The sequence below is a fragment of the Amycolatopsis sp. NPDC051903 genome, assembly GCF_044452505.1.
In the GTDB taxonomy this organism is placed as follows: Bacteria; Actinomycetota; Actinomycetes; order Mycobacteriales; family Pseudonocardiaceae; genus Amycolatopsis.
This window is the reverse complement of record NZ_JBITBT010000027.1, coordinates 1-57,671: the sequence shown is the minus strand read 5'-3', so window position 1 is coordinate 57,671 and position 57,671 is coordinate 1. Positions and strand designations below refer to the sequence as shown.

Below are 57,671 nucleotides of genomic sequence, written 5' to 3'. Positions count from 1 at the left end.
GCGGATCTTGATGAAGTCGTCGAGGAACCCGACGACGCCGAGCCCCACGGCCAGCATCAGCACCAGCAGGCCGGACGCCGACGGCGCCGAGCTGTGGGAGCCGCCGAGCCAGCTGATCAGGTGCGCGACGAAGTAGCCGACGACCATCGCGATGATGATCGCGACGCCACCCATGGTCGGGGTGCCGCGCTTGGACTTGTGACCCTGCGGGCCTTCTTCGCGGATCTCCTGCCCGAAGCCCTGCCGGGAGAAGACCCGGATCAGGTAGGGCGTGAGCAGGATGGAGACCAGCAGGCCCGCCGCGGCCGCGATCAGGATGTTGATCACGCGTGACCACCGTTCGAGCGTTCAGAGGACGGGGAGGGGGATTCTGGTGCTTCTGTGGCTTTTCCGGAGCCGGCGAGCAGCGCCTCGGCCACCCGCCAGAGCCCGGCGGAATTGGAGGCCTTGACCAGCACCACGTCCCCGGGACGGAGCTGATCATGCAGCAGGGCCACGGCGGCCTCGCCATCGGGTACCTGCACCGACTCCTCGTTCCAGGAACCCTCCTGGGACGCACCCTGGTGCATCGGCGCGGCCTCGTCACCGACGACGACCAGCTTGTCGATGTTGAGGCGCACCACGAGGCGGCCGATCGAGTCGTGCTCGGTCACGGAGTCGGCGCCGAGCTCGGCCATCACGCCGAGCACGGCCCACGCCCGGCGACCGGCCCGGCGCATCGAGGCGAGCGCTTTCAGCGCGGCCCGCACCGACTCGGGGTTGGCGTTGTACGCGTCGTTGAGGACCGTGACGCCATCGGCGCGGGTGGTGACGGCCATGCGGTGGGCCGAGCGGCGCTCGAGCGCGGACAGCCGCTGCGCGATCTCGTCCGGCGTGGCGCCCAGCTCCAGCGCGATCGCCGCAGCCGACAGGGCGTTGCCCACGTGGTGCTCGCCGTGCAGCGGCAGCCTGACCTGCGCTTCGCCGACAGGGGTGATCAGCCGGAACGACGCGCGGGCCTCGTCGTCGAGGCGGATGTCGGCGGCGCGGACCTGCGCGGACGCGCTCTCCCCCACTCCGACCACGCGCGCGGTGGTGCGGCTCGCCATGGCGGCGACCAGCGGGTCGTCGAGGTTCAGCACAGCGACGCCGCCCGCGTCGGCGCCGGGGAGCGCTTCGACGAGCTCGCCCTTGGCCTTCGCGATGGCTTCGCGCGAGCCGAACTCGCCGACGTGCGCGCTGCCGACGTTGAGCACGGCCCCGATGCGCGGCGGCGTGATCGCGGCGGCCTCGGCGATGTGGCCCGGGCCGCGCGCGGACATCTCCAGCACGAGGTACTTCGTGTCGCGGTCGGCGCGCAGCGCGGTCCACGGGTGGCCCAGCTCGCTGTTGAACGACCCGGGCGGCGCGACCGTGGGACCCATCGGCTCCAGCAGCTGCGCGATCACGTCCTTGGTCGAGGTCTTGCCCGACGAACCGGTGAGGGCCACGACCGTCAAGCCGTCCGCGGCGAGGCGGCCGACGACGAACCGCGCCAGCTTCGCGAGCGCGGCGAGCACGGCGGCGCCGGAGCCGTCCTGGTCACCGGCCAGCGCGACCGACCGCTCGTGGGCCTGGCCCGCGGGCAGCGGCGGCACGACGATCGCGGGTGCGTCGACCTCGCGGCCCGCCAGCACCGCGACGGCACCGGATGCGACCGCCTGCGCGGCGAAGTCGTGCCCGTCGACGCGTTCGCCGGGCAGCGCGACGAACAGGCTGCCAGGCCCGGCTTTGCGCGTGTCGAACTCGACACTGCCGGTGACGGTCGCGGAGCCGTCGCTCCGGTGCAGCCGGCCACCGACGACGTCGGCGATCTCGGCCAGGCTGAGCTCGATCACGCACTCACCTCGAGATGCTTGCGGATGGCGGCCTCGAGCTCGTCGCGGTCGGAGAACGGGTGCACGACACCCTGGGCCTCCTGACCGGTCTCGTGGCCCTTGCCGGCGATGAACACGATGTCGCCCGCGCGGGCGAGCGACACGGCGTGGGTGATGGCCTCGCGGCGGTCGCCGATCTCCACGACCTCGCCGCCGTGGGACGGTCCCACGCCCCGCGCGCCCTGCAGCATCGCGGCGCGGATCGCGGCCGGGTCCTCGGAGCGCGGGTTGTCGTCGGTCACGATCAGCACGTCACTGCGGCGCACGGCCTCCTCGCCCATCATCGGGCGCTTGGCCGTGTCGCGGTCGCCGCCGCAGCCGAGGACGGTGATGATGCGGCCTTCGGTGCGGGCGCGCAGCGCGTCGAGCCCTTGCGCGACAGCCGCGGGCTTGTGCGCGTAGTCGACGACGGCGGTGAAGTTTTGGCCCAGGTACACGCGCTCCATCCGGCCCGGCACCTCGACCTCGGCCAGGCCCGTCACGATGTCGGCGGGCGCAACGCCGGCGCTGCCGAGGATCGCGGCGGCGAGCACGGCGTTGGCGACGTTGAACGTGCCCGGCAGCGGGATCTTCGCGGCGAGCGCGAGACCCTCCGGGCCGTGCAGTGTGAAGGTCTGCTCTCCCGCCGGCGTCGGCTCGATGTCGGCGGCGCGCCACGCGGCCTCGGTGCCGGGTTCGATCGACACGGTCACGGTCTGCGGCGTGAGCAGCGCCCGGCCCCACGCGCTGTCCACGACCACGACCTCGGTCGTCGAGCGGCCGTCGAACAACAGCGACTTGGCGGCGAAGTACTCCTCCATGTCGTGGTGGAAGTCGAGGTGGTCTTGCGACAGGTTCGTGAACGCGCCCACCGCGAACCGCGTGCCGTTGACGCGGCCGAGCGCCAGCGCGTGGCTCGACACCTCCATCGGCACGTGGGTCACGCCGCGCTCCAGCATCACCGCGAGCAGCGCCTGCAGGTCCGGCGCCTCCGGCGTGGTGAAGCCGCTGACGAGCCGCTCGCCCGCGATCCGGGTCTCGACGGTGCCGATCAGGCCCGTCGTCAGCCCGGCCGCGCGCAGTCCCGAGTCGACAAGGTACGAGGTGGTGGTCTTGCCCGACGTGCCGGTGACCCCCAGCACCGACAGCCGCAGCGACGGCTCGCCGTAGATCCACGCGGCGATCTCGCCCAGCGCGGCGCGCGGGTCGGGGTGCACGAGGACGGGGATGCCGGCGTCGCGCAGCGCGGGCCGCTCGGCGCCCGCGGGGTCGGTGAGCACTGCGGCCGCACCGGCGGCCACAGCCTGGTCGCTGAAGTCGGCGCCGTGGGCTCGCGCGCCGGGCAGCCCGGCGAACAGGTCGCCGGGCAGCACGTGCTGCGCACGCAGCGTGGTCCCGGTGACGGTGAGGTCGGCGGCCTCGGGGGACTCGGCGATGAGCCGGGCGCCCGCACGGGCGAGCAGGGTGGCCAGCGGGACCGGGTCGATCCGGGCCGGGCGGGGCGGTGCGGCGACCGCCTTCACCGGGCTGTCCGGCAGCGACGAGGCAGCCGGCCCGCTCTGGGGCTGGGACGAGGACACGGACACGTCCGAGAGGTTACCGAGAGCGCGTTCGGGTGACCCAAGGCGGTACGGCGAACGCGCTGGGCGGCGACGCGTGTGCTATGCGGCCGGCGCAACGTCGTTACGGCACAAGCGTTTCCCGCCGGCACCACCAGCCGAAGTGGACTATCGCGGGCGGAAAGCCGGTCGATGACGCGGAACGGGCCGCCTCGCCGGGTGCGAGGCGGCCCGTCACGGGAGTGTTGCGATCGGGTCCGCGAAGGGTCGCGGGACCGTCACGGGAGGACGAGCGGCACGATCGGCGACGGCCCGTCCGACAGCGGGATCTGGAACCGCTGCGTCAGGTACGACGCGATGGAGTGGAACAGCGGCCCCGCCGAGTGCCCGGCGGGCAGCGTCGTGTCGGGCGCGTCGAGGCGGATGCCGACGACGAACCGCGGGTGGTCGGCGGGCAGGATCCCGGCGAAGGTGATGTTGGCCAGGCTCTGGCTGTAGGCCTTCGTGCGCGGGTCGACCTGCTGGCCGGTACCCGTCTTGCCCGAGATCTGGTACCCCTCCAGCGCGGCCGAGGGCGCCGTGCCGGCGTTCGGGCTCTTGGCGTTCTGGACCACCGCGCGCAGCATGTCGCGCACCGTCTTCGCGGTCTGGGCGCTGACCACGCGCACGGGCTTCGGCGCCGGCTCGGGCACGACCGTGCCGTCCGGGTTCTTCTTCGCCTTCACGATGCGCGGCGGCACGCGCACGCCGTCGTTGGCGATCGCCTGGTACATCCCGGCCATTTGCACCACAGTCATCGACAGGCCCTGCCCGATCGGCAGGTTGCCGAACGTGCTCGCGGACCACTGGCTGCGCGGCGGCACGTACCCCGGGCTCTCACCCGGCAGGCCCACGCCCGTGCGCTGCCCGATGCCGAACTTCTTCAGCAGGTCCGAGTAGCGGTCCGGACCGACCTTCTGCGCGATCTCCAGCGTGCCCACGTTGGACGATTTGGCGAACACGCCCGTGGTGGTGAAGGTCTGCGTGCCGTGCACCCACGCGTCGTGCACCGTGCGGTCGGCGATCTTGATCTCGCCGGGCACCTGCAGCGTCGACTCGGGCGTGGCGAGACCCTCGTCGATGGCCGCCGTCGCGGTGACGATCTTGTTCACCGAACCCGGTTCGTAGGGCGTGGTGACCGCCCGGTCGTTGAGCAGCTCGTCCTGGAACGTCGACGGGTCGTTCGGGTTGAACGTCTTGTCGTCGGCCAGCGCGTAGATCTCGCCGGTCTTCGAGTCCATGATCACGGCCTGGCCGCCCTTGGCGTGCGACTGCGCGACGTAGTCACCCAGCTGCCGCTGCAGCTCGTACTGCAGGTCCGAGTCGATGGTCAGCTCGAGGTCCGACCCGGGGATGGCGGCCTGCAGCACGTGCTCCGAGCCGGGCAGGTACAGGTTGTCGTTGCCGTTCTGGGTGTTGACGATCTCGCGGCCCGGGGTACCCGCGAGGTCGTTGTCACGCGACTGCTCGAGCCCGACCACGCCGTGCAGGTTGTGCTTCGAGACGTCCGGGTCCTCCATGCGCCAGTTGGCGAGCCCGACGATGTTCGACGCCAGCGTGTCGCCCGGGTACTCGCGCATCGCGCGGTTCTCCACGGCGATCCACGGGTAGTGCTTCACGATGTCGTCGGCGACCGAGGGTTCGACGTTGTCGACCAGGTACGTGAACGACTGCGGCTTGTGCAGCTTCTGCAGCAGCTCCTGTTCGTTGGTCAGGTTCGGCACCTTCGAGGCGATGTACTTGGCCGCGGCGGTGACCTCGGTTTCGAAGTTCTGCCCCTTGCCGGGGTTCTTCTTCGCGTAGTCGTCCATCTGCTTGTGCAGCGTGCGCAGGTTCACCGACAGCGTGCGGGTCTCGACGCTGAACGCCAGCTTGTTGCCGTTGCGGTCCACAATGGACCCGCGCTGCGCCGGGATGTCGATGGTCAGGCTGCGCTGCCGCTCGGCCGCGGCCGAGAGCGTCGGTGCTTCGAACCACTGCACCTGCACGAGCTTCACGCCCGCGACGACCATGAGCGCCACCAGCAGGATGCGCACCGCCGAGAACCGGCTGCGCTGCCCGCCGTTGCCGCGCTTGGCCACCGCGCGGCGCGTGCCCGCGGCGTACGTGCGCCGGGCGCTGCCCGCCGCCCGGCTCGCCCCCGAAGCCGCCATCACTGGCCCGCCGGCGTGCTCGGCAGGTCGCCTTCGATGCCGCCCTCGTTCTGGCCGGCCGGCTGCCCGGCCGGGGGTGCCGGCGTCTCGGCGTTGCTCGATCCGGCCGGGGGCTTCGCCTTCGTCGGCTCACCGACCACCGTGGTCTTGCCGTCGGGACCGACGATGATGCGCGCCGGGTCGCCGCCGGGCACCATGCCCAGCTGCTTCGCGGCGGGCGCGAGCGACGCGGGCGACTGCGCCTTGGCGACGTCGCGCTCGAGCCGGTCCTTCGCCTCGGCCAGCCCGGCGTTGGTGTCGCGCAGCTGCTCGAGCCGGTAGGAGTCGGCGATCGCCTGCGTGGTGAGCCACAGCGTGGACGCCACGCCCACGGCGAGGAGCCCCATCATGATCAGCACGAAGGAGGCGCGTGAGCGCGGCCAGCGCAGCCGCAACCGCTTCGGCTTCGCCTCTTCCTCGACGCGTTCGGCCGCGGGCGCGGCCTGCTTCTTCGGCTCGCGCTGCTGCAACAGGTCGGCCCGCTGCGCGCGGCGCGCGTACGCCCGCTCCGCCGCGGTGGTGCGGCCGCGCGAGGACCGGCGCGGCGTGGCTTCCGGCTGCGCGGTCGTGGTCTTCGGCTCCTGCTCGAGAGCCGTGCCCGCGGCTGCGCTCCGGCGGGTCGCCGGCGCGCCGGAACGGCGGCGGGACTTGGCGGGTGCGGTCATCGCGGCTCTCCGATCCTCTGTGCTGCCCGCAGCCGCACGGAGGCGGCCCTGGGGTTCTGCTCGATCTCGCTTTCGCTCGCCTTCTCGGCTCCCCGGGTCAGGAGCTTCAGCTCGGGCCCGTGGCCGGGCAGCTCGACCGGGAGCCCTTCGGGGGTCCGGGACTTCGCCAGCTCGGCGAGCGCCTGCTTCACCAGGCGGTCCTCGAGCGACTGGTAGGACTCCACGACGATGCGGCCGTCCATCGCCAGCGCCGAGAGCGCGGCCGGGATCGCCCGGCGCAACACCTCCAGCTCGCCGTTGACCTCGATCCGCAGCGCCTGGAACGTGCGCTTGGCCGGGTGCCCGCCGGTGCGCCGGCTCGCCGCCGGCACCGCGTCGTAGAGCAGTTCGACCAGCCGCGCGCTGCGGGTGAACGGCTCCTTCTCGCGCTCGGCGACGACCGCCTTGACGATCCGCTGCGCGAAGCGCTCTTCGCCGTAGTCGCGCAGGATCCGGACCAGTTCGCCGGGCGCGTAGGTGTTGAGCACGTCGGCCGCGGTGAAGCCGGTCGTCGGGTCCATCCGCATGTCCAGCGGCGCGTCCTTCGAGTACGCGAAGCCGCGTTCGGCGCGGTCCAGCTGCATCGAGGAGACGCCGAGATCGAAGAGGATGCCGTCCACACGGGACAGTCCGAGGCCGGCCAGCGCTTCGGGGAGTCCGTCGTAGACGGTGTGGACGAGGTCGACGCGATCGCCGTGCCGCGCGAGCCGCTCGCCGGAGCGCTCGAGCGCGGCGGGATCGCGGTCCAGTGCGACCAGCCGCAGCCGCGGGAACGTCTCCAGCAGCGCGTCGGAATGGCCGCCGAGGCCGACCGTCGCGTCGACCAGCACGGCCTCGCGGTCGGCGAGGGCGGGGGTGAACAGCTCGACGATGCGGTCCAGCAACACCGGAACGTGTTCGTGCCCGGTCGCCATGCCCCTCCCCCTTTCGCTAGGTACTCCCGGGGAAGATGCGGCGGATGCCGTCAGGTCCCTGCCCGCCCGCTGACGGGTCCTGGCACCGGGGAAGGTGCGCCAGGGCCCCAGAGCGGACAGAGGCCTCACGGCATCCGCGGAGGCGGTTCCGGCAGCACGGCCGCGGCGGACCCGCGTCCCCCGACGACGCAGGTGCTCCGGTGACCGCGTCTCCTAGAAGACGCCCGGTAGAACTTCCTCTCGAGCCTTCGCGTAGCTGTCCTCGTGTTCTTCCAGGTAGCCCTGCCACGCCTGGGCGTCCCAGATCTCCAGCCTGGTGATCGCGCCGATCACCACGCACTCCTTGTTCAGCCCGGCGTAGCGCCGGAGCTCGGGCGCGACGGTGATGCGCCCCTGCCCGTCCGGGCGTTGTTCGTCCGTTCCGGCGAACAGGTAGCGCTGGTAGGCCCGAACCGCCTCGTTCGTGAACGGGGCCTCGGCGACCTTGCGCGCCATCTGCTCGAACTCGGCACGGGGGAAGACGAAGAGGCAGTGGTCCTGCCCCTTGGTGACCATCAGCCCGCCGGCCAAGGCATCGCGGAACTTCGCGGGCAGCGCGAGCCGCCCCTTGTCGTCCAGCTTCGGGGTGTGGGTGCCGAGGAACACCGACCTCCACCTCCCCTACCGGCCCCGGTTGGTGAACCACCCGGCTCCGGCCACGGGGCTCCCTTCCGCCCCACTGGCCACCACCGTACCCCACTTTTCACCACAGTCAACGCGACCCGCGCCGCGTTAACTCCGTCGTGTCACGCGTTTGTGCAGGTCAGCGATGTGGGGTGCGGTGGGGGGTGGGTGGGGGACCGTGGTCAAGATCCCCCGCGCCGGTGTCCCGGCGCAACCTCGCGAGGGTGCCGAACGTCCGCTGAACGGCAGCGTGACGACCCGGACCCCCGGGTGGGGTCCCGTGGGGACCCCCGGTGGGGACCGGTGGGAATGCGGGTGGGGGCCGGTGGGGACTTCCGGTGGGGCCGGGTGGTGAACCGCGGAGGACCAGGCGCGCCGTCGCTCGATCCGAACGACGACCACGTCTGCCGCGTCGCCGGGGCGGCGGTGGGGCCGGGTGGTGAACCACGGAGAACCGCCGAGCCGTCGCCCGATCCGGACGACGACCACGTCTGCCGCGTCGCCGAGGCGGCGGTGGGGCCGCGTGGTGAACCACGGAGGACCAGGCGCGCGGCGGTGGGGCCGCGTGGTGAACTGCGCGAGAGCCGGGCCGGGAGGCGGCGTCAGGCTTGCGGCTGCGTGACGACGCTGGGGGCCGCGGGAGCGTGGCGGTGCGACGGCGTCGCGTGGGGTTGCAGTGCGTAGACGACCCAGCCGACCAGCGACAGGCCCGCCCAGCTGATCGCGCGGTAGATGAGGACCGTCGCGGCGGCCGGTGCGGCGGGGACGCCCGCGGCGACCAGCACGCCGAGCAAGCCGGCTTCGGCGAGGCCGGCGCCGCCGGGCAGGATCTGCAGGGCGATGCTGGCCTGGACGACCAGGAAGCCCACCGCGAGCACCGCCCAGCGGATGTGCGTGCCGGTGCCCTCGGCGCTGGCGATGAGCGCGAAGAAGTCGAATCCCCAGCTGCCGAGCGCGAGCACCAGCAGGATGCTCCAGCGGCTGCCACAGGGTCGCAGGCGCGCGACGCGCTCCGACAGCTGCAGGGCGGCGGCGTCGGCCTTCTCGAGCCAGGTCTTGCGGCAGGTGCGGCACGTGCCCGGGGTGCGGCCGAACACCCGCAGCAGCGAGGTCAGCCCACGCTGCAGGACCGCGGGGTGCGTCAGGAGCGCCCACACGCCGGCGGACCCCACCGCGACGACGAGCGCGGCCGGCACGGCGAGCCGCAGCGGGACGCGCCCGGCCCACGCGAGGCCGAGCCAGCCGAGGACGATGAGCAGCACGGTGGTGATCACGCCGGCGAGCAGGACCGCCCAGGCGGCGAGGGCGCCGTCGACGCCGCGGCGGCGCAGCTGGTTGATGGCGTAGCCGAGCGACCCGGCCCCACCCACCACCGGCACGGTCGTGGAGACCGCGTTCTGCGCGAAGGTGATGCCCTGCACGGCCGAGGCCGGCACGTGCGCTCCCCCGACGAGCAGCAGCTGGCGGTGCAGTTCGCCGTAGACGGCCAGCGCGGCCAGCCCGGAGAGCCCGGCCGCCGCGACCCACGCCCACTGCACGTGGTCCAGCCGCTCGAACTGCGCGGCCAGGTCCGGCACCCGCCAGACGAGGTACCCGAGCGCGGCCGCGACCACGGCCCAGTGGAGCACGGGGCGCCACGGCAGGCGGCGCCGTGCCCGGGGGCGGCGTTCGGCCGCTCCGGACTCCGTGTCCGCCATCTCGACGCTCGTCACGCCGGACTCCTCCCACTGCGACTACTGGCGACAACCCCAGTGTGCGGCCTGACATTCCGCGCGCCGTGCGTGAAGTATCACGCCGAAGCTTCCGGTCAGCGGGGTTGCCCGGCCACGACGGGCTGCCGGGCGGCCAGCAGCCGGCCGACGAGCTGGTCGGTGGCGAACAGCGCCGCGCCCGCGAGGCCGAAGGCCACCCACGGGCCGAGCGGTACGACGCACAGTGCGGTGACCACGGCGAAGGCCAGCGTCGCCGGCAGCGAGCGCAAAGCCGAGCGCACCAGCGTTTCCGCGGCCGCGAACCCCGAACCGCGGTGGGTCGTCGGGGCGAGGATCGACAGTACGACCGGCGTGCACGACAGCAGGCCCGCCAGGTGCGGGCCGAGCAACCGTGCGAGCACGGCGAGCGCCGTCACCACGGCCGCGGCGGCGCCCACGCGCACCGGCATCTCCCAGCGCGGCGTCCGGCCCGCCACGTCGGACCCGGACACCGGCGGCCACGCCACCAGCCCGGCGAGGACGACCGCGCCGGTCAGACCCGCTGCCGTCCACGGCGACCGCAGCTCCGTCGCGATCGAGAACGCCCCGGCGGCGACGCCCAGCGCGACCGCGACCGCTGCGGCCGGGTTCCGCAGCCGCCGGCCGAGCCGGCCGTAGCCGAGGCAGAAGGCCGCCACCACGAGCTGGCCGGCGATCATCCCCCGCGCCGCCTGCGCCGCGGCACCGGCGCCATCGCTCGTCACGAGGACGATCAGGAACGGGAAGGTCGTCGTCGGGAATCCGGTCAGCCGCCCGCCGAGCCGGTGGCCGTACCGGCGTTGGGCCACGGTCACGAGCAGCACGGTGAGCACGGGCAGGACGGGCGGCAGCAGGACTTCCATGACTTCGACGATTCCAGGAACAACGCCGAAGATGGCTCGGAAAGCACGGCAGTACTCGACTTACGGCCGAGCTTTCCTCGGCACTTGCACCACCGGGCCGAGTTCTGCACACTCGCGAACGTGGACACCATCGACCGCGCGCTCGTCCGGCTCCTGGAAGAGGACGCGCGCCGCACCTACAACGAGCTGAGCAAGGAAGTGCGCCTGTCCGCGAACACCGTCGCGGACCGGGTGCGCCGGCTCCGGACCGCCGGCGTGATCCGCGGCTTCCGGGCCGACCTGGACCCGGCCGCGCTGGGCCGCGGGCTGACCATGGTCAGCGACGTCCGCCTGCGCGAGGACGTCGATCGCACCGAGTTCGAACGCGAGCTGCACCGGGTGCCGCAGATCGTGTCGGGGGCGCGGATGACGGGCGAGTACGACTACCAGCTGCGGCTCGCGTGCGTGGACCCCGCGGAGTTCGAGACGGTCGTCGACCGCCTCAAGCGTGAGCACGGCGTGCGGGCGCTGCGCAGCCGGCTGGTGCTGCACGACCTCGAGGTGAGCGTGACGAACCTGCTCGACCTGGCGTGACCGGCGCGGGCCCGGTCAGCCGAACAGCGCCAGCACCCGCTCGGCGAGCCGCGGGCCGTCGACCGGAGCCACGGTCACCCACTCCTGCCCGCCGCGCCCGCCGGACACCGCCGCGGAGTACGCGCCCGCGTCCGTGTCGAACCACGTCAGCCCGCCGCGCCGCTCGACGCGGCCGCCGCTCCCCCGCTCGTAAACGCTGAACTGGCCCGCGGCGAACACCGGCCGCGCCTGGATCGCGGCGACCTCCTCGGCTTGGCGCGCCACCACCTCCGACGACGACTCCCAGCCGCCGGACGGCAGGGTCACGCCGTACCCCGGCCCGGCGGACAGCCGGGGCAGCACGTCGACGATCGCCGACACGAGCTCGCCCTCGCGAATCCCGCTCAACCCCACGGTCCGCTCCGGCTGCACCGCCACCACGCCGGAGCGCCCGCGCGCCGCGGCCACCGCGCGGAACGGCGTCTCGGCCGTCATGTCCGCGAGCGCTTCGCAAGCCACGTACCGGGAAGCACCGTCGAGCACGCGCAACCGGTCCTCGAGCTCCGGTGCCAGGCGGCCGTCGAACAGGCCGCGTTCGCCCAGCCCGTCGTACACCTCGGCGCGGATCGCCGCGCGTTCCGCGTCGGTCGCGCCCACGCTCGGAACCGCGAGCGGGACCGGGACGCGGCCGAGCCCGAGATCGGTCCACACCACGTCGAACGCCGACGCGGAGAGCCGGATCAAGCCGGCCCCGAACCGAGGGCCGGGGCCGCCGGGAAGGACACCCCCGGCACGAGCCCGCGCAGCGCCTCGTCCCGCGTCCGCACCACGTCGATCGCCTTCTGCCGCGCCGCCTCGGCCGCCGCACGGCGCGCGTCGAGCTCGATCGACAGGCCCGCGAGCTCCAGCACGTTCCCGCTCGCGGCGGCGGACCGGATCATCGCGGCGGGGTCGAACTCGACCGGCGGCGGCATCTCGGCCCGGGCCCGCGCCGCGACGTCGGCCTGCCCCGCCACCGAGTCGCCGACCTTCGCCGACACCGCGGCCGACTCGCCGAGCCAGCCCGTGGCCTTGGCGAGGACGGCACGCATCGCGTCGCCCGCGTCGCCTTCCCACAGCTCGAGGCTGCCGGAGGACAGCGCGACCAGCGCGGCCGTCGAATCGTCGAACCGGCGCGCCAGCTCGGCCCAGCGCGCGCCCGCCTGCCCCGCGGCGGCCGGGTCGCTGTCCTGCTCGACGAGGGCGGCCAGCGCGGCGTGGCTGTAGGACTCGTAGCGGGCCGTCGGTTCGGGCACGGCTGCGGACACGGCACACCTTCCGTTGGCGGGATCGCGGATCAGGGCAGCTTCGGCTCGACGAGCCCGGCGACGGTCGCCGCCCGGCTGCACGCGAGGGTCGTGTCGGAGAAGCTCGCGTTGCTCACGTCGACCTGCACGCTCGCGGAGTCGCCCACCCCCAGCAGCACGGCGCACGTGCCGGTGGCGTTCTTCTTGTCCGTCACCTGCAGGGCCTGGTGGGCGCCGACCTTCTTCTTCGTGCGCGTGCCGCGCGAGACGTCGAGGTTGGCGAGCCCGGCGTTCTCGTCGAGGGTCACGGTGACGCCGAACGTCGAGGGCACGGTCCAGTCGCACGCGCGCGCCTCGCCGATCGTCTTCGGCTTGCCGAGCTCCGTCAGCCCCGCCGTCGACCGGTCCGCCGGCGACAGCAGCGCGCACGGGTCCAGACCGCCGAGCGACGCGGCCGCGGTGCTCCACGGCGCGGGTTCGGGAGCGCCGTCGGCGACGGGCAGCGCCCGCTGGGCCGCGGGCGCGCGGCCGCACGCGGCTAGCACGCAGAGCGCGGGGACGAGCACGAGGAGCTTGGCCAGGCGCACGGGCTCAGCCACCGGCGCAGTCCACGCCACCGGCCGCGGACTCGTCCTGGCGCTCGTACTTTTTCACCGCGCCGGCGATCCGCTCCTTGAGGTCCGCGAGCTCCTTGCCGAACGCGGTCAGCTGCGCGACCGCCGAACCGTCGCGGCCCAGGCCGTACTTCGCCATGAAGTCGCCGACCTCGCCGGCGTAGCCGCCGCCGAGTGGCACAGACCGCCCGAGGACGCCTGCTTCGCGCACCATCTCGCCCACCACGTCCTGCAGTTCGCCCAGCTTCGCGTAGGTGGCGTTCGCCAGCTCGGGCGCCACCGCGAAGCCGCGGGAACCGCCTCCGGAGCTCGTCAGGCCCGGCACGTCGGGCAGCGGTACGGCCCCAGCCTCGCTCATGAGCGGTTACGCCTCTCCGTAGTCGAGCGACCTCGGCTCGGAGCATACGTGAGAGCGGACCGTCAGCGGGAGCACCCGAAAACGCCGACCCCGCCACCCGAACGGCGTAGGTCCGGTAATACCGGAGAGTCGCGGAGATCCGTTCGCGGGGTTCCGCCGCCGAGTTCGCCCGAGTTTGACACACTGGATGCGAGGCTGATCGCTGCCCGGACAGCGAGCGACCCGGCGGAGCCGGTGCAAGCCGCACAGCCATGCGCCACCAGGAGGTCGAGTGACGTCGAGAATCCAGTCCGCCACCCCTGCCGGACAGCAGGGCGGCGGGGCCGGGCAGCCGCCTTACCCCGCGGCGGATGCCGCGATCGGGCGACAGAACGGGTACGCCCAACGGGTGTCCCTCGACGAGCTGCACGAGACGGCCCGCCGCATCGCCGCGAACGTCGAGCGCGTGCTGGTCGGCAAGCCCGACGTCATCCGGATCGCGCTGGTGACCCTCCTCGCCGAGGGTCACCTGCTCGTCGAGGACGTGCCGGGCGTCGGCAAGACCTCATTGGCCAAGGCGCTCGCGCGGTCGATCGACTGCACCGTGAGCCGCGTGCAGTTCACGCCCGACCTGCTGCCGAGCGACGTCACGGGCGTGTCGATCTACAACCGGCAGACCGGCGAGTTCGAGTTCCGTCCCGGCCCGGTGTTCGCGAACATCGTGGTGGGCGACGAGATCAACCGCGCCTCGCCGAAGACGCAGTCGGCGCTCCTGGAGTGCATGGAGGAGCACCAGGTCACCGTCGACACGAGCACGTACGCGCTGGGCAAGCCGTTCATGGTCATCGCGACGCAGAACCCGATCGAGATGGAGGGCACCTACGCCCTGCCCGAGGCGCAGCGCGACCGCTTCACCGCGCGCGTGTCGATCGGCTACCCCGACCAGCAGGCCGAGCTCGCCATGGTCGACGAGCACGCCGGGCACAACCCGCTGGCCGAGCTGGCGCCGGTGTCCGACGGCGCGACGGTGCAGCGGCTGATCGAGACCGTGCGCGCGGTGCACATCGCGCCCGAGGTCCGCCGGTACGCCGTGGACCTGGTGGCCGCGACGCGGCAGGTGCCGGAGATCCGGCTCGGCGCTTCGCCGCGCGCGACGCTGCACCTCGTCCGCGCCGCGCGGGCGCAGGCGGCGCTGGCGGGCCGCGAGTACGTGGTGCCGGACGACCTGCACACGGTCGCGGGGCCCGTGCTGGCGCACCGCCTCGTGCTCACGACCGAAGCGCACGCCGCCCGCCGGTCGGCGACCGACGTGGTCCGCGCGGTGCTGCACCGCGTCCCGGTCCCCCAGGGCTCGGCCGGTTCCCGCTAGCCGCCGATCCCTCTACGCGAATTCGAGAACCGCATGCTGCGTGCACTGTCCGGCCTGACCACCCGCGGCCGCTGCCTCCTGGCCGCGGGGATCGCCGCGGCCGTGTGCTCGCTGGTGCTCAACGAGCGCGACCTCCTGCGCGTCTCCGTGTTCGTCATCGCGCTGCCGCTGCTGGTCGCCGCCTTCATCTCGGCGACCCGGCTGCGGCTCGGGGCCGCGCGGGCGCTGCGGCCCGAGCGCGTGGCCGTCGGCGCGGCCGGCGAGGTGCAGCTCGAGCTGTGGCGCAGCGGCCGGCTCCCCGGCGGTGAGGTGCTGCTCGAGGACGGCGTGCCGTACGCGCTGGGCTCCCGCCCGCGGTTCGTGGTCGAACGGCTGCCGCACGACCGGCGTGTGCAGCTGCGCTACCCGCTGCAGCCGATGCTGCGCGGGATCCAGCAGGTGGGCCCGCTGCGCGCGACGATCACCGACCCGTTCGGGCTGTGCGAATTCGAACGCGAACTGATCGGCCACTCGCGGCTCGTCGTGGTGCCCCGCGTCGTCGGTCTGTGGGGCCTGCCCGGCGGCGCCGGGGTCGGCGCGGGTGACGACGGCACCGTCCGCCTGCACGCGGGGCAGGGTGAGCCCGACGTGATCGTGCGCCACTACCGCACCGGCGACGACATGCGGAAGGTCCACTGGCGCTCCACCGCCCGCCGCGACGAGGTCATGGTGCGCGTGGAGGAACGGCCGTGGCGCGGCGGCACGACCGTGCTGCTCGACCACCGCGCGGCCGCCCACCACGGCACGGGCCCGTCCGCGAGCCTCGAATGGGCGGTGTCGTTCTCGGCGTCGGTGGCGCTGCACCTGCGCCGCTCCGGCCACCGCGTCCGCCTGGTCACCGAGCACGGCATCACGCTGGCCGACGCCCCGGGCGACGGCGGCGAAGGCTACGACAACGTGGTGCTCGACGCGCTGGCCGCCCTGCAGCCGGCGCACCAGCGCGACGTGACGCTGGGCCACGACCCGGCCGAAGGACAGGAGCTCATCGCGGTGCTCGGCACGGTCAGCGCGGAGTCGGTGCACGAACTGGCCCGCTACCGCCCGCGCGGGGTCCGCAGCCTCGCGGTCCTGCTGGACACCCCGAGCTGGGCCGGCACCGGTTCGAGCGAGCACCAGGCCGCCGCGACGCAGGACGCCGCCGAGCTGCTGCGCGCGACGGGCTGGGGCGTGGTCGTCGTCGGCCCGCAGACCCCGATGACCCAGGCGTGGGCCGAGCTGTGCCGCACGGGCGCCCACCGCGCCGCCCTGATGGGCGGTCCGCGATGACCACGACCGCACCCCGGCCGCCGGCCCCCGCCCCGCAGGCGCCGCCGCCGATCCCCCACACGCCGACGCCGCAGCCGGCCGCGCAGCCGCCGGTGTGGTCGAGCGGGATCCTGCCGCCGATCGCCGCGGGCCTCGCGACGCTGTGCGCGGCGACGTCGCTCACGAGCGTGGTCGACGGGTGGGCGTGGTTCGGCTACCTGTTCGTCGCGGTCATCCTGATCGCGTCGACCGGGCTGGCGTTGCGCTCGCTGCGGGCGCCGACCGTCGTGGTCGGCTTCGGCCAACTCCTGGTGCTGCTGTTCCTGGTGACGGGCGCGTTCACCACGCAGGGCATCCTCAAGATCATCCCGGGGCCGATGGCGTTCGGGGAACTGCAGGCGACGCTCGCGGCGTCGGCCGAGCAGATCCGCACGGGCCTGCCGCCGGTCGAAGGCACGCAGCCGATCCTGTGCCTGGTGACCATCGCGATCGGGCTGGTCGCGGTGCTGGTGGACACGCTGGCCGTCGCGGCCGCGGCGCCCGCCGCCACCGGTCTGGTCCTGCTGTGCGTGTACGCGGTGCCCGCGGCGCTGTCGGACGATTTGCTGCCGTGGTGGACGTTCCTGCTCGGCGCGGCCGCGTTCGCGTGCCTGCTCGCGCTCGACGGCAACCACCGGCACCGGCGCTGGCGCAACCGCGAAGCACCCGGTTCGGGCGGCTGGGCGCGCACGATGCAGGCGCCCGTCGCGGTGGTCTGCGCCGCGCTCGTGCTCGGTCTGCTCGGCGGCGGGATCACGTGGGTGGGCACCGTCGGGAAGATCCCGTTCGGCTCGGGCCCCGGCTCGGGCGGCGACGGCACCGGCGGGTTCGGCGTCGCGCCGTTCACGCAGCTGCGCGGCCTGCTCGACCAGGGCCAGAACACCGAACTGTTCCAGGTCCGCGGGCTCGGCAACGACCGGCGGTACCTGCGCGCGTTCACCTTGGACACCTACACGCCGAACCAGGGCTGGGGCCTGCGCGGCGGCGGCCAGGCGCAGACGGGGGTGCTCGCCAACAGCACGCTGCCCGCGGCGCCGGGTGACGACGGCACCGGTGTGTCGCGGCAGATCCAGATCCAGCCGACCCGGTGGGTCGACAACTGGCTGCCGGTCTACGGCGCGCCGCGCGCGTTGCGCGGGCTGTCGCCGCAGTGGCTCTACGACCGCGTGAGCGGGTCGGTGTTCACGACGAAGAGCGAACCCGCGCCGACTTACACGGAAGTGGCTTCGCTGAAGGAACCCACGGCCGTCGAGCTGCGGGCCACGGACCCCAAGTCCGACGAGGTGCCGGCGTTCTACCGGCAGATCGGCCGCGTGGACCCGCGGGTGGTCGCGAAGACGAACCAGATCATCGCGGGCAAGACCGACAACTTCGACAAGGCGACCGCGCTGTGGCAGTTCTTCAGCGCGCAGAACGGTTTCGTGTACGACACGAAGACCGCCGACGCCCGGGACCCCGACGCGCTGGCCGATTTCATCCTCAACGGCAAGCGGGGTTACTGCGAGCAGTACGCGTCGGCGATGGCCGTGATGCTGCGGGTCGCGAACATCCCCTCGCGGGTCGCGATCGGCTTCACACCGGGCGTCTCGAAGGGCGACTACCAGTCGATCTCGTCGCAGGACGCGCACGCGTGGGTCGAGGCGTACTTCGGCGACCGCGGCTGGGTGACCTTCGACCCGACGCCGCTCGCCGACGGCCGCGGCATCGTCCCGCCGTACCTGCAGCAGAACAGCCAGGGCTCCCAGCAGCCCGACGCCACCGACGACCTGCCGACCGCGCCGCGCTCCGCCACGCCGACCGCGGACTCGCCGCTCGACAAGGGCCAGAACGAGGCCACGCCGACGACGCCGGCCACCGCGCAGCCGCAGGACGGCTGGCTCATGATCCTCGCGGCGGTGCTCGCCGTCCTCGGCGCCGCGGCGATCGCGGCGGCGTATGTGTTGCGGCGCCGTCCTTCCCCGCCCGGCGGCGTGGCCCCGGGCGTCCCGCCGGGCGCCGTCCCGGACGGCGACGTGCTGGTGCGCACCGCGGCCCCGGCGGTGGTCCGCACCAGTCAGGCCGCGCTCTGGCTGCCTCTCGCGGCGGGCGTGTTGTTCGTGGCCGCGGTGGGCTTCCTGGCCGGTCTGGTGGCGTGGTGGTTCGCGCTGCTGGTGGTGATCGCGCTCGTCGGCGTCGGCGGCCCCGCGGCCCTTCGCGACTTCACCCGCCGCCGCCACCTCCAGGCGATCGTCACCCACGCCCCCGGCTCCGCCGACGCCGCGTGGCGCGAACTGCGCGCCGAGTGCGCCGACCGCGGCCTGCCCCTCTCCGACAGCGACACGGTGCGCGTGGCGGGCCAGAAGATCGCCGAACGCCACCACCTCGACGACGCCGGCCGCGAAAGCCTCCGCACGGTCATCGGGGCCGTGGAGAAGACGTGGTACAGCGGATCCCCGTCGCCGGACCCGGACCTCGCGCCCGCGTTCGACCAGCTCCGCCACAGCCTGCGAACCACCGCTCCCTTGTCCCTGCGGGGCCGGCTGTTCCCGAAATCCGTACTGCGGCGGCGTTCCTGAGGACGTGCTGCGGCGTCGTCCCTGAAGCGTTGATCGCCCCGGCCGGTGTCTTGCACGCACTGTGCGAGGTAACCGACCGGGGCTGATCACTGCCTCGGCCCGCTTCGTGTCACCGCGCTGAGGCCTCGCTCTCGGCGCTCACCATCGCCGCACCGTGCGGAATCAGGCGCCGGACCCGTAAAAGTCGGCGTATCGCGAACCTGTGCCAGCCCGCCGGCCCCGGAAAGAGAGCCCCCGCCCACCCTGAGGGGGCGTGCCCATGTCCATTTTATCGCCCGGCACCGACAAAAACGGGTGATCGCGTCGTTCCGGGTCTGGATATCCACAACTTGGGCGGCCTGTGGGTAATCGCCCAACCGTGACGCCGCGGTCCCAACCGCAAGGTCCGAGCCCCACCCGCAACGCCACAGCCCCAGCCACAACGCCCGAGCCCCAACAAAGACGCCACGGTCACAGCCGCAAAGCCCGAGCCCCACCCACAACGCCAGAGCCCCAACCACGACGCCCAGGCAAGAGCGGCACACACCAGAAGCCCGCCGACCACCATCACCCGATCAGGCACACATCCACACACACGAGAACCCGCGCTCCGCCACAGCCGGGCGAAGCGCGGGTCTCAAAACCGGTGAACGGAGCTACTGCTCTTCGAAGCGCTGGCGGAACCGTTCCTCCATGCGCTGCGTGAACGAGCTCTTGCGGCCCGACCCCTTGCCGCCTCCGCGGCCGGCGTCCTTGCCGCCCCCGCCGGCGTCGCCGCCGTGGCGCAGGGACGTGACGGCCAACATCACCCCGAAGAACATCACGAGGAATCCCAGCACGCTGATCAACGGGATGTCAGCGACCCGGAGCACGGGCACCACCACGCCGAGCACGAGCAGTGCGACACCCACCACGAACAGGGCGATGCCCTGGATACGCCGTCGGCGGGCGGGGCGGCGCAACCGGGTGCCACGCACCGTGGATGCGAACTTGGGGTCCTCGGCATAGAGCTCGCGCTCGATCTGATCGAGCAGCCGCTGCTCATGCTCGGAGAGTGGCATCTTTCCTCCTCCGGCACAGCTGTCGCGGGCGCCGGGCCGCGCAACGTTCTGGACCCAACAGCCATCCCCAGGCGGGGTGGCACTGTCCAGGATACGAGCCCCGCGCGCGTCCGACTACCCGATCCCGCATCCAGAAGGGATCGAATTGGGGGAAATCACGACTGACGTGGGTTGACACTGGGTCACCGGCCCCCTCGTCAGGGCTCGCGGGGCGTCAGCAACGAGGCCGGCCGCACCGCGGCTGACCCGAACCGGGACCTCGCCACGTCGGCGGCCACTTCCGCGTCGCGCCACCGCGGCTCGTCGGACGCGAACTGCAGCTGCTCGCCCTCCTCACCCGTGTCGAGGCCCTCCACGCGCACGCCGATCAGCCGCACGGCCCCCGTCGGCGCGTGTTCGGCCAGCAGCTCGACGGCGGTGCGGTGGATGTCGCGCGCGACGTCCGTGGCTGTGAACACCGTGCGCGCCCGGGTGATCGTCGTGAAGTCGGCGAACCGGACCTTGATCGACACGGTCCGCCCGCGCAGACCCCGCGCCCGCAGCGTCGCCCCGACCCGCTCGGCCAGCCGCAACAGCTCCAGCCCCAGCTCGTCCCGGCTGTGCAGGTCGACGTCGAACGTCCGCTCCGCCCCGATCGACTTCTCCGCCGATTCGGGCACCACCGCGCGGTCGTCGTGACCGTTGGCCAGCGCCCACAGGTGCTCCCCCATCGCCTTGCCGAGCGAGCGGCGCAGCCGCGCCGGCGGGGCGGCCGCGACGTCGGCGATCGTGTGCAGCGCCTGCTGGCGCAGCTGCTCCTCCGTGCGCTTCCCGACACCCCACAGAGCCGACACGGGCAACGGGTGCAGGAACGGCAGCGTCTCGGCCGCGGGCACCACGACCATCCCGTCGGGCTTCGCCATCCCCGACGCGAGCTTCGCGACGAACTTGACCTTCGCGACCCCCACGGAGCACGTGATCCCGTGCTCCGCCGCCACCCGCTCCCGGATCCGCGCCCCCAGCCGCGCCGGAGTGGACCCCAGCCGCCGCAGCGCACCGCTGACGTCCAGGAACGCCTCGTCGAGGCTCAGCGGCTCCACGAGCGGCGTGAGCTCGCGGAAGATGTCCATCACCCGGCGCGACACGTCGCCGTACAGCCCGGACGTGGGCTGGAGGCAGATCAGGTGCGGGCAGAGCCGCTTCGCCGTGGAGAACGGCATCGCCGAGTGCACGCCGTACTCGCGCGCCGGGTAGTTCGCCGCCGCCACCACCGACCGCGGCCCGCCGCCGGACACGACGACGGGCTTGTCGGCGAGCTCGGGCCGCGTTCGCAGCTCGCACGAAACGAAGAACGCGTCCATGTCCACGTGCAGGATCCCGCAGCCGGTGTCGTCCGGCAGCGTCCCGGCACCCGTGGTGACGCGGTAGCGGGCCATCCCGCTGGGCAGTTCGGCGTTTCTGCTCCCCACGTCCGCGGACGCTACCGGGAGCCACCGACAAGTTCCGGCCCGAGCCGATCAGGCCCGCGGAACCGGCCGCGCCATCGCGTGCAGCCGCCCGGCGACGTCGCGCAACGCCGGCACCGACGCGGCCGCCAGTTCGAACTCCGCCAGCTCGTCCTCACGCACCTCGCCCGGCACGACGTCGGCGATCACCCGGTCGCCCTGCAGCAGCGTCACCTCGAGGCCCGCGCCCACGAGCAGGTCGGTCAGGCCGGCGCTGTCGAACCGGCGCAGCACGGTGTCGCGCCCGCCCGGCACCACGCCGTCGGCGCCGTCGAGCAGCCGCTGCGCGTCGGCGATCCGCCCGGCCAGCGCGCGGTGCAGCACGGCCGCGTTGCGGTTGGCCACGAGCACCGACAGCGCCCCGCCGGGCGCGACGGCCGCGGCCAGCGCGCCGAGCGCCACGGCCGGGTCGTCGACGACCTCCAGCAGGCCGTGGGCCAGGACGAGGTCGGCCGAGCCGGCCTCGACCCGGGTGCCGAGGGCGTCGGAGTCGTCCGCGATCACCGTGATCCGGCTCGAGACGCCCTCCTCCTCGGCACGGCGGCGCAGGGTCGCCAGCGCGTTGGGGTTGGGTTCGACCACCGTCACGAGGCAGCCGGCCGCCGCGAAGGGCACCGCCCAGCCGCCGCTGCCGCCGCCGACGTCGACGACGGAGGGCTGCTCCACGCCGCGGGCGCGGGCCGCGCGCAACTCCGCCTCGAGCGCCCGGCGAACGGCGCCCGAACCCCGGGCGGCCACGGTGTCCGTCTTCATAGCTCGACAGGGTAGTGCCCGGCCGCCGGTCACCCGCCGTGACCCGGGGCCGCCCGGGAGAGGCGTTCGGCACCTTCGTCGAGACCCGCACCGCGGGCGGCCCGTAGGCTGTGTCGAGTGCACACGGTCGCCGTTCTCAGCCTCAAGGGTGGCGTCGGTAAAACGACGGTCGCGCTCGGTATCGCGTCGGCCGCTCTGCGTAGGGGTACCCGCACCCTCGTGGCCGACCTCGACCCGCAGGGCAACGCCACCACCTCCCTCGACCCGCCCTACACCGACGCGACGCTCGCCGACGTGCTGGAGACCCCGGCGCGCGCGGTGCTCGAACGCGCCATCGCGCCCAGCGTCTGGAGCGACGAGGTCGACGTGCTGGTCGGCGCCGAGGAGCTCGAGCAGCTCAACGAACCCGACTCCGACGGGCGGCGCCTGGAGAACCTCTCGCGCGCCCTCGACGAGCTGCACAGCCACCCGCTGCGCGACGAGCCGTACGAGCTCGTCGTGATCGACTGCCCGCCGTCGCTCGGCCGGCTGACGAAGTCGGCGCTCGTGGCGGCCGACAGCGCGCTGATCGTGACGGAGCCCACGATGTACGCCGTGGCGGGCGCCCAGCGCGCGCTGGAGGCGATCGAGCGCATCCGCGAGGAGAGCAACGCGGGCCTGCGCCCGATCGGGGTGCTGGTCAACAAGCTGCGCGTGCGGTCCTACGAGCACCAGTTCCGCGTCGCCGAGCTGCGCGAGAACTTCGGCTCGCTCGTGATGCCCACCGCGATCCCCGACCGGCTGGCCGTGCAGCAGGCGCAGGGCGCGTGCAGCCCGATCCACGAGTGGCACTCGCCGGGCGCGCAGGAGATCGCGCTGACGTTCAACATGGTGCTCGCCAAGATCCTGCGGTCCAACCGTGCCGGCCGCCACCGCGTGCACGGCGACGAAGAGGACGGGCCCGAGACCACCGCCGCCGACGCGGCGGCCGACGCCGAAGTGTCCGAAAACGCGGGCTGAGCCGTGCCCGAGGGCGACACCGTCTTCCTCGCCGGCAAGCTGCTCGACAAGGCGCTCGCCGGGAAAACGCTGGTGCGCGGCGAATTCCGCCACCCCGCACTGGCCACTGTGGACCTCGCGGGCCGCGAGGTGCTCGGCGTCGGCACGGTCGGCAAGCACCTGTTCACGCGCTTCTCGGGTGACCTGACGCTGCACAGCCACCTGCGCATGGACGGCAGCTGGGACATCTACCCGGCCGGTGGGCGGTGGCGCACCCCCGCCCACCACGCGCGGGTGATCCTGGCGACCGCTGACGTGCAGGCCGTCGGGTTCCGCCTGCACGACCTGAAGCTCGTGCCCGCCGCGGCCGAGCACGACCTCGTCGCCCACCTCGGCCCGGACCTGCTCGATCCACAGTGGACCGACGAGCACACCGGGCGGGCCGTGACGGCGCTCGCCGCGCAACCGGACCGCGAACTGGGCGACGCGCTGCTGGACCAGCGGATCATGGCCGGCGTCGGCAACCTCTACAAGGTGGAGATCTGCTTCCTGCTCAGGGTTTCGCCGTGGACACCGGTGTCCGAAGTGGACACCAAGAAGGTCGTGGCGCTCGCCCGCAAGCTGCTGCTGGCCAACGCGTGGCGCCACGAGCAGGTGACCACCGGCGACCTCGGGCGCGGCCGGCGCAACTGGGTGTACGAGCGCACCCGGCAGGGCTGCTTCCGCTGCGGCGGCCGGGTCGAGGTGCGCGACCAGGGTGACGGCGTGTACCGGCGGCCGACGTGGTTCTGCCCGCGCTGCCAGCCCGGCCCGCGACCCGTGGACTGAACCGCCGGGTGCGGCTCCCGTGTTCGCACCGGGCGAACGGATTCGGACATCCCTGGCAGGGCGCCGTGAGTTCGCCCAAATGATGTTGCCGCGCACCGAGGTTCGCGGTTAGCGTGGCAGTACACGAGAAAGGAGGTGGTCCTAAGTTGTATTCCAACAGGACTCGTGAGGTGGCTGTCCGCTAGCGGATGGCGCGCGTAGGGACTTTGAGCAGCGATACAACCTGAGCCACCTTCGGCTCATCGCCTGCTTCGCGTGTTGCCTGCTGACGAATACCAGGCAGTCACCGTGCTCCCGGGGCTTCCGAGCACCGGTCCGGCTCGGGCTCGGACGTTTGACGGCGTCCGAGAGCCGCCCCGGGAGCTCTCATATACGAAATCTCGCCGCCGGGCTCAGGTGGACGACCGCCCGGCGATCGAGCGGGAGGGCTCCGTACCCCGAACGGCCGCACCTGGCTAGCCTGAACGGCATGCTCAGGCCGGACTACCCGATCACCACGGAACGGCTGCTCCTGCGCCCGTTCAGGCTCGAGGACCTCGACGCCCTGAACTCGTTCCAGTCCCGGGCCGACGTCGCCCGCTACCTGTACTGGGGACCGCGCAGCCGCGCCGAATCGGCCGCCGCGCTCGCCAAGCGCGTCCACAGCTCGACGGTGACCCAGGAGGGCCAGTTCCTCGCCGTCGCGGTCGAGCTCGCCGAGACGGGCCAGCTGATCGGCGACCTGAACCTCGAATACCTCAGCGCGGAACACCGCCAGGGCGAGATCGGGTTCGTCTTCCACCCCGACCACCACGGCAAGGGCCTCGCGCTGGAGGCCACCAAGGAACTCCTGCGCCTCGGCTTCGAAGAACTGGGGCTGCACCGCATCATCGGCCGCTGCGACGGCCGCAACTCCGCCTCGATGGCCCTCATGGAGCGCCTCGGCATGCGCAAGGAAGCGCACCTGAAGGAGAACGAGATCGTCAAAGGCGAGTGGACCGACGAGCTGGTCTACGCCATGGTCGAACACGAGTGGAAGGAACGCGTCGCCGGCTGACCGGGCGCGGGCCGGGCCGGCGGAATCGGCGCCGGTGCTCGCGACCCGCGTGACGCCCTCCCGCGACGGTGACCGCGACCGGCGCCACAGGCAAGCCGGGTTCCGGGCGCCGCTCGATCGGCGATGAGGCAGCATGGGCGCGTGCTGTTCGACAAGATCGCCCGTCCCGTGATGTACCGGCTGGCCTACCACGACCCGGAGGTCGTGCACGAGCGCACGGTCCGGCTGCTGGGCCGGGTGGCGCCCGCGCTGGGACCGGTGTCGCGGGTGTACCGCACGGACGACCCCGTGACCGTGCTCGGGCTGCGGTTCCCGAACCGCGTGGGGCTGGCCGCGGGCATGGACAAGAACGGCCTGGCGCTCAAGGCGTGGCCGGCGCTGGGGTTCGGGTTCGTCGAGGTCGGCACGGTCACGCGGCACGCGCAGCCGGGCAACCCGAAGCCGCGGCTGTTCAGCCTGCCGGGCAGCGACGGCGTGATCAACCGCATGGGGTTCAACAACGACGGCGCAGAGGCTCTCGCCCGGCGGCTCGCGGCGCACGGCAAACTCGGGGTGCCGCTGGGGATCAGCATCGGCAAGTCCAAGGTGACGCCGCTGGCCGAGGCCGTCGAGGACTACCGGTTCTCGTTGCGCGCACTGCACCCGTACGCGGACTACTTCGCGATCAACGTCAGCTCACCGAACACCCCGGGCCTGCGGGCGTTGCAGGACAAGGCCGCGCTGGCCGAACTGCTCGCCGAGCTGCGCCGGACGTCGGCCGAGCTGGGCGGGGCGACGCCGCTGCTGGTGAAGGTCGCCCCGGACCTCACCGACGAGGCGCTCGCGGAGCTGCTCGACGTGTGCCTCGCGCACGGGGTCGCCGGGATCATCGCCACGAACACGACGCTGTCGCGCGAAGGCATCGCCCCTGCCGAAGCGCACCTCGCGGCCGAGACCGGCGGTCTGTCGGGCCGTCCGCTCACGGCGCGGTCGCTCGAGGTGGTGCAGTTCGTGCACGAGCGCACCGAGGGCAAGCTGCCGATCATCGGGGTCGGCGGCATCCTCGGGCCCGAAGACGCGCGGCGGATGCTCGACGCCGGCGCGAGCCTCGTGCAGCTCTACACCGGCTTCGCGCTGCACGGGCCGGGCCTGGTGCGCCGGGTCAGCCGGGGGATCGCCGGTCGGCCGTGCTGACGAACCGCAGGTAGCCGCGCCACGAGGCGTACCGGTCGAGGTTCGGTGCGCGGTCGGCCGCGTCCGGGCGGACCAGCACCGCGAGCGGCGTGCTGCCGTCCTCCAGGGTCACGTGCCCGAGCGCGAACGGATCCGCGAGCGTCGCGGCGAACCGGCCGAACGCCGCGGGCGACAGGCGCCAGCGTTCCCCGTCCAGCGCCGCGCGACCGGCGACGACACCGGGCTGCGCGGGTTCGGTGTCCAGCAGCACCATGCGGTAGCGCTCGGCGGTCCGGACCGGCGCCACGAACCGCCCGCCGTGCAGCAGGTCGTTGAGCGGCTGGCCCCGCAGGTGCGCGCCGAACACGACGAGGTCCACACCTTCGGGCGGGTACGGCTCGGTCGGCTCGCCCGTGAGCAGCCCGGCGAGCTCGATCGCGATCTGGTCGTCGAAGGCCCGCGTGGCGATGGTGACGCCGAACGGCCGCTGGTCCCCCGGGCGCACCGGCACCGTGACGGCGGAGAGGTCGAGCACGTTGACGAACGCCGTGTACGTCGCGAGCCGTGCGCTCACGCCGGCGGGGTCGGCCAGCGCCTCGCTCAGGTCGGGGTGATCGGACACGGTGGGCAGCAGCAGCGCGTCGTGCTCGCCCAGCGCTTCGCGGGCGGCCGCGCGCAGCTGCGTGACGCGGCGCTGGGCGTCGGCGAGCTCGTGCGCGAGGTGCGTGCCCGCGGCCGCGACGATGCCCGAAACCGTCGGATCGGCGCCCTCCGGCTTGGCGGCGAGGATCTCCCCCGCGGACGCGTAACGCTCGGCGACGAGCGCGCTGCCGTAGAGCAGCTGTCCGGCTTCGAAGAACACGCTGAGGTCGAGCGGCTCGACGAGGGCGCCGGCGGCTTCCAGCGACGCCACAGCCGCCAGGAACGCGCGCTTCGCCGGCGCCGACAACGGCACGAGCCCGGCCTCGTCCGGGATCGCGACGCGCGGGCGCTCCCCCACGCCGAGCGGGACGTCGGCGGGCCACTCCCGCGCGGACGGGTCGAGCCCGTCGGGACCCGTCAGCACGGCCAGCGCGCGCTGCCCGAGCGCCAGGCTGCTCGCGAACACCGACACGCAGTCGAACGACGGCGACGCCGGGAACACGCCCGTCTTCGGCACCAGCCCGAGCGTCGGCTTGAGGCCGATCACGCCGTTCAGCGCCGCCGGCACGCGGCCGGAGCCCGCGGTGTCAGTGCCGAGCGCGAGGTCGGCGATCCCGAGCGCGACGGCCACGGCAGAACCGCTGCTGGACCCACCCGCGACCTTGTCCGGGTCGGTGGCCGAAACGACCGGGCCGTACGGGCTGCGGGTGCCGGCCAGGCCGGACCCGAACTGGTCGAGGTTCGTCTTGCCGAGCACCACGGCCCCCGCGCCGGTGAGCCGCGTGACCGCCGTGGCACTGGTCACGGGCACCCGCGAAAAACCCGGGCACCCCGCGGTGGTGGGCAGCCCGGCGACGTCGATGAGGTCCTTGACCGCGACCACGGTCCCCGCCAGTGGCAGGTCCTCGCCGGCTCGCACGCGCTCGTCGACCGCCTTGGCGTCGACCAGCACTTCCTCCAGCGTGCGGAGGCTGATCCACAGCTCGGGCCGGTCGACGTGCGCGAGGCGTTCGAACGCGGCGACCACGCGGCGGTGCGCGCTGGGCGGGGAAACGGGCACTGGTTCCGGTTCAGGCAGGAGCGTGGTCACGGGGCGTCCTTTCCTCGGCGGGATCGAGAAAGTCCACTGTGTACGTCCGGCGCCACGGAAACCTCAGTCCACGGCGCCGATTCTGGCGGGTGCCACCACTGACTGCATGAGAAAAACGTTAAACCGCACGCGTTTCCGTAACCAGGTGTTTCCGATTACGCGATTGTTTCGGTATCACCGCGCACTTACCGACCGTCGGCGAAGCGCGCGCGGACTAGGCCGACCGGAAAGTCAAACTGCGCCGTTCGGCTCGTTCCCGGGCGCGGTGCGCCATCACGCCGGCGCACGGGAATACGCACACGCGCCGAAACCACGCAGTTCTCCGCGGCGGAACTGCCGCCGGCCGGTGGTCGCCAGGACAGCTCGCGCAGCGCCAGGACCAGGCCGGCGAGCTGATCGGTCACCTCGGCGAGGACCTGCTTGCCGCGCCACAACCGCCGCCGGGCCCGGCGTCGCCAGGACAGCTCGCGCACCGCCAGAACCAGGCCGGCGAGATGGCCGGTCACGTCGGTGAGGGCCCGCTTGCCGCGCCACAACCACCGCCGGGCCCGGCGTCGCCAGCACAACTCGCGCACCGCCAGAACCAGGCCGGCGAGATGGCCGGTCACCTCGGCGAGGACCTGCTTGCCGCGCCACAACCACCGCCGGGCCCGGTGCCGCCAGGACAGCTCGCGCACCGCCAGAACCAGGCCCGCCAGCTGATCGGTCACCTCGGCGAGGACCCGCTCGCCGCCGGGCCGGGCGCCGCCAGCACAACTCGCGCACCGCCAGAACCAGGCCCGCCAGCTGATCGGTCACCTCGGCGAGGACCCGCTCGCCGCCGGGCCGGGCGCCGCCAGCACAACTCGCGCACCGCCAGAACCAGGCCCGCCAGCTGATCGGTCACCTCGGCGAGGACCCGCTCGCCGCCGGGCCGGGCGTCGCCAGGACAGCTCGCGCAGCCCCAGGACCAGGCCGGCGAGGTGGTCGGTCGCGTCGGTCAGGGCCTGCTCGCCGCAGCGGGCCGGTGGTGGTCGCTAGGACAGCTCGCGCAGCGCCAGGGCCAGGCCGGCCAGGTGGTCGGTCGCCTCGGTGAGGGCCTGCTTGGAGGTGCCCATGCCGTCACTGCTGGCGGCGACGGCGCGGCCCGCCGCGGCGACCAGGCTGCCGTAGGCCTCTATGCCGTCGTCGAGTTGTTCCCGCATCTTCGCGATCGCGGCGTCCAGCGCGGCGCGTTCGCGGGCCGGGGCGGAGTTGCGGCCGCGTTCGATCGCCTGGATGCGGGCGGCCAGGCCGCGCAGCGCGGCGGCCGCCTCGCGGGCGGTGGTGCGGGCGTCGGCCACCGAGATCTCCGGGACGGCCGTGGTGCCGAGCGACGTGGGGACGGAGAGCTGCCGCAGGAGCTCGCCCAGGGAGGCTTCGGATTCGGCGAGGCGTTCCATCGGCTCGCGGGCCGCGGAGCCGGCCGGAGGCAGAGGTGGCGGCGGCGCGGTGGCCGCTGCCGGGAGCTCGAGTTTTTTGAGTTCGCGCAGCTTCAGCCCGGTGCGGGCGCTGAAGGTGCCGAAGACGATCGTGCCGAAGCCCGACAGCACGGTCTGGAAGACCTCGGGCTGTCCGTTGCCGAGCAGACCCGTGCCCGACAGCACGGTGAGCACGCCGAGCAGGATCGTGATGAGCAGCCACAGCGTGAGCGCCCGCGAGGTGCGGTTGATGCGCCGCTGGTGCCGGGCCGCGGGTTCGTTCCAGCGCTGCCACTTCGCGCGGACCTCGGCGACGGCCGGGACCTGGCCCGCGACCTGCGAGAACGTGGTCGGCACGGTCGGTCGGCGCAGCGCGGGCGGGCGCTGGTAGGCCGGTCTTTGCTGTGCGGCGGGCTTCCCGCCGCCGGCCTCACCGGCCGGCGGCGGGAAGTACCGGTGGAGCTTCTCCTGGGCCTTCTGGGCGTACTCCGGCAGCTTTTCGATGTGCTTTTCAAGCTTGGCGTTGAACTCGTTGAAGTCCCGCCGCCCGTTGCCACCGGCCATCGCGTGTCCCCCGGAGTCGTCCTGAGCCCGGCGGTCAGGCCGGGTTCTTACCCTGCTCGGCCTGCACGCGGGCCTGGATCTCACGCTGGATGTCGGCGCTGCCGGCGGTGGTGCCCGCCGACTTCGTGGCGCCACCGTCGGTGACCTGCGCGACCGAGTCGCCGCGCATGGACGCGCGGATCTGCTCGAGCCGCGAGTGGCCCGCCATCTGGGTGGCCGACTCCTGCACCTCGAGCATGCGGCCCTGCACCGAGTTCTGCGCGAGCTCGGCCTGGCCCAGCGCCGTGGTGTAGCGCTTCTCGATCTTGTCGCGGACCTCTTCCAGCGACGGCGTGTTGCCGGGCGCGGCCAGCTGGCTCATCTGGTTCAGCGAAGCGGAGACCTGCTCCTGCATCTTCGCCTGCTCCAGCTGCGAGAGCAGCTTGGTGCGCTCGGCCAGCTTCTGCTGCAGCATCGTGGCGTTGCGCTCCACGGCCTTCTTCGCCTGCGCCGCAGCCTGCAGCGACTGGTCGTGCAGGGTCTTGAGGTCCTCGATGCTCTGCTCGGCCGTGACGAGCTGCGCCGCGAAGCTCTCCGCGGCGGTCTCGAACTCGGTCGCCTTCTGCTCGTCACCCTTGCCGCGCGCCTCGTCGGCGAGCACCAGGGCCTGCCGGGTCGACGCCTGCAGCTTCTCGACCTCGCCGAGCTGCCGGTTGAGCTTCATCTCCAGCTGGCGCTGGTTGCCGATCACGGAGGCGGCCTGCTGCGTCAGCGCCTGGTGGTTGCGCTGTGCCTCCTCGATGGCCTGCTGGATCTGTACCTTCGGGTCGGCGTGCTCGTCGATCTTCGACGAGAACGCCGCCATCATGTACTTCCAGAACTTCACGAACGGGTTGGCCATCTCCTCCGCCTGCCTTCTTGCGTCCCACGGGCCCTGAGTTACCTCGAGGTGGGGCGTCGCTCCCCTAGTGCACAACGTCCCGACCCCGGCGTTGGGTTCCATCGTGTCAGGTCAGCCCCTGCCGTTCCAGGCGACCCCGGGGGAATTCAGGGACGACCCTGATCGATCACGCATCTGTGCTGCTCGTTACCAATCCGACCACAGTCACGGCGGAAACCGTCGCGACCCACAGTAATGTCCGGCTGGGTGTCCGCCTACCTTTGGTCGGATTGGTAAAAGGCGTACGGCCCCGGGGTAACTGCCCGGGGCCGTACGCGTACGCAGCGCTGATTACGCGGCGATCGTCGACGCCAGCTTCGGCGCGCCGATCGTGGTCCGCAGCTGGGTGTTCATCCGCGGAGCGGGCGAAAGCCGCAGGTCGGACAAGTCGTCGCCGACCAGCTCGGAGACCAGGCGGCCCCCTTCGAACCCGCTCGCCGACGCGGTGGCCTCGTGCTCCGCCGGTACGGTCTCCCTCGGGGCACCGTCGACCACCGGCTCGCCGACCGGGGCCACCTCGACCGATTCGAGGGCGGACACGTCGGCCGCGACCTTGTGCAGCAGCTCGCCGAGCGGAAGGTCGAGAGCCTCGCAGATGGAGGCCAGCAGCTCGCTGGAAGCTTCCTTCTGACCGCGCTCGACCTCGGAGAGGTATCCGAGGCTCACCCTGGCGGCGCGGGAGATGTCACGCAGCGTTCGACGCTGGTTGGTGCGGGCATGACGGAGCCGATCACCGATCGCCTCACGCAACAGCACGGTCATCACGCGCCTCCCTTCCCGAACTGGTGCCTCCTACGTTACCCAGAGCGGTGCCCCGAGTGCAGGACTTGACACGTACGTCCGCCAAGGGCGAACGCCTCTTTCAGTGTAGATGTTCCCTCAGCAGCGAAAACGCCGCGCCGACCGATGCGGTCCTGATCATGTCCCGATCACCGGTCTCCGAAGTGGTGCGCACGACCCGGGTCGACGGCCCGGAAAGCCCGATGTGCACGGTCCCCGGTGGCACGCCGTCCTGCCAGTCCGGGCCCGCGACGCCGGTCAGCCCGAGCCCCCACGTGGACCCGCACCGCGCCCGCGCGCCGTCCGCGAGCTGGGCCGCGACCTCGGGGTGCACCGCGCCGTGCTCGGCCAGGAGCTGCTCGTCCACGCCCGCGAGCTCGTGCTTGAGCTCCGTGGCGTACACCACGAACCCGCCGCGCAGCACCGCGCTCGCGCCGGGGATGCGGGCCACGGTCGCGCAGACCAGCCCGGCGGTCAGTGATTCGGCGGCGGCCAGGGTCTCGCCGCGCCTCTTCAGCGCGGCCACCAGTTCGGCGGCGGCGCTGTCCAGGTCCGTCATCAGGCTCCCGTCGCCCGGCGGCCGGCGGCCCGCAGGCGCACCGCGCGGACCAGGTAGTCGACGCCCGTGACCACGGTCAGCAGCACCGCGAGGCCCATCAGAGCCCAGCGCACCGGGTCCGCGCCCGCCGGCAACGGCAGCAGGTAGACCACGATGGCCACGATCTGCGTCATCGTCTTGGCCTTGCCCCCGCGGCTGGCCGGGATCACGCCGTGGCGGATCACCCAGAAGCGCAGCAGCGTGACACCGATCTCCCGCACGGCGATCACGATCGTGACCCACCACGGCAGCTCGCCCAGCACGCTCAGGCCGACGAGCGCGGCGCCGATCAGCGCCTTGTCCGCGATCGGGTCGGCGATCTTGCCGAAGTCGGTGATCAGGCCGTACTTGCGGGCGACCCAGCCGTCGACCTGGTCGGTCGCGGACGCGACGACGAACAGGCCCGTCGCGATCGCCCGCCACGTCGTGTCCGCGCCGTCGCCCGCGAACAGGGCCACGACGAACAGCGGCACCAGCACGAGCCGCGAAAGAGTGAGGATGTTCGCGACGTTCCAGGTCGGAACGGGAGTCGGCTCCGGCACGACAGCCTCCGGCGTCGGGACCGGTCCGGCGGACGCTTTCCTCGCGTCCGAGCCCGCGGCGCGGGTCATGCCCTCGCCGGCGTCGCCGGTCGCCGCACTCACCGGTCCGCGTCCGGCACCGGACGGACGATCAGGTCGACCCCGGCGGAGTCGACGACCTCGCAGCGCACCAGGTCGCCCACCTCGACGGCGGGGCGGTCCGGGTCTTCGAGGATCACGCACTCGCCGTCCACCTCGGGTGCCTGGTGGGCGGCGCGGCCGACGGCGTCGTCACCGTCCTCGGCCACCTGTTCCACGAGGACGTCGACGAACGTGCCGATGCGGTCTTCGGCGCGCTGCGCGGTGAGCTCCTCGACCAGCGCCGAGACGCGGCCGACGCGCTCGGCGACCACGGCCGGGTCGAGCTTGCCGTCGAAGGTCTCGGCCTCCGTGCCGTCCTCGTCGGAGTAGCCGAAGACGCCCACGGCGTCGAGCCGCGCGCCGGTGAGGAACCGCTCCAGCTCCGCGAGGTCGTCCTCGGTCTCGCCCGGGAAGCCGACGATCACGTTGGTGCGGATGCCGGCCTCGGGGGCGTACTCGCGGATCTGCTCGGTGAGCGCCAGGAACGAATCGGTGGAGCCGAAGCGGCGCATGCGGCGCAGCACCTGCTCGCTCGAGTGCTGGAACGACAGGTCGAAGTAGTCCGCGACGCCCGGCGTGGTCGCGATGGCCTTCACCAGCTGCGGCCGGGTCTCGGCGGGCTGCAGGTAGGACACGCGCACGCGCTCGATGCCCTCGATCTCCGCCAGCCGCGGCAGAAGCAGCTCCAGCGCCCGCGTGCCGTCGCGGCCGAAGTCCTTGCCGTAGGACGTGGAGTTCTCGCTGACGAGGAACAGCTCCTTCACGCCGTTGTCCGCCAGCCACCGGGCCTCGGCGACGATTTCGTCCGGCTGGCGCGACACGAACGAGCCGCGGAACGACGGGATGGCGCAGAACGAGCAGCGCCGGTCGCAGCCGGACGCGATTTTCAGCGCCGCGACGGGCGAATCGTCGAGCCGGGTGCGCAGCACGCGCGGACCCCAGCCGTGCTGCGCGTGGCCCGGGACCTCCACGGTCTCCGTGGCCGCTGGACGCTGCACCGGGCTGATCGGCAGGAGCTTGCGCCGGTCGGACGGCGTGTGCGACGCGACGTCGCGGCCGGCCACGACGTCGTCCAGGCGGTCGGACAGCTCGGCGTAGTGGTCGAACCCGAGCACGGCGTCGGCCTCGGGCAGGCTGTCGGCCAGCTCCGTGCCGTACCGCTCGGCCATGCAGCCCACGGCCACGACCTTGCGGCCCGTGTCGGCCGCCGCGAGCAGCGTGTCGACCGAATCCTTCTTCGCCGACTCCACGAACCCGCACGTGTTCACCACGACGACGTCGGAATCCTCCGGATCCGCGGCCAGCTCCCAGCCCCCGGCGGCGAGGCGGCCGGCCAGCTCCTCGGAGTCGACCTCGTTGCGGGCGCAGCCCAGGGTCACGAGGGAGACTCGACGGCTGCGGGCTGGCTCAGTGGTGGGAGAAGGCACGACGTTCAGGGTAGCCGCCGCCCTCCGGCCGGTCGGCGAGGGCGTCACCCAGTGCGGTGGCCCGCCCGCCTCACCCGGGAGCAGGGAGGTCCGCGAGGGTCAGCAGCGTCAGCTCGGCGTCGGCCACGGCCTCGAGGTCGACGTCCGGGCCGGCGAGGCGCAGCGCCTGCGCGGCGATCGCCTGTTCGAGCAAGGCGCGCGCCGAACGGCCGTTCGCGAAGCCGGGGCCGCGGTCGAGAGCGGCCATGCGGGCGGGCAGCGCGGTCTCGACCTCGGCGGCCAGCCGGTAGCCGCGGTGGGTCGCCATGGCGGTGAAGATGGCGGCGAGCTCCCCGTCGTCGTAGTCGGCGAACTCGACGGTGCCGCCGAAGCGCGAGCGCAGGCCGGCGTTGGCGTCGAGGAAGCGGTCCATGTCGCCGGGGTAACCGGCGGCGATGACGACGAGGTCCCCGCGGTGGTTCTCCATCTGGACCAGCAGCTCGGCGATGGCTTCGGCGCCGAAGTCGGTGGACTGGCCCTGCTTCTGCACGAGCGTGTAGGCCTCGTCGACGAACAGCACCCCGCCCAGCGCGCGCTCGCACACTTCGCGCGTCTTCGGTGCCGTCTGCCCCAGGTACTCCGCCACCAGGTCCGGCCGGCCGACCTCGACGAGGTGGCCGGAGGACAGCAGGCCCAGCTCGCGGTAGAGCCGGCCCATGAGCCGCGCGACGGTCGTCTTGGCCGTGCCCGGGTTGCCGGTGAACACGAGGTGGCGGCTGCTCGCCTCCACGGGCAGGCCGGCCTTGCGGCGCCGCGCGTCGAGCCGCGCGCCGGCGACGAGCGAGCGCACGCGCTGCTTGACGGAATCCAGGCCGATCATGCCGTCGAGCTCGGCGAGCAGGTCGTCGAGGCCGCGGGGCGGGCCGGCGTCGTCGGCCATCCCGACGCCGGATTCCCCCGGCAAGTCGGCGGCGGTCAGGAGCGAGAGGTCGGTGTCGGCCGGCTGCGCGGCGAGGCGGCTCGCCTGCTTGCCGAGCGCGGCCTCCAGCAGCCCCCGCACGGACCGGCCGTTGGCGAAGCCCTGCCCGCGCGGAATGCGCCGGACGGCTTCGGGCAGCGCCTCGACGAGGTCATCGGCCAGCTGGTAACCCTGGCCGGCGGCCAGGGCGCGGAAGATCGCGGCCAGCTCGGCGTCGCTGTAGTCCGGGAACTCGATGCGCGCGGCGAAGCGGGAGCGCAGGCCCGGGTTCGCCTCGAGGAAGCCGTCCATCTCCTTCGGGTAGCCCGCGGCGAAGACGACGAGGTCTTCGCGGTGGTTCTCCATCTGCACGAGCAACTCGGCCACCGCTTCGCGGCCCAGCTGGTCGTCGTCACGGGCCAGGTCGTAGGCCTCGTCGACGAACAGCACGCCCCCGACGGCGCGTTCGCACACGTCGCGCGTCTTGGGCGCGGTCTGCCCCGAGAACTCCCCGACGAGGTCCGCCCGCGTGACCTCGACCAGGTGCCCGGACGGCAGCACACCCAGCTCGCGGTAGATCTGCCCGAGCAGCCGCGCGACGGTCGTCTTGGCCGTGCCCGGGTTGCCGGTGAGCACGAGGTGCCGGCTGCGCGGCGCGACCTTCATGCCGGCGGCGCGGCGGCGGGCGTCCACGGACACCTCGTCGACGAGCGCGCGGACCCGCTGCTTCACCGGGGTGAGGCCGATCATCGCGTCGAGCTCGGTCATCAGCTCGCCGAGGCCGCGGCGCGGCCCCGCGTCGTCGGTCACGGCCACGCCGGCTTCACCGCCGGCGGGCAGGTCGGCGGCGACCAAAGTGGACAGTTCCGCCGCTGGGGTGTCGGGCAAGGCCGCGAGCCGCGCGGACTGCTTGCCGATCGCCGCCTCCAGCACGCCGCGCGCCGAACGGCCGTTCGCGAAGCCGCGCCCGCGCGGGATGCGCCGCATCGCTTCGGGCAGCTGGGCGACGAGGTCGTCGCCCAGCCGGTACCCCTGGCCCTGCGCCAGGACGCGGAAGATCGCGGCGAGTTCTTCGTTCGTGTAATCGGGGAACTCGATCCGGGAGGCGAACCGCGACCGCAATCCGGGGTTGGACTCCAGGAACTCGTCCATCTCCTTCGGGTAGCCGGCGGCGAACACGACGAGATCGTCGCGGTGGTTCTCCATCTGCAGCAGGACTTCGGTGACGGCTTCGCGGCCGTACTCGTCTTCCTTGTCGAGCGCGAGGCTGTAAGCCTCGTCAATGAACAGCACACCGCCGGTCGCGCGTTCGCAGACAGCGCGGGTCTTCTTCGACGTCTCGCCGATGTACTCGCCGACGAGGTCCGGCCGGGCGACCTCGACGAGGTGGCCCTTGGGCAGCATGCCCAGCGCCTGGTAGATCTTGCCCACCAGCCGCGCGACGGTCGTCTTCGCCGTACCCGGGTTGCCCGTGAGCACGAGGTGGCGGCTGCGCGTGGCGACCGGCAGGCCCGCTTCCCGGCGGCGCGCGCCGATCTGCGCTTCGGCGACCAGCGCGCGCACGCGCTGCTTCACCGACGTGAGGCCGATCATCGCGTCGAGTTCCTCGAGGAGCTCGTCGATCGGCCGGCCCGCGCGCCGCTCGGCCGCCGCGATGAGCGGCGCGACGTGCTGCGGGCCGAGGTGGATCCGGCCGTCCGGCGCGGGCCCGCCGGCGACGGCTTCGCGACCCGCCGCGTCCAGCAGCGCCTCGACGCCCCGCGCCCCGGCCGCGCCGTCGGCCAGCTGGGCGAGCCGGTCCCGGACGTCGGGCGGCAGCACGAACGAGCGCTCCGCCGCGACGACGTCCAGCAACGCGGCCACTTGCGCGGGCCGCGTGAACCGCGGCATCCGGTACTGCAGCACGGCCGACCCGAGGTCCGGTGCCTCGGTGCGCAGGCGTTCCGCCACGCGCTCGCTGCCGGTGAACACGAGGAGCCGGCAGCTGTTCTGGTCGTGGGCGTAGTCGCGAAGGGTGCGCAGGACACCGCCGGGTTCCTCGTCGAGGAGGACGTCGAGGTCCTGGATCAGCTGGAACGACGGCTCCTGCCGATCGGCGACGTACCTGCGCAGCTTGACGTCTGCGGGGTCGTCCCCGGACAGGTCCGCGGCGCTCGTGGACACGGCGTCGCTGAAGTCGACCTCGGCGCGATCCAGCTCGGCGCGCAGCGACCGCCACAGCCGGTGCTGCCCCGTGTGCGGCTCACCGACGAGCAGCACCAGCGGATTCGGCTGTTTCACGCCCGAACCCTGCCGCTGCTCCCACTCCCGGTACGCGACCGTCCATTCGGCGTACGCCTTCTCGTAGCGCTCGGCTTCACGCCGCTCCCGCGCGCGGTTGCCCACCGCGAGGAGGTCGAACGTCACCGAGCGGGTGTTGCGGGCCAGATCGTCGAGGAGACCGCCGCCCTGCGCGCCCTTCGGCCGCTCCGGCTCCGGCGGTGGCGCTTCGCCCGAGCCGCCGTGCCGCGTCCCGTCGGCCCACGCGACGACCTGCACGACCCGCCGCACGAACTCCGCCGCCGACTCCTCCCCCGCCACGAACGCCCCGCCGCCGATTCGCTCGACCCGCACCGGGGGTTGCTGCGACACGGGGAGGGGCGGCGGGCCGGCCGGACGTGGGTTCGGCACGGGCGCCTGCTGCGCGGGAAAGGCACCGTACTGACCGGTCTGGGCCGGGGGCATCGGCTGCGCGGGCAGCGGTCCGGAAGTGCCCGGCGCCTGTCCGCCCACCGGCTGCGAGTAGGGCGCGAGAGGCGGACCGGCTTGCCCGGGCCCGGTGACCGGCCCGGCTGGGGCGGGCCGTGGACCCGGTGGCACGAACGGTCCGGCCGGACCACCCGGCGGGACGGCCGGGCCCGGCTGCGCCGGTCCAGGTTGTGTCGGACCGGGCTGTGCTGGACCAGGTCGTGCGGGACCACCCGGCGCGGGGCCGGGCTGCCCGAACCCTTGCGGCGGCACGATCCGCGTCGCGGCGCAGTACGCCGGATCGGGCGGCACCTGGCCGAACTGCCACGCGCCGCCAGGCCTGGACGACTGCCACGGACGGCCCGGCACGAGCAGCCACGACGTCCCGTCCGGGCCCGCCAGCACCGTCGTCCGGCCGGCGGCCGCCTCCGCGTGCGCGGCCTGGAACGCGTCCCACCCCGAGCGCGTCATGTCCCCCGCTTCCCCTCGTCGATCTCCCGGTGCGGCAGCATACGGTGCTCACCGCACCGGGGCGATCACCACTTCAGGGCGGTCTTCACCTGCTTGTCCGCGATCGGCGCGAGGGTCGTGAGGTACGTGGCGGTCAGGTGGTTGTCGTCCATGTACACCAGCACGTTGCCGACCACGGGCGGGCACGTGGTCTTGTCGCAGAAGTAGTCCGTGAAGTCGAGGAACGACACGTTGCCCGGCACGCCGGGTGCGGCGGCGTAGGGCGCCTCGGCGGGCTGGACGGCCGCGCGGTTCAGCGTGCACGCCGGGTCCGTGGGGCTGCGCTGGGCGACGCACGCGGCCATGTTGAACGCGAACCGCGGGTTGTCGCGCACGGCGATTACCGGGATGCCGGCGTTGTCCATCTGGGCCCACTGGTTCACGAAGCCCGCCGGCGTCGTCTCGGTGATGCCGGCCTTGGTGTTCACGCTCGCGAGCGTCACGACCGCGTCGGGGTGCATCGAGACGATTTCGTCGGCCGCGGCTTTGTTCCAGTCCATGCAGCCCTGGTCACCGGGCATCAGGTCGGCCGTCGTCGAGAACGGGCACGCGCCCTTGAGCATCGACGTGACCGCCCAGCCTTCGGTCTGGACCATCGGCAGGAACGCGGCCAGGTACTGCTGGATGTGCGAGTCGCCGACGAGGACCACGCGCTTCTTCGGCGGCCCGGCCGGATTTTCCGTGCACACCTTCAGCTCTTCGTTGCGCGGCGACGTCGTGCACTTGTCGTCGGTGATGCCGGCCCAGTCCTCGGGCAGCTTGAGCGTCGGCGGCACGACCGAGGGCGACGGCGAACCGCGGTAGACGAACCCGGGCGCGTGCGCGGCGGCGCCGGGGTGGTCGGCGTCGTCGAGCGCGATCGAGTAGTTCGCCTGCGCCGTGGTGTACCCGCCCCACAAACCGGCCGCGATGAGCACCGGCGCGAGCGCGATGATGCCGAACCGGTAGGCGCCCCACCGTTTCACGGTGCCGATCTTCGAGAGCCGGATCGGGTTCTCGATGAAGTGGTAGGTGAGGATCGAGAGCACGAACGACGCCCCGACCACCACGGCGCCGCCGAGCAGGCCGACGGCCACGCGATCGCGCACCACCAGGTAGAACACCAGCACCGGCCAGTGCCACAGGTACAGCGAGAAGCTCAGGTTGCCCAGGTAGCCCAGCGGCTTGGAGCTCAGCCAGCGGTCGGCGCCGAAGACCGTGCCGGTCTGGCCGGCCACGAGCACGAGCCCGGCCGAGAGCGTCGGCCACAGCGCGATCCAGCCGGGGAACACGCTGTCGACCCGCAGCACGATGCCGCACAGCACCAGGCCCGCCACGCCGATCCAGCCGAGCACGATGCGCAGCCCGCGCGGTAGCGTGAAGGCGTCGAGGAACATCGCCATCAGGCCGCCGAGCGCGAACTCCCACACGCGGGTGAGGCCGTGGAAGTAGGCCAGTGGCTGGTCGACGGCGGTGAGGTAGACCGAGTACGCCAGGGAAAGCACGAACAGCGTGATGAGCAGCGTGTTCACGATGCGGCGCAGCGACCAGCCGCGGTTGCGCGCGAGGAAGCCGAGCGCGACGAAGATCAGGGGCCACAGCAGGTAGAACTGGCCCTGGATCGACAGCGACCAGAAGTGCTGCACCAGGCTCGCGCTGTTGTGCTGGGCGAAGTAGTCGACGGAATCGGCGGCCAGCTGCCAGTTCTCGTAGAACAGCGCCGACGCGAAGACCTCGTGAATGGTCTGGAACCAGCGGTCCTGCGGCAGCAGCAGCGCCGACGCGACCACCACGACGAGCAGCACCGTCATCGCGGCCGGGAAGAGCCGCTTGATCATCCGGCCCCACATCGGGCGCAGCTCGATCTTCCCGCGCAGCAGGGCGCGGTAGAGCTGGCCGGTGATGAGGAACCCGGAGACGAGGAAGAACACGTCGACGCCGCCGGAGATGCGGTCGAGCCAGACGTGGTAGACGACGACCAGCAGCGACGCGAGCGCGCGAACGCCCTGCAGTTCAGGCCGGAAACGGGCCTGCGCCGCAGAAGGCGCCGGAGGCTGACCGGGTCGTTCGGGTGCGACCACGGTGGTCCCGGACATGCACTTCCTCCCCGTCGGGGCAAGCGCGGGCCCCGGTGTGTTCAGCGGCTACTCGTGGCTCAGGTACTTGCACAAGCTATACGTGACCACCCCGTCGCTCACGCATCCGGGGTACCTCGATCGAGCCGTCGGCGGCCGCGGCCGGGGCAATCGATATCTTGGACCGTGTGCCGTACGACTCCGCCCGACCCGCTGTCCGCCGCGCCCGCATAGCCGACGTCCGCAAGATCAAGGCTCTCGTGGACGCCGACGCGGGGCGTGTCCTGCTCGAAAAGGACCTGGTCACGCTGTACGAGGCGGTGCAGGAGTTCTGGGTGGTGGTCGACGAGAACGTCGACGGCGACGAGGACGTGCTGGGCGCCGCGGCGCTGCACGTGCTGTGGGAGGACATCGCCGAACTGCGCACGGTCGTGGTGAACAAAGCGGCGCGCGGGCGCGGCATCGGGCACACGCTGGTCGGCCGGCTCGTCGACGAGGCCCGCGACCTGGGGCTCAAGCGCCTGTTCGTGCTCACCTTCGAGACGGAGTTCTTCGCCCGCCACGGCTTCGTCGAGATCGACGGCACGCCCGTGTCGCACGAGGTCTACGAGGAGATGCGCCACTCGCTGGACCCGGGCGTCGCGGAGTTCCTGAATCTGCCGTACGTGAAGCCCAATACGCTCGGAAACTCGCGCATGCTGCTCGAGTTCCCGCGGGATTCCGCTGAGCCGGGTGACACCCGGACGAGCGGCTAGCTGACGCGCAGCGTGATCCGGTCGCCGCTGGGGCTCACGTCGACGAGCGTGACGGTCGCCGCCGCGTAGTTCGTCGCGTGCGGGCCGCGGCTGGCGGTGTGCAGGACGCTCGTGGTCTGCTCCCCGCGGCCCGGCTGGCTCAGCTGCACCGCCACGACGGCGTCGCCGGACCAGACGCACTGCACGTGCGCCGGGCAGCGCGAGTCCTCGACGAGCCGCGTGTAGCGGACGGTCAGGTCCTTCGTGGACAGTTGCGCTTCCTGGCCCCGGGCCAGCGTGACGTCCCGCCCGGGGTCGGCGGCCACGGTCCCGGACGCCGGCCGGGGCGGCACCGCGGGCACGTGCAGCGTGTGCGCGAGCGCGACCGAACTCCCCGCGCCCACGGCGAGGACCGCGGCCGATCCGATGATCACGGCGAACTTGCGAGCGTCCATGAACCCGGGACGGAAAGATCACCGTCCCGGGTTGCATCAGAAGTCCTCGTCCTCGCCGCCGCCCGCGGGGGCGTCGCCGCCGCGGATCATGAACAGGACGCCCTCGAGCTCCTCGGGCTTGATGAGCACGTCACGGGCCTTCGAGCCTTCGGAGGGGCCCACGACGCCGCGGCTTTCGAGCAGGTCCATCAGGCGGCCGGCCTTGGCGAAGCCGACGCGGAGCTTGCGCTGCAGCATCGACGTCGAGCCGAACTGCGAGGTGACGATGAGCTCGGCGGCCTGCAGCAGCACGTCGAGGTCGTCGCCGATGTCCGGGTCGATCTCCTTCTTCTCGCCCGCCTTGGCGGCCGTGACGCCGTCGGTGTAGTCGGGCTGCGCCTGCTCCTTGGCGAACGCGACGACGGCCGCGATCTCCTCGTCGCCGACGAACGCGCCCTGGATGCGCACCGGTTTGCCCGCGCCCATCGGCAGGTAGAGCGCGTCGCCCATGCCGATGAGCTTCTCGGCGCCGGGCTGGTCGAGGATGACCCGCGAGTCCGTGAGCGACGACGTGGCGAACGCCAGCCGCGACGGCACGTTCGTCTTGATCAGGCCGGTGACGACGTCGACGGACGGCCGCTGCGTGGCCAGCACCAGGTGGATGCCGGCGGCGCGCGCCTTCTGCGTGATGCGGACGATCGCGTCCTCGACGTCGCGCGGCGCGGTCATCATGAGGTCGGCCAGCTCGTCGACGATCGCCATGATGTACGGGTACGGGCGGTACTCGCGCTCGCTGCCCGGCGGCGCGGTGATCTCGCCCGAGCGCACCTTCTTGTTGTAGTCGTCGATGTGGCGGACCTTGTTGGCCTGCATGTCCTGGTACCGCTGCTCCATCTCCTCCACCAGCCAGGCCAGCGCGGCGGCCGCCTTCTTCGGCTGGGTGATGATGGGCGTGATCAGGTGCGGGATGCCCTCGTACGGCGTGAGCTCGACCATCTTCGGGTCGACGAGGATCATCCGGCACTCGTCCGGCGTCGCGCGCGCGAGCAGCGACACCAGCATCGAGTTGACGAAGCTCGACTTACCGGAACCGGTCGAACCGGCCACCAGCAGGTGGGGCATCTTCGTGAGGTTGGCCGTGACGAAGTGGCCCTCGATGTCCTTGCCGAGGCCGATCACCATCGGGTGGTTGTCCTTGACCGTCGACGGCGCGCGCAGCACGTCGCCGAGGCGCACCATCTCGCGGTCGGAGTTCGGCACCTCGATGCCGACGGCCGACTTGCCGGGGATCGGCGCGAGCAGCCGGACGTTGTCGGTGGCCACGGCGTACGCGATGTTCTTCGTGAGCGCCGTGATCTTCTCGACCTTCACGCCCGGGCCGAGCTCGACCTCGTAGCGCGTGACCGTGGGGCCGCGGGTGAACCCGGTGACCTGGGCGTCGATGCTGAACTGCTCCAGCACGCCGGTGATCGCCTCGATCATGGCGTCGTTGGCCTTGCTGCGGGACTTCGGCGCGTCGCCGATCTGCAGCAGGTCGGGCGGCGGGAGGTGGTAGTCGCCCTCGACGGTCCGGGTGACGGCGAGCGGCGGCTCCGGCGCCTTCTTCGGCTTCTTCTCCGGGACCTCGGCGGCGGGCTTGGGCTTCGGCGGCCGCACCGGCGTGGGCGGCTCGGCCAGCATCGCGTCGAGGTCGAGCTGCTCGCCCTCGGCGTCCGCGCTGGCCTGGCGGCGGCGCGACGGCTTGCGCAGGCGCACCGACTTCGGGTCGGCTTCGGTGATGTCGTCGGCGGCTTCGGGCGCTTCGCGTTCGGCCTCGATGTCGGCGAGTTCGTCCTCGTCGAGCCCCCACGTGCGCAGGCGGTGCGGGATCTCCCGCACGGGCGTGCCGGTGAACACGAGCACGCCGAACAGCAGCGCGAGGATCAGCAGCGGCACGGCGACCCACGTCGTGACGCCCTTGGTGAGCAGCCCGCCCGAGAACGCGCCGATGATGCCGCCGGCGTACATGCGGCCGTCGTTCGTGCCGGGCAGGGCCGTGAAGATGTGCAGCATCCCGAGCACGGACAGCACGACCAGCAGCGTGCCGATCACCATGCGCGGACGGGTCTCGGGCCGGGGCTCCGACCGCATCAGCGCGACCGCGACGACCACCAGCACCAGCGGCAGCGTGACGGCCCCCGCGCCCAGCACCGTGCGCGTCGCGACCTCCACCGCCTGGCCGATCGGCCCGGCGGCCCGCCACCACACGCCCACGGCCGCGATGATCGCCAGCGCGATCAGCCCCAGGGCCAGCCCGTCACGCCGGTGTTCGGGCTCCAGCTCCCGCGTGCGCCCGACCGTGCGGGCCAGCGAGCCGACCCCCTTGGCGACCAGGTTCCACGTCCCGCGCACCCCCCGCCCGAACGCCCCGGACTTCGCCTTCCCCCTCCGCGGCGCCGGCTTGCGCGCCGTGCTCCTCGGTCGCGCCCCGGACGAACGCGGCTTCGACGGCGTGCGCGAACCACGCGCCGGCCCCTTCCCGCCGCTGCCCGCCGTGGTGCGTTTCCTCGTCGCCGACCCAGCCATGCCTCCACGGTAACGGCCCGGGACCGATAGTCACACGTGCCACTCGCAGCGCAGGGGAAACAATCGTCACGGACGGCCCGCCCGACCTGGTGGATCTCCGCTCAGCAGATCGATTCGGCCGCCGCGAGGATCTTCTCGGCCATCGCCTGGTCGACGGCCACGGCGGCGCCCGTGAAGTCCCAGGTCGCGTTCGCGAGCACGGTCTCGTGGTCCTTGCCCTGCGCGAGGTCGTCACACAGGTCGTGCGCGTGCACGATCGCCCCGGCCTCGGTGGTGACGAGGCCGGGGTCGATCGAACCGAGGGCTCCGAGGTAGGCCCGCTCGCGTGGTCCGATCGCGACGGACCGAGGCGAAGGCGAGGGCGCCGGCACCGGAGTGGGGTCCGGGCTGCCGCAGGCTGCGAGGAGGACCAGCGCGGCGGGGATCAGGACGAGTTCGCGCACGGCCGCTACAGCGTGGCTGCGCGTCGTTTCGTTACGGAGCCGAGGTAACCACCCTTTCGGGGAGTGATCGACCCCGTGTCATGCTCTGCGCATGTTCGCGCTGCAGCAGGACGACCTCCCGGCCCCACGTCGTGCCCCGGCGATCTGGCGGACGATGCTCAACATCGATCGCGGCCTGGTCAACTTCGTGGGGCGGCTCACGGTGTCCGGGTCGGTGCCGCGGGAGTTGCGGGGGCGGCCGTTGCTGATGGCGGCGAACCACATCGGCGTGTTCGACGCGTTCGTGCTGATGGCGGCGTGCAAGAGGATCGGCATCAACCCGCGGTTCATGCTCGCCGGGGGCATCCTGGACGCGCCCGTGATCGGGCCGGCGCTGCGGGTGAGCGGGCACCTGCGGGTGGACCGCAAGCACGCGGCCACGGCCGTGGGCCAGTTCGCGGAGGCGGTGGAGGCGCTGCGGTCCATGCGGGAGCCGCTCATCGTCTACCCGGAGGGCCGGATCAGCCACGACCCGGGGCTGTGGCCGGAGCGCGGCAAGACGGGCGCGGCGCGCCTCGCGCTGGCCGCGGGTGTGCCCGTGATCCCGATCAGCCAGTGGGGCGCGCACGAGGCCGTGTACTGGGGCACCGAAACCGTGAACGGCCCCGCCGACCTGGTGCCGCTCGCGCGGTCGGGCCTGAGCGCGCCACTGCGCCGGCCCCGGTTCAAGGTGCACTTCGGGGCGCCGGTGGACCTGTCGGACGTCGAGCCGGAGCGGCCGGGCGCCGGGGTGCGGGCGCACGCGAAGATCATGCAGGCGATCACCGACGGCATGGTGCCGCTGCGCCGCGACGAACTCGTGCGCCCGCGGTTCCACGACCCGACGCGGCCGACGGACACCGTCAGCCCGTGGAAGCCGGGCCCGCCCACTCCTCGGACGCCACAGCCCTGAAGCCGCTGCTTCCCCTAGAGTCGCGGGGCGTGAGCACACGCATCCTCGTCGTCTACTACAGCGCCACCGGCAACACCGCCGCCCTCGCCTCCGCGCTGGCCGAGGGCGCCCGGGAAACCGGTGCCGACGTCCGCGTCCGGACCGTGCGCGAGACCGCGCCGCCCGAAGCCGTGGCGAGCAACCCGCGCTGGCAGGCGTGGGTGGACTCCGGCCCGCACCACGAGTACGCCACGCTCGCCGACCTCGAGTGGGCCGACGGCCTCGCCGTGGGCAGCCCGACGCGCTTCGGCGGTGCCGCGGCGCAGCTGAAGTCCTTCTTGGACACCACGGGGGGCCTGTGGGCGCAGGGAAAGCTGGCCGACAAGGTGGCGACGTCGTTCACCACGGCCTCGACCGCGCACGGCGGGCTCGAAGCGACCGTGCTGGCCATGAACAACATCTTCTACCACTGGGGCGCGATCGTCCTGCCACTCGGCTACGCCGACCCGCACCTCAAGGAGTCCGGCAACCCGTACGGCGGCTCGTTCGTGTCGCGCAAGTCCGCGGCGCCCGACGACCTCGCCCTGGGCGCCCTGCGCCTGCAGGGCAAGCGCCTCGCGACGATCACCACCCACGTGGCCACCGGCCTGAAATCGGACGATAACCGCTAAATCGGTTTCGGTGGTGACGATCGGCCCGTACTGTCGGCGACCGTGACCACCGAACTGCCCGTCGTCGCACCACCCCGCGTCGCGCACCGCGGCCGCGGGGTGGCGTTCGTGTTGCTCGCCGCGGTGCTGTTCAGCACGTCGGGCACCCTCGGCAAACCGGCCATGGGCGCCGGCCTGTCGCCCGAGCAGGTGGCGACGTTCCGCATCGGCTTCGCCGGCGTCGTGCTGCTGATCGGCACGGCGCTGTTCGCCCCGCGCGCGCTCCGGGTGCGCCGCGGCGAGTGGCCGATGCTGCTGGCGTACGGGCTCCTCGGCGTCGCGGGTACGCAGCTGATGTACTTCATCGCCGCGGACCGGGTCCCCGTCGGCATCGCGATCCTGCTGGAGTTCGTCTCCCCGGTGCTCATCGCGCTGTGGGTGCGCGTGGTGCGCCGGACGCACCTGCCCCGCGCCCTGTGGCTCGGCATCGGGCTCGCCATGCTCGGACTCGCGCTGATCGGCCAGGTCTGGCAGGGCCTCACCCTCGACGCGGTGGGCCTCCTCGCCGGCCTCGGCGCCGCCGTGTGCTCGGCCGGCTACTTCCTCATCGGCGAACGCGCCGTCGCAAACCGCGATCCCCTCGGCCTGGTCACCTGGGGCATGGTGATCGGCGCGGTGATCGTGTCCGTGGTGAGTCCACCGTGGACGATCCCCTGGCCGGTGCTGGGCACCACGGTGGCGTTCGGCCCGTGGACGCCGCCGATCTGGCTGCTGCTCACCGGGCTCGTGCTGCTGTCGACGGTGTTCTCCTACCTGCTGGGCATCAGCTCCCTGCGCCACCTGCCCGCGTCGGTCGCGAGCGTGCTCGGCCTCCTCGAACCCGTCGCGGCGACGGCCTTCGCCTGGGCTCTGCTCGGCGAAGCGCTCACGTGGCCGCAAGCGCTCGGCGCGGTGATCCTGCTGGGCGGGGCCTTCGTCGTGCAGCGGTTCTCGAAGGGCGTCACCTAGCTCGTGGCGATCTTGGCCAGCGCCGCGTAGAAGACCTCGCCGATCTTGGTCGGGTCGCGGGTCACGTAGGCGGCGCCACCGGTGACGGCGGTGATGGCCGAGAGCTCGGTTTCGTCCGCGTCGGCGCCGATGCCGATGGCGATGACCGGGATCGGGTGCGCCGGGTCGGCGAGGCGGGCCAGGCCGGCCAGCAGCGTGTCGCGGCTGATGCCCTGCATGTCCTCGTTGTGGCCGTCGGTCATGATGATCACGACGTTGAGCACGCCGGGCTGCCAGCCGCTGCGGGCGATGCCGTAGACGTCGAGCAGGGTGTCGTACAGGCCGGTCCCCGCGTTCGGGATCGCGCGCACGGCGGAAAGGCGCTCGAGGTCCCCGTTGGTGAGGTGCTCGGAGACGGGGGCCATCGGCAGCACCTCGCGGTAGTCCTTGGCCCCGTCGAGCTGCGTGGCGAACTCCCAGACCCGCAGCTGCGTCGCGGGCCGGAACAGGTGCATCGCCTGTTCGGCGGCGCCCACCGTGACCTGCATCCGCGACAGGCGCGTACCCGGCACGCGCGCCTGCATCGACCCGGACACGTCCAGCAGCACCTCGGCCCGCGCGTTCAGGTTCACGCCCGCCCACTGGCTCAGCACGGTCCGCAGCCCGGCCGGCGACGGCAGCGGCGCGCTCTGCTGCACAGCGGCGACCACGTGCGGATCACCCTGGTGCCCGGCCAGCGCCTGGCCCGGCGCCCGCAGTCCGGAGCGCTCGACAGCCGCGGTGCCCGCGGTGCCGAGCATCGCCCGCTGCAGCGCGTCCACCGCGTCGTTCTGCTCCTGCGTGGCGCCGCTCAGCCGCGCGAACGGGTAGTCGAGCGCAGGTGCGGCCGGGGAGTACACGGCGACCAGCGGCGCGGTGGGCGTGTCCGCGTTGTGCCGCACGACGAAGGTCTCCGCGGCCGGGTATGCCGTGGCGCCCGGGGCGTCGACGGAGAACTTGCGCAGCGCCGCCGCGAACGCGCCCGACGGGTCCGGCGCCGCACCCACCGCGTCGCGCACACCGAGCAGCGCCGCGGTGCCGACCGGGTCGCGCGCCGGATCCGGCAGGCCGAGCACGACGTCCGGCGCGCCGAGGACGTCCGACCAGGTCAGCGTGCGCCCGGGCCAGCCGAGGTTCCGCGCGACACCCTCCTGCACGGCGAGCACCACGGGCGAGCCGGCCACCGAGGGCCCGGATTCGGGCACGGCGGTCGCGCCGCGCTGCCGGGCTCCCAGCAACGCCGTGGTCGAGCCCGGCACCCACACCTGCGGGCGCGCGTCGGGCGCGGAGACCTCCGCCGCCGCCTGGGCCGTGTCGCGCGGCTGGACCTCGTACTTCCGGCACCCGGGTGAAAGGCCCTGGGCCACCTGGGAAATCGCGGGCGCGACGTCGGGGGACGCGGTCACGAGCACCGGTGAGGCCGGGCACCCGGAGCGCCCGCCCAGCGCGGCCGCGGCCCACACACCGCCACCGAGCACGAGCAGCACGCAGATCGCCAGCGGCACCAGCAGCCGGCTCCTGCTCCGGGTTCGCACGCTCGAATGACGCCCCATCGGCGCGTCCTCCCTGCTAGAACCGCAGGTTAACGCCGAAGTGGCCCACCGTCGTAGGGCGAGGGGCGTAGCGCGGGACTCGTCCTGGAGAGGGAGCAGGGACCAGCCTCACGCGGGATGTGCCCGGCCGCCGAGCGCGCGACGATGGGAAGCGACCACGAGAACGGGGGTAGCCGTGAAGCATCCGACCAGGGCCGAGCAGCGGCGGGCCCGCAACGCACTCGCGCGCCAGGGCGCCGTCGTCGCCTTCGCGCTCTTGATCGCCGCGATCACCCGCTGATCGAGAACGCCGCCGTTCCCCGAGAGGACCGGCGGCGTTCTCCGTGAAAATTCAGACCGGGATGACCGTCGGCACGATCATCGGCCGGCGCCGGTAGGTGTCGGCGACCCAGCGGCCGACGACCCGGCGCACCGCCTGCGCGATGCGGTGCGTGTCGGTGATGCCCTCGGCCTCCGTGCGGGCCAGCTCCATCTCGACGAGCGGCACCACCGTGTCGAGCGCCTTCGGGTCGTCGGAGAACCCGCGCCCGGACACCGTCGGACTGCTCACCGCGCGGCCCGTGCTGGAGTCGACGGCCACCGTGATGGCGATGAACCCGCCCTCGCCGAGCACCAGGCGGTCGGACAGCGTCGACTCGCCGACGTCGCCGACCGAGAGGCCGTCGACGTACACGTGCCCGACCTCGACCCGGCCGGTGCGCGACGCCTTGCCGTCGACGAGGTCCACGACCACGCCGTCCTCGGCGATGACCACGTTCTGCGCCGACACCCCGGTGCGGATGGCCAGCTCACCGTTGGCGCGCAGGTGCTTCCACTCGCCGTGCACCGGCATGACGTTGCTCGGGCGGACGGCGTTGTACAGGTAGAGCAGCTCACCGGCCGACGCGTGCCCCGACACGTGGACCTTGGCGTTGCCCTGGTGCACGACGTTGGCGCCGAGCCGGGTCAGGCCGTTGACCACGCCGAACACGGCGGTCTCGTTGCCGGGGATCATCGAGCTGGCGAGCACCACGGTGTCGCCGGCGCGGATCGAGATCTGCCGGTGCTCACCGCGCGCCATGCGCGACAACGCCGACAGCGGCTCGCCCTGCGACCCGGTGGAGACGAACAGGACCTTGCTCTCGGGCAGCGTGCTGGCCTGGTCGAGGTCCACGAGCAGGCCCTCGGGCACGTCCAGCAGGCCCAGCTCGGCCGCGATGCCCATGTTGCGGACCATCGAGCGGCCCACGAACGCCACGCGGCGGCCGTGCCGCTCGGCCGCGACCAGCACCTGCTGCACGCGGTGCACGTGGCTCGCGAAGCACGCCACGATCACGCGCTGGTCGACCTTGCGGATCACGTCGTCGAGCACGGGACCGATGTCGGTCTCGGGCATCACGAAGCCCGGCACTTCGGCGTTGGTCGAGTCGACGCAGAACAGGTCCACGCCCTCGTCGCCGAGGCGCGAGAACCCCGCGAGGTCGGTGAGCCTGCCGTCGAGGGGCAGCTGGTCGAGCTTGATGTCACCGGTGTGCAGCACGACGCCGGCAGGCGTGCGGATGGCGACCGCGAGCGCGTCCGGGATCGAATGGTTCACGGCGAAGAACTCGAGGTCGAACACGCCGACCTTGCGCCGCTCCCCCTCGCGCACCTCGATCAGGTTCGGGCGCTGCCGGTGCTCCCGGGCCTTGGCGGCGAGCAGCGCGTTGGTGAAGCGCGAGCCGTAGATCGGCACGTCGGGGCGCAGCCGCAGCAGGAACGGCACGGCGCCGATGTGGTCCTCGTGCCCGTGGGTGAGCACGAGGCCGTCGATGTCGTCGAGGCGTTCCTCGATCGCGCGGAAGTCGGGCAGGATCAGGTCCACGCCCGGCTGGTCGTCCTCCGGGAAGAGCACGCCGCAGTCGACGATCAGCAGCCGGCCGTCGAACTCGAAGACGGTCATGTTGCGCCCGACTTCGCCGATGCCGCCCAGCGCGACGACGCGCAGGGCTCCTTCGGGCAGAGCGGGCGGGAGGGTGGTGGGTCCGGGTCCGGGGGGTAGTGAGCTCACCGGGGCAGGGTCCCAACGCTGGTGTGTGAGGTGGGGGCGACGTAGGCCGCCTGTGAATCCGCTTGTGCCACCCGTGCACCATGCCAGTCCTGCGCGGCGTTGTCGCCCAGCGGCACGCCGCCCTGCGCGAGATCGGCGGCGATCAGGGCACTCTGCTCCTCCGTCGCGGGCACGACGGGCAACCGCGGGTCGCCGATGTCGAAGCCGCGCAGCTTCAGGGCGGCCTTGCTGAACGCGACCCCGCCGACGCGCGACATCGCGCGCATCACCGGGAGCATGCCGCGGTGGTTGGTGCGCGCGGTGGAGGTGTCGCCGCTCTCGTAGGCCTCGATCATCGCGCGGATCCGCCCGGCCACCACGTGGCCGATCACGCTGACCACGCCGACGCCGCCGACGGCGATCCACGGCAGGTTCAGGCCGTCGTCGCCGGAGTAGTAGGCCAGGTGCGTGTTGGCGATGACCTCGGAGCCGGCGATGAGGTCGCCCTTGGCGTCCTTCACCGCGGCGATGCGCGGGTGCTCGGCCAGCCGCAGCAGCGTGTCGACTTCGATGGGCACGATCGAGCGCGGCGGGATGTCGTAGAGCAGCACCGGCAGCTCGGTGGCGTCCGCGACCGTGGTGAAGTGCGCGTACAGGCCGGCCTGGCTGGGCCGCGAGTAGTACGGCGTGACCACGAGCAGGCCGTGGGCACCCGCCTCGGCGGCGGCGCGGGCCTGCTCGACGCTGTGGGCCGTGTTGTTCGTCCCGGCGCCCGCCACGACGGTGGCGCGGTCGCCGACCGCCTCGACGACGGCGCGCACCAGCGCCGCCTTCTCCTCGTCGCTCGTGGTCGGGCTCTCGCCGGTGGTGCCGTTCACGACCAGTCCGTCGTTGCCCAGCTCCACGAGGTGGACGGCGAGCTCCTGGGCCCGCTTCAGGTCCAGCGCACCGTCGCGGTCGAAGGGCGTGGCCATCGCGGTGAGCACGCGGCCGAACGGGCGTCCGGGCGCTGCGGTAGGTGGAGTGGACATGGTGTTGACGGTACCTCGTCGAACGGGTGAACCCGGGCCCGACCTGGTGAACATCGGAGAATTTCCGGGGCGGGCGCAGGCCGGGCGGAACTTCTCGCGGGGCCTACTTGATCTTCGTGGTGATCTGCGCCGGGATCTGGGCGTTTCCGGGTTTGGCGAGCACGCAGTAGAACTCGCGGCTGGGGCCCTCGCCCTCCTTCGCGGGAGCCAGTTCCCACTCGCGCTGCGTGGGCACGATCGCCTGGTAGGTGAGCTGGTCGCGCTGCGGTTCGGGCACCACGGCCGAGTGGAACGACGCCGCGCAGCGCGCTTCGGCGAGCCGGGTGACCGCGTCCAGCCCCGGGTACGGCGCGAGCTGGACCTCGTCGTCGCTGTAGCTCTCGACGGGCAGCACGTCGCCGATGTCGTAGACCTCGAGGGTGTGGCTCTTGTCGCACGTCGCGCTGTTGTCGTCGCTGATCACGACACCCTGCTGCACCGCGACGTTGTAGCAGCGGTAGTAGCTGCCGAGGTCCGCCTTGAGGAAGCCGTCGGGACCGTAGGTGACGGTCGGCTGCAGCTGCGGGTCCGTCTTCGGCGTCCACACGGGCTTGCCGAGGAAGAAGCCGCCCACCAGCGCGCCGACGACGAGCAGGGCCGCCGCGGCGAGCCACCAGCCGCGGCGCGAGCGCTTCGGCTGCTCGGCCACGCGGGTCGGCGGTGTCCCCGCGGCGCCGGCCGGCAGCGTGACGCTGCCCGGCGGCGGCGTCGGCGGCAGGCCCGCCGCGGTCGAGAGCAGCGAACGCGCCTGCGTCGCCGTGAGGCGGGCTTCCGGCTTGGCCACCAGCAGGCCGAGGATCGCCGCCGCGAGCGGGCCGCGGCCGCGCGTGAGGTACGGCGTCTCGGTCATGATCGCGTGCAGCGTCGCGGCCGTGGTGGGCCGTTCGAACGCGACGAGGCCCTCGACGGCGAAGAAGAGCGTGGCGCCGAGGGACCACAGGTCCGACTCGGGCATGGCTTCCCGGCCTTCGACGCGTTCGGGCGCCATGAAAGCGGGCGAGCCGACGATGACGCCGCTCGTGGTGAGCCGCGGGTCGTCGATGGCGTGCGCGATGCCGAAGTCGGTGAGCTTCACCCGGCCGTCGGGCGCGACCATGATGTTGGCGGGCTTGACGTCCCGGTGCACGATGCCCGCCGCGTGGGCGGCCTGCAGCGCCGCGAGCACCCGCTCCCCGATCGCCGCGACGTGCGCGGCGGGCATCGGGCCGTGCCGGCGCACGAGGTCGGCCAGCGTCGGGGCCTCGACCAGCTCCATGACGATGAACGTGGTGCCGTTGTCGGTGACGACGTCGAAGACGGTGACCACGGCCGGATCGTTGAGCCGCCCGCCCGCGCGCACCTCGCGCAGCACGCGTTCGGAGAACACGGCCTGACCTTCGGCGTCCGGCAGGCGCAGTTCCTTGATCGCGACCTGGCGGCCGATCACCTGGTCCTGCGCGCGCCACACGGTCCCCATGCCGCCGCGGCCGAGCTCGCCCAGCAGCTGGTAGCGGCCGGCGACGAGCCGCGGCCCGGGCGCGGGACGGGTCGGGTCGTGCGGGCGCGTCTGTTCGTCGGTCACGGGGCCGGGCTCCTCGGTCGGGTTCGCGCAGATGCTAGTCGGACCGCCGGGCGCCGCAGCCGGTTCCGCCGTGTTCAGCCGGTGACGGTGAGGTAGATGAGCGCGACGTTGAGCGTGATGATCACGGCGGCGATGCACCAGGCCACGACGGTGGTCGTCCGCCGGTTGACGTCGTCGCCCATGAGGCTCGCGTCGGACGTGAGCCGGATGAGCGGCACGAGCGCGAACGGGATCCCGAACGACAGCACGACCTGCGACACCACCAACGCCATACTCGGATCCGCGCCCAGCGCGAGCACCACGATCGCCGGAACGAGCGTGACGAGCCGGCGCAGGAGGATCGGGAACTTCTTGCGCAGCAGGCCTTGCATGATCATCGCGCCCGCGTACGCACCGACCGAAGTGGACGCGAGGCCCGACGCCAGCAACCCGATGGCGAACATCAGCGCGATCACGGGCCCGAGCGCCATGGCGACGGCGCTGTGCGCACCCTCGATGGAGTCGACGCCGGGGATGCCCTGCAGGTTCGTCGCGGCGAGCAGCAGCATGCCGAGGTTGACGGCGCCGGCGAGCAGCATCGCCAGCCCGACGTCGTAGCGCGTCGCGCGCAGGAGGCGCCGGCGCTTCTCGGGCGCGGGCGTGCCGTGGCGGTCGCGCACGAGGCCGGAGTGCAGGTACACCGCGTGCGGCATCACGGTGGCGCCCAGCATCGCGGCCGCGATCAGCACGCTGTCCGCGCCGCTGAACCGGGGCACGAGCCCGCTCGCGATCCCCGACGGCGAGGGCGGTTCGACGAACAGGCTCGCCAGGAACCCGATCGCGATCACCGCGAGCAAGCCCGTCACGACGCGCTCGAACGTCCGCTGGCCACCGCGGTCCTGCACGAGCAGCAGTGACAGCGACACCGCGCCGGTGATCAGGCCGCCGATCAGGAGCGGGAGGTCGAACAGCAGGTACAGCGCGATCGCGCCGCCGACGACCTCGGCCAGGTCGGTGGCCACGGCCACGACCTCGGCCTGCGCCCAGTACGCGAGCCGGGCCGAGCGCGGCAGCCGTTCGCGCAGCGCCTCGGGCAGCGACCGCCCGGTGACCAGCCCGAGCTTCGCCGACAGGTACTGCACCACCACGGCCATCAGGTTCGCCGCGACGATCACCCAGACCAGCAGGTAACCGAACCGCGCGCCCGCGCTGATGTTCGACGCGACGTTGCCGGGATCCACGTACGCGATCGCCGCCACGAACGCCGGGCCGAGCAACGCGGAGCCCGCACGCAGGCGAGCGAGCCGCCGGGGCCGGACCGCTTCCGCAACCGCCATCACGTCACCCCTCGTCTGTCGGGCTACCCAACTCGAAGTTTAGGCATGCCGAACTTTCGGAAGCAAGGTGCGTCCGGTCACGGGAGCGCGGCGACCGAGTCCGTCGAGCGACGAAGCTCAGGCGGGCAGCGCGACCTCGTGGCCCGCGTCGCGGAAGGCCGCGACGGCTCGGTCGAGCTCGACGGCGCGCACGAGGATGTGGTCGGTGTCGAAAGTGGACAGTGAGAAGAGCGCGACGCCGGCCGCGGCGAGTTCCGAGGCCAGAGCCGAGATCACGCCGGTCAGAGTGAACTCCAGCGGGCCGCGCACGCTCATCAGGCGCCAGCCGTGCTCGACGGTGCCGCCCGCCGGCTCACGGCCGGTCGGACAGATGACCGAGAGCTCCTCCGGCGTGCGGGTGACGGAGACGAGCCCGGGGCCCGCCGGGTCGAGGAGGCCGGGTGCCACCGCGGCGCCGGCGGGCAGCCGCACCACCGAGTAGTCGCCAGGGCGGACGTCGATCGCGAGTCGTTTCATCAGCCTTCGAGCACCTTCGGACTGGACGCGACCTCGGTGCCGTCGGGCAAGGTCGAGATGGTGAAGTCGGCGAACACGTTGGCGGCGGCCTTCTGCAGCTGGCGCAGGCACTCGACGGCGAGCGAGCGGATCTCGACGTCGGCGTGCTCGGTGGCGCGCATGGCGACGAAGTGGCGCCACGCGCGGTAGTTGCCGGTGACGACGATGCGCGTCTCGGTGGCATTCGGCAGCACCGCGCGGGCCGCCTGGCGGGCCTGCTTGCGGCGCAGCGTGGCGCTCGGCGCGTCGGCGAACTGTTCCTCGAGCCCGGCGAGCAGCTCGGTGTAGGCGTCGACGCTCGCCCGCGTCGCCTTGAGGAACTTCTCGTGCAGCACCGGGTCTTGCGCGATCACGTCCGGCTCGACGAATTCGGCGTCGCGCTCGGGGACGTAGCGCTGCGAGAGCTGGGAGTACGAGAAGTGGCGGTGGCGGATCAGCTCGTGGGTGAGCGAGCGCGAGATGCCGGTGAGGTAGAAGCTGACCGAGCCGTGCTCCAGCACGGACAGGTGGCCGACCTCGATGATGTGGTCGAGGTAGCCGGCGTTGGTGGCCGTCGCCGGGTTGGACTTCTGCCACGACTGGTAGCACGCACGGCCGGCGAACTCGGCGAGCGCTTCGCCCCCGTCGGAGTCCGTGGACCACGGCACGTCCTCCGGCGGGAAGAACTCCGTCTTCGCGATCAGCTGCACCCTCGGTGCCACGGTCCCGGCCACAGAACTCCCTCTCTCCGACTCCCGCAGCACTCTAACCGCTAGGCTGTTGACGCAACTGTGACACCATCGCTGCCTTGACTGACGTCACTAATGACGTCATAGTGGCGTCATGGACCTGACGCCGTACATCGCGAACCTCCGCGAAGACCTCGCGAACACGGCCTCCGCCGGGGACGAGCAGACCCGGCGCGCGGCCGCCTTGCTCTCCTCCGCGCTCGAACCCGCCGCGCGGCTCACGTTGATGAACGCGCTGGCCGACCTGGCCGCCGAGGTGACCGCCGCGTTGCCCGGCCAAGTCGTCGACGTCCGGCTCGACGGCCGCGACGTGCGAGTCGTCGTCACGGGTGCGGCGGCGGAGCCCGCCGGCCCGGCGCGGCCCGAGCCGGCGCGCCCGGGCCCGGTGCCCCCGATCGACAGCGGCGACATCTCGCGCATCACGCTGCGGCTCGTCGAGCAGATCAAGAGCCAGGCCGAGCAGGCGGCGGCCGCGCAGGGGGTTTCGCTCAACACGTTCGTTTCGCAGGCCGTGCAGGGGGCGCTCGGCCAGGCGCAGCACCACCAGCAGCGGCACCACCACCAGGGCGGCCGCTCCGAGACCAAGCTGCACGGCTGGGTCGAAGGCTAGAAGGGGACTCCGCAGGTCATGGGTGAAGAGCACGAAGAGAAGAAGACGCCGGAGTCCACTTCGGACACGGCAGCCGAGGAAGCCGTGGCTGCTGCCGCGGAGGAGGCGGTCGCGGGGGCGGCCGGCGCCACCGGGAACGCGGCCGACGACGCGATCGCCGACGCGGCCGAGGAAGCCGCCGAAGAGTCCACTTCGGACGGGCCGAGCGGGGACGACCCGCTGGTGCGGTCGCAGGAGTTCGACGCCGACGGCCCGCTGGAGCTCGACGTGGGCGTCACCATCGGGCGCGTGGAGCTGGCGCTGGATCGCGAGTCCGGCGCGAGCGTGGAGCTGAGGCACGACCTGGGTGAGCAGCCGCCGTGGATGACCGGCGTGAACACCCTGCTGTCGTGGGTCGGCGAGCGCTTCGGCGACCAGTTCGGCGTGACCACCGACAGCTCCCCCGTCGACGCGGTGCGCCAGGCGCGCATGGAGAAGACGGGCAACCGGCTCGTGGTGCGGGCGGCGAAGGCGTGGCAGCTGCGGAACGTGCCGGTGGCCGTCACCGTGCACGCGCCGAAGGGCTCGCACGTGGAGGTCCGCGCCGGGGCGGCCGACGTCACGGTCACCGGCCCCGCGGGCCGCGCCGACATCCTCACCGGCTCCGGTGAGGTCACGCTCGAACAGGCCGACGGCGCCGCCATCGTGCGCACCGGCACCGGCCGCGTGAAGCTCGGCCCGACGCCGGCCGGCCTGCAGCTGCGCACCGGCAGCGGCTCGGTCGAGGCCGCGGCCGTCTCGGGCTCCGCGACCCTCGCGACGGGCACCGGCAGCGTCTGGCTCGGCTCCGTCGAAGGCGAAGTCATGGCTCGCACCGGCAGCGGCGACCTCTCCGTCGCCGAAGCGGGCTCGGGCTCGCTCGAACTGATCACCGGCTCCGGCGAAGTGCGCGTGGGCATCCGCCGCGGCGTCGCCGCCGAAGTCGAACTGGCGTCGGCCGCGGGCCGGGTGCACAGCGAACTGGACGTGTCCGACACGCCACCCGAAGCGGGTGCCGCGCTGCGCGTCCGAGCCCGCACCGGCACGGGCAACGCGGTGGTGACCCGCGCGGCCTCCTAAGGGGGAGGCGGGGGGGGGGGGGGGGGGGGGGGCGGGGGGGGGCGGGGGGGGCCGGGGGGGGGGGGGCCGGGGGGGGGGGGGGGCGGGGGGGGGGGGGGGGGGGGGGGGGGGGGGGGGTGGGGGGGGGGGGGGGTGGGGGGTGGGGGGGGGGGGGGTGGGGGGGGGGCGGGGGGGGGGGGGGGGGGCGGGGGGCGCGCGGGCGGGCGCGCCGCGGCG

50 protein-coding genes (1 of these 50 running past the window's edge) are annotated in these 57,671 nt (G+C 72.8%); 14 read left to right on the top strand and 36 right to left on the bottom strand.

The window, feature by feature from the left end; genetic code table 11:
* The 9 genes from mraY to ACIA77_RS37330 all read right to left on the bottom strand — a co-directional run.
* A protein-coding gene (gene mraY, locus ACIA77_RS37370; RefSeq protein ID WP_395890824.1) for a phospho-N-acetylmuramoyl-pentapeptide-transferase crosses the window boundary here: on the bottom strand, positions 1-327 show its beginning. It extends 756 nt beyond the left edge of the window; 327 of the gene's 1,083 nt are visible here — the first part of the coding sequence; the start codon lies at positions 325-327; its stop codon lies beyond the left edge, outside the window.
* Positions 324-1,856 (bottom strand): UDP-N-acetylmuramoyl-tripeptide--D-alanyl-D-alanine ligase, encoded by a 1,533-nt coding sequence (murF, locus tag ACIA77_RS37365; protein WP_395890822.1) that lies wholly within the window; start codon positions 1,854-1,856, stop codon positions 324-326. The genes mraY and murF overlap by 4 nt, the downstream gene beginning before the upstream one ends.
* Positions 1,853-3,397 (bottom strand): UDP-N-acetylmuramoyl-L-alanyl-D-glutamate--2,6-diaminopimelate ligase, encoded by a 1,545-nt coding sequence (locus tag ACIA77_RS37360; RefSeq protein WP_395890885.1) that lies wholly within the window; start codon positions 3,395-3,397, stop codon positions 1,853-1,855. The genes murF and ACIA77_RS37360 overlap by 4 nt, the downstream gene beginning before the upstream one ends.
* 314 nt (positions 3,398-3,711) lie before the next feature.
* Positions 3,712-5,625 carry a peptidoglycan D,D-transpeptidase FtsI family protein gene (locus ACIA77_RS37355; RefSeq protein WP_395890820.1) on the bottom strand — a complete coding sequence of 638 codons (1,914 nt, stop codon included), beginning with the start codon at positions 5,623-5,625 and terminating at the stop codon, positions 3,712-3,714.
* Positions 5,625-6,329, bottom strand: coding sequence for a hypothetical protein (locus ACIA77_RS37350; RefSeq protein ID WP_395890819.1), 705 nt, complete (start codon positions 6,327-6,329; stop codon positions 5,625-5,627). The genes ACIA77_RS37355 and ACIA77_RS37350 overlap by 1 nt, the downstream gene beginning before the upstream one ends.
* On the bottom strand, positions 6,326-7,282 hold the full coding sequence (gene rsmH / locus ACIA77_RS37345; RefSeq protein ID WP_395890818.1) for a 16S rRNA (cytosine(1402)-N(4))-methyltransferase RsmH: 957 nt from the start codon (positions 7,280-7,282) through the stop codon (positions 6,326-6,328). Before rsmH ends, ACIA77_RS37350 begins: the two co-directional genes overlap by 4 nt.
* 213 nt (positions 7,283-7,495) lie before the next feature.
* Positions 7,496-7,927, bottom strand: coding sequence for a division/cell wall cluster transcriptional repressor MraZ (gene mraZ / locus ACIA77_RS37340; protein ID WP_395890817.1), 432 nt, complete (start codon positions 7,925-7,927; stop codon positions 7,496-7,498).
* Positions 7,928-8,547: 620 nt separating this feature from the next.
* Positions 8,548-9,657, bottom strand: coding sequence for a YbhN family protein (locus ACIA77_RS37335; RefSeq protein ID WP_395890816.1), 1,110 nt, complete (start codon positions 9,655-9,657; stop codon positions 8,548-8,550).
* A gap of 95 nt (positions 9,658-9,752) precedes the next feature.
* On the bottom strand, positions 9,753-10,538 hold the full coding sequence (locus tag ACIA77_RS37330; protein ID WP_395890815.1) for a hypothetical protein: 786 nt from the start codon (positions 10,536-10,538) through the stop codon (positions 9,753-9,755).
* A 120-nt stretch (positions 10,539-10,658) separates the two neighbouring features.
* Here ACIA77_RS37330 and ACIA77_RS37325 point away from each other — a divergent pair, with 120 nt between their 5' ends.
* Positions 10,659-11,111 (top strand): Lrp/AsnC family transcriptional regulator, encoded by a 453-nt coding sequence (locus ACIA77_RS37325; protein WP_395890814.1) that lies wholly within the window; start codon positions 10,659-10,661, stop codon positions 11,109-11,111.
* Between the two features lie 15 nt (positions 11,112-11,126).
* Here the strand turns inward: ACIA77_RS37325 and ACIA77_RS37320 are convergent, their stop codons facing one another.
* Genes ACIA77_RS37320 through ACIA77_RS37305 form a run of 4 tightly spaced genes read right to left on the bottom strand, consistent with a single transcriptional unit; the run spans position 11,127 to position 13,348 of the window.
* Positions 11,127-11,834 carry an ESX secretion-associated protein EspG gene (locus ACIA77_RS37320; RefSeq protein WP_395890813.1) on the bottom strand — a complete coding sequence of 236 codons (708 nt, stop codon included), beginning with the start codon at positions 11,832-11,834 and terminating at the stop codon, positions 11,127-11,129.
* Positions 11,831-12,397, bottom strand: coding sequence for a PE-PGRS family protein (locus ACIA77_RS37315; protein ID WP_395890812.1), 567 nt, complete (start codon positions 12,395-12,397; stop codon positions 11,831-11,833). The genes ACIA77_RS37320 and ACIA77_RS37315 overlap by 4 nt, the downstream gene beginning before the upstream one ends.
* Positions 12,398-12,426: 29 nt before the next feature.
* Positions 12,427-12,975: a DUF3558 family protein gene (locus ACIA77_RS37310; RefSeq protein ID WP_395890811.1), complete on the bottom strand. Its 549-nt coding sequence runs from the start codon at positions 12,973-12,975 to the stop codon at positions 12,427-12,429.
* Positions 12,968-13,348: a hypothetical protein gene (locus ACIA77_RS37305; RefSeq protein ID WP_395890810.1), complete on the bottom strand. Its 381-nt coding sequence runs from the start codon at positions 13,346-13,348 to the stop codon at positions 12,968-12,970. The genes ACIA77_RS37310 and ACIA77_RS37305 overlap by 8 nt, the downstream gene beginning before the upstream one ends.
* Positions 13,349-13,619: 271 nt before the next feature.
* Between ACIA77_RS37305 and ACIA77_RS37300 the strand changes: the two genes are divergently transcribed.
* Genes ACIA77_RS37300 through ACIA77_RS37290 form a run of 3 tightly spaced genes read left to right on the top strand, consistent with a single transcriptional unit; the run spans position 13,620 to position 18,574 of the window.
* Positions 13,620-14,696 (top strand): AAA family ATPase, encoded by a 1,077-nt coding sequence (locus tag ACIA77_RS37300; protein WP_395890809.1) that lies wholly within the window; start codon positions 13,620-13,622, stop codon positions 14,694-14,696.
* A gap of 33 nt (positions 14,697-14,729) precedes the next feature.
* A complete protein-coding gene (locus tag ACIA77_RS37295) occupies positions 14,730-16,001 on the top strand; it encodes a DUF58 domain-containing protein (protein WP_395890808.1) in 1,272 nt (423 codons plus the stop codon).
* Complete coding sequence (locus ACIA77_RS37290; protein WP_395890807.1) at positions 15,998-18,574, top strand: DUF3488 and DUF4129 domain-containing transglutaminase family protein; 2,577 nt, start codon at positions 15,998-16,000, stop codon at positions 18,572-18,574. Before ACIA77_RS37295 ends, ACIA77_RS37290 begins: the two co-directional genes overlap by 4 nt.
* A gap of 635 nt (positions 18,575-19,209) precedes the next feature.
* Here the strand turns inward: ACIA77_RS37290 and ACIA77_RS37285 are convergent.
* The 3 genes from ACIA77_RS37285 to ACIA77_RS37275 all read right to left on the bottom strand — a co-directional run bounded on the left by ACIA77_RS37285 (position 19,210) and on the right by ACIA77_RS37275 (position 21,851).
* Entirely contained in the window at positions 19,210-19,614 is a 405-nt protein-coding gene (locus ACIA77_RS37285; protein ID WP_395890806.1) for a DUF3040 domain-containing protein, read from the bottom strand.
* A gap of 197 nt (positions 19,615-19,811) precedes the next feature.
* Positions 19,812-21,029: a DNA polymerase IV gene (locus tag ACIA77_RS37280; RefSeq protein WP_395890884.1), complete on the bottom strand. Its 1,218-nt coding sequence runs from the start codon at positions 21,027-21,029 to the stop codon at positions 19,812-19,814.
* A gap of 81 nt (positions 21,030-21,110) precedes the next feature.
* Positions 21,111-21,851, bottom strand: coding sequence for a methyltransferase domain-containing protein (locus ACIA77_RS37275; RefSeq protein ID WP_395890805.1), 741 nt, complete (start codon positions 21,849-21,851; stop codon positions 21,111-21,113).
* A gap of 117 nt (positions 21,852-21,968) precedes the next feature.
* Here ACIA77_RS37275 and ACIA77_RS37270 point away from each other — a divergent pair, with 117 nt between their 5' ends.
* The 4 genes from ACIA77_RS37270 (at position 21,969) to ACIA77_RS37255 (ending at position 25,866) form a co-directional block, all read left to right on the top strand.
* Complete coding sequence (locus tag ACIA77_RS37270) at positions 21,969-22,850, top strand: ParA family protein (protein WP_395890804.1); 882 nt, start codon at positions 21,969-21,971, stop codon at positions 22,848-22,850.
* A 3-nt stretch (positions 22,851-22,853) separates the two neighbouring features.
* Positions 22,854-23,657, top strand: a complete 804-nt coding sequence (locus tag ACIA77_RS37265) for a DNA-formamidopyrimidine glycosylase family protein (protein WP_395890803.1) — start codon at positions 22,854-22,856, stop codon at positions 23,655-23,657.
* 469 nt (positions 23,658-24,126) lie between these two features.
* Positions 24,127-24,693 (top strand): GNAT family N-acetyltransferase, encoded by a 567-nt coding sequence (locus tag ACIA77_RS37260; RefSeq protein ID WP_395890802.1) that lies wholly within the window; start codon positions 24,127-24,129, stop codon positions 24,691-24,693.
* 141 nt (positions 24,694-24,834) lie between these two features.
* Positions 24,835-25,866 carry a quinone-dependent dihydroorotate dehydrogenase gene (locus tag ACIA77_RS37255; RefSeq protein WP_395890801.1) on the top strand — a complete coding sequence of 344 codons (1,032 nt, stop codon included), beginning with the start codon at positions 24,835-24,837 and terminating at the stop codon, positions 25,864-25,866.
* Here the strand turns inward: ACIA77_RS37255 and atzF are convergent.
* The 10 genes from atzF to ACIA77_RS37205 form a co-directional block, all read right to left on the bottom strand.
* Positions 25,835-27,577 (bottom strand): allophanate hydrolase, encoded by a 1,743-nt coding sequence (gene atzF, locus ACIA77_RS37250; protein WP_395890800.1) that lies wholly within the window; start codon positions 27,575-27,577, stop codon positions 25,835-25,837. The genes ACIA77_RS37255 and atzF overlap by 32 nt on opposite strands.
* Before the next feature lie 185 nt (positions 27,578-27,762).
* Complete coding sequence (locus tag ACIA77_RS37245; RefSeq protein WP_395890799.1) at positions 27,763-28,287, bottom strand: hypothetical protein; 525 nt, start codon at positions 28,285-28,287, stop codon at positions 27,763-27,765.
* A gap of 306 nt (positions 28,288-28,593) precedes the next feature.
* Entirely contained in the window at positions 28,594-29,580 is a 987-nt protein-coding gene (locus ACIA77_RS37240) for a hypothetical protein (RefSeq protein ID WP_395890798.1), read from the bottom strand.
* Between the two features lie 34 nt (positions 29,581-29,614).
* On the bottom strand, positions 29,615-30,460 hold the full coding sequence (locus ACIA77_RS37235) for a PspA/IM30 family protein (RefSeq protein WP_395890797.1): 846 nt from the start codon (positions 30,458-30,460) through the stop codon (positions 29,615-29,617).
* 330 nt (positions 30,461-30,790) lie between these two features.
* On the bottom strand, positions 30,791-31,261 hold the full coding sequence (locus ACIA77_RS37230; protein WP_204095025.1) for a helix-turn-helix domain-containing protein: 471 nt from the start codon (positions 31,259-31,261) through the stop codon (positions 30,791-30,793).
* Between the two features lie 100 nt (positions 31,262-31,361).
* Complete coding sequence (locus ACIA77_RS37225; RefSeq protein ID WP_395890796.1) at positions 31,362-31,838, bottom strand: CinA family protein; 477 nt, start codon at positions 31,836-31,838, stop codon at positions 31,362-31,364.
* On the bottom strand, positions 31,838-32,521 hold the full coding sequence (gene pgsA, locus ACIA77_RS37220; protein ID WP_395890795.1) for a CDP-diacylglycerol--glycerol-3-phosphate 3-phosphatidyltransferase: 684 nt from the start codon (positions 32,519-32,521) through the stop codon (positions 31,838-31,840). The genes ACIA77_RS37225 and pgsA overlap by 1 nt, the downstream gene beginning before the upstream one ends.
* Positions 32,518-33,966: a 30S ribosomal protein S12 methylthiotransferase RimO gene (rimO, locus tag ACIA77_RS37215; protein WP_395890794.1), complete on the bottom strand. Its 1,449-nt coding sequence runs from the start codon at positions 33,964-33,966 to the stop codon at positions 32,518-32,520. Before rimO ends, pgsA begins: the two co-directional genes overlap by 4 nt.
* 70 nt (positions 33,967-34,036) lie before the next feature.
* The gene (locus tag ACIA77_RS37210; protein ID WP_395890793.1) at positions 34,037-38,101 is read right to left on the bottom strand and encodes an AAA family ATPase; all 4,065 of its coding nucleotides are present in this window, start codon (positions 38,099-38,101) and stop codon (positions 34,037-34,039) included.
* A gap of 65 nt (positions 38,102-38,166) precedes the next feature.
* The gene (locus ACIA77_RS37205) at positions 38,167-40,215 is read right to left on the bottom strand and encodes an acyltransferase family protein (protein ID WP_395890792.1); all 2,049 of its coding nucleotides are present in this window, start codon (positions 40,213-40,215) and stop codon (positions 38,167-38,169) included.
* A 167-nt stretch (positions 40,216-40,382) separates the two neighbouring features.
* On the opposite strand from ACIA77_RS37205, the gene ACIA77_RS37200 reads away from it, so the two are divergent.
* On the top strand, positions 40,383-40,949 hold the full coding sequence (locus tag ACIA77_RS37200; protein WP_395890791.1) for an amino-acid N-acetyltransferase: 567 nt from the start codon (positions 40,383-40,385) through the stop codon (positions 40,947-40,949).
* On the opposite strand, the gene ACIA77_RS37195 is transcribed toward ACIA77_RS37200, so the two are convergent.
* The 3 genes from ACIA77_RS37195 to ACIA77_RS37185 form a co-directional block, all read right to left on the bottom strand.
* The gene (locus ACIA77_RS37195) at positions 40,946-41,383 is read right to left on the bottom strand and encodes a hypothetical protein (protein WP_395890790.1); all 438 of its coding nucleotides are present in this window, start codon (positions 41,381-41,383) and stop codon (positions 40,946-40,948) included. The two genes, ACIA77_RS37200 and ACIA77_RS37195, sit on opposite strands and share 4 nt — an antisense overlap.
* Before the next feature lie 36 nt (positions 41,384-41,419).
* The gene (locus tag ACIA77_RS37190) at positions 41,420-43,927 is read right to left on the bottom strand and encodes a DNA translocase FtsK (RefSeq protein WP_395890789.1); all 2,508 of its coding nucleotides are present in this window, start codon (positions 43,925-43,927) and stop codon (positions 41,420-41,422) included.
* Between the two features lie 101 nt (positions 43,928-44,028).
* Positions 44,029-44,370: a DUF732 domain-containing protein gene (locus ACIA77_RS37185; protein ID WP_395890788.1), complete on the bottom strand. Its 342-nt coding sequence runs from the start codon at positions 44,368-44,370 to the stop codon at positions 44,029-44,031.
* Between the two features lie 91 nt (positions 44,371-44,461).
* Here ACIA77_RS37185 and ACIA77_RS37180 point away from each other — a divergent pair, with 91 nt between their 5' ends.
* From ACIA77_RS37180 to ACIA77_RS37170, 3 genes are read left to right on the top strand one after another with little or no spacing between them, the layout of a single operon-like run.
* Positions 44,462-45,301 carry a lysophospholipid acyltransferase family protein gene (locus ACIA77_RS37180; RefSeq protein ID WP_395890787.1) on the top strand — a complete coding sequence of 280 codons (840 nt, stop codon included), beginning with the start codon at positions 44,462-44,464 and terminating at the stop codon, positions 45,299-45,301.
* 29 nt (positions 45,302-45,330) lie between these two features.
* A complete protein-coding gene (wrbA, locus tag ACIA77_RS37175; RefSeq protein ID WP_395890786.1) occupies positions 45,331-45,951 on the top strand; it encodes an NAD(P)H:quinone oxidoreductase in 621 nt (206 codons plus the stop codon).
* A gap of 42 nt (positions 45,952-45,993) precedes the next feature.
* Positions 45,994-46,938: an EamA family transporter gene (locus tag ACIA77_RS37170; RefSeq protein WP_395890785.1), complete on the top strand. Its 945-nt coding sequence runs from the start codon at positions 45,994-45,996 to the stop codon at positions 46,936-46,938.
* Here the strand turns inward: ACIA77_RS37170 and ACIA77_RS37165 are convergent.
* From ACIA77_RS37165 to thyX, 7 genes are all read right to left on the bottom strand, one after another.
* Complete coding sequence (locus ACIA77_RS37165; RefSeq protein WP_395890784.1) at positions 46,935-48,491, bottom strand: substrate-binding domain-containing protein; 1,557 nt, start codon at positions 48,489-48,491, stop codon at positions 46,935-46,937. The two genes, ACIA77_RS37170 and ACIA77_RS37165, sit on opposite strands and share 4 nt — an antisense overlap.
* A gap of 349 nt (positions 48,492-48,840) precedes the next feature.
* Positions 48,841-50,538, bottom strand: coding sequence for a ribonuclease J (locus ACIA77_RS37160; RefSeq protein WP_395890783.1), 1,698 nt, complete (start codon positions 50,536-50,538; stop codon positions 48,841-48,843).
* Complete coding sequence (gene dapA, locus ACIA77_RS37155) at positions 50,535-51,548, bottom strand: 4-hydroxy-tetrahydrodipicolinate synthase (RefSeq protein ID WP_395890782.1); 1,014 nt, start codon at positions 51,546-51,548, stop codon at positions 50,535-50,537. The genes ACIA77_RS37160 and dapA overlap by 4 nt, the downstream gene beginning before the upstream one ends.
* A 103-nt stretch (positions 51,549-51,651) precedes the next feature.
* On the bottom strand, positions 51,652-53,148 hold the full coding sequence (locus ACIA77_RS37150; protein ID WP_395890781.1) for a serine/threonine-protein kinase: 1,497 nt from the start codon (positions 53,146-53,148) through the stop codon (positions 51,652-51,654).
* Between the two features lie 74 nt (positions 53,149-53,222).
* A complete protein-coding gene (locus tag ACIA77_RS37145) occupies positions 53,223-54,464 on the bottom strand; it encodes an Nramp family divalent metal transporter (RefSeq protein WP_395890780.1) in 1,242 nt (413 codons plus the stop codon).
* Between the two features lie 117 nt (positions 54,465-54,581).
* Positions 54,582-54,980 (bottom strand): ACT domain-containing protein, encoded by a 399-nt coding sequence (locus ACIA77_RS37140; protein ID WP_395890779.1) that lies wholly within the window; start codon positions 54,978-54,980, stop codon positions 54,582-54,584.
* Positions 54,980-55,732 carry an FAD-dependent thymidylate synthase gene (thyX, locus tag ACIA77_RS37135; protein WP_395890777.1) on the bottom strand — a complete coding sequence of 251 codons (753 nt, stop codon included), beginning with the start codon at positions 55,730-55,732 and terminating at the stop codon, positions 54,980-54,982. The genes ACIA77_RS37140 and thyX overlap by 1 nt, the downstream gene beginning before the upstream one ends.
* Before the next feature lie 109 nt (positions 55,733-55,841).
* Here thyX and ACIA77_RS37130 point away from each other — a divergent pair, with 109 nt between their 5' ends.
* The gene (locus ACIA77_RS37130; RefSeq protein ID WP_395890776.1) at positions 55,842-56,357 is read left to right on the top strand and encodes a toxin-antitoxin system HicB family antitoxin; all 516 of its coding nucleotides are present in this window, start codon (positions 55,842-55,844) and stop codon (positions 56,355-56,357) included.
* 18 nt (positions 56,358-56,375) lie between these two features.
* Positions 56,376-57,455: a DUF4097 family beta strand repeat-containing protein gene (locus ACIA77_RS37125; RefSeq protein ID WP_395890775.1), complete on the top strand. Its 1,080-nt coding sequence runs from the start codon at positions 56,376-56,378 to the stop codon at positions 57,453-57,455.
* Positions 57,456-57,671: the final 216 nt, after the last annotated feature.

Excerpts from the sequence above, each read along its gene's own strand:
- ACIA77_RS37355 (WP_395890820.1), bottom strand. The coding sequence starts at position 5,625 with ATGGCGGCTTCGGGGGCGAGCCGGGCGGCGGGCAGCGCCCGGCGCACG.
- ACIA77_RS37350 (WP_395890819.1), bottom strand. The coding sequence starts at position 6,329 with ATGACCGCACCCGCCAAGTCCCGCCGCCGTTCCGGCGCGCCGGCGACC.
- rsmH (WP_395890818.1), bottom strand. The coding sequence starts at position 7,282 with ATGGCGACCGGGCACGAACACGTTCCGGTGTTGCTGGACCGCATCGTC.
- ACIA77_RS37330 (WP_395890815.1), bottom strand. The coding sequence starts at position 10,538 with ATGGAAGTCCTGCTGCCGCCCGTCCTGCCCGTGCTCACCGTGCTGCTC.
- ACIA77_RS37305 (WP_395890810.1), bottom strand. The coding sequence starts at position 13,348 with ATGAGCGAGGCTGGGGCCGTACCGCTGCCCGACGTGCCGGGCCTGACG.
- ACIA77_RS37295 (WP_395890808.1), top strand. The coding sequence starts at position 14,730 with ATGCTGCGTGCACTGTCCGGCCTGACCACCCGCGGCCGCTGCCTCCTG.
- ACIA77_RS37290 (WP_395890807.1), top strand. The coding sequence starts at position 15,998 with ATGACCACGACCGCACCCCGGCCGCCGGCCCCCGCCCCGCAGGCGCCG.
- ACIA77_RS37285 (WP_395890806.1), bottom strand. The coding sequence starts at position 19,614 with ATGCCACTCTCCGAGCATGAGCAGCGGCTGCTCGATCAGATCGAGCGC.
- ACIA77_RS37280 (WP_395890884.1), bottom strand. The coding sequence starts at position 21,029 with ATGGCCCGCTACCGCGTCACCACGGGTGCCGGGACGCTGCCGGACGAC.
- ACIA77_RS37275 (WP_395890805.1), bottom strand. The coding sequence starts at position 21,851 with ATGAAGACGGACACCGTGGCCGCCCGGGGTTCGGGCGCCGTTCGCCGG.
- ACIA77_RS37260 (WP_395890802.1), top strand. The coding sequence starts at position 24,127 with ATGCTCAGGCCGGACTACCCGATCACCACGGAACGGCTGCTCCTGCGC.
- ACIA77_RS37240 (WP_395890798.1), bottom strand. The coding sequence starts at position 29,580 with ATGGCCGGTGGCAACGGGCGGCGGGACTTCAACGAGTTCAACGCCAAG.
- ACIA77_RS37235 (WP_395890797.1), bottom strand. The coding sequence starts at position 30,460 with ATGGCCAACCCGTTCGTGAAGTTCTGGAAGTACATGATGGCGGCGTTC.
- ACIA77_RS37230 (WP_204095025.1), bottom strand. The coding sequence starts at position 31,261 with ATGACCGTGCTGTTGCGTGAGGCGATCGGTGATCGGCTCCGTCATGCC.
- ACIA77_RS37225 (WP_395890796.1), bottom strand. The coding sequence starts at position 31,838 with ATGACGGACCTGGACAGCGCCGCCGCCGAACTGGTGGCCGCGCTGAAG.
- ACIA77_RS37210 (WP_395890793.1), bottom strand. The coding sequence starts at position 38,101 with ATGACGCGCTCGGGGTGGGACGCGTTCCAGGCCGCGCACGCGGAGGCG.
- ACIA77_RS37205 (WP_395890792.1), bottom strand. The coding sequence starts at position 40,215 with ATGTCCGGGACCACCGTGGTCGCACCCGAACGACCCGGTCAGCCTCCG.
- ACIA77_RS37195 (WP_395890790.1), bottom strand. The coding sequence starts at position 41,383 with ATGGACGCTCGCAAGTTCGCCGTGATCATCGGATCGGCCGCGGTCCTC.
- ACIA77_RS37190 (WP_395890789.1), bottom strand. The coding sequence starts at position 43,927 with ATGGCTGGGTCGGCGACGAGGAAACGCACCACGGCGGGCAGCGGCGGG.
- ACIA77_RS37180 (WP_395890787.1), top strand. The coding sequence starts at position 44,462 with ATGTTCGCGCTGCAGCAGGACGACCTCCCGGCCCCACGTCGTGCCCCG.
- dapA (WP_395890782.1), bottom strand. The coding sequence starts at position 51,548 with ATGTCCACTCCACCTACCGCAGCGCCCGGACGCCCGTTCGGCCGCGTG.
- ACIA77_RS37145 (WP_395890780.1), bottom strand. The coding sequence starts at position 54,464 with ATGGCGGTTGCGGAAGCGGTCCGGCCCCGGCGGCTCGCTCGCCTGCGT.
- ACIA77_RS37140 (WP_395890779.1), bottom strand. The coding sequence starts at position 54,980 with ATGAAACGACTCGCGATCGACGTCCGCCCTGGCGACTACTCGGTGGTG.
- ACIA77_RS37130 (WP_395890776.1), top strand. The coding sequence starts at position 55,842 with ATGGACCTGACGCCGTACATCGCGAACCTCCGCGAAGACCTCGCGAAC.
- ACIA77_RS37125 (WP_395890775.1), top strand. The coding sequence starts at position 56,376 with ATGGGTGAAGAGCACGAAGAGAAGAAGACGCCGGAGTCCACTTCGGAC.